Below are 57,671 nucleotides of genomic sequence, written 5' to 3'. Positions count from 1 at the left end.
CACGCCGACCGCCGCGGTGAGGAAGTTCCTTCTGTTGAGCATGTTCTTCTCCTTTGAAGAGCCGGGCCGGGGATGGACCCGTTGGCACTCGACAGAACCGGCCGCACTGCGTCCAGCCTGTCGATCATTGTTCGGAATATCGGCCACACTGGGGGGAGGGGCGGCCTGTCGGTCCGTCAGAGAGGTACGCCTTCCGACTGGGCGGCGTACGGGAAGGAACTGGCTCGGACGACGAGTTGGGGTTCGATCGCGAGCCGGTTCGCGATGGCCGGCGGCCGGCCTTCGATCAGTTCCAGGAGCAGGGCGATGCCCCGCCTGCCCACCGTCGCGAAGTCCTGCCGGACGGTGGTGAGCGGAGGCGCGAAAAACTCCGACTCCGGGATGTCGTCGAAGCCGACCACCGCGACGTCCTGGGGGGTTCGGACCCCCGCCTCGCGCAGGGCCCGCAACACGCCCAGCGCCATCTGGTCGTTGGCGACGAAGACGGCGGTCAGCCCCCGGCCGACCCAGCCGGCCAGTTCCTGGCCGGCCCGGTAGCCCGACAGCGGACTCCAGTCCCCTCGCAGCAGCATCGGCGGCTCGACGTCCGCCGCTTCGAGGGTCGCCCGCCAGCCGGCGGCCCGGTCGGCCGCCTCCTGCCAGTCCTCCGGTCCGGCGAGATGCCAGACCTTCTGGTGGCCGGCGGCCAGGAGATGACCGGTGGCCAGCCGCGCTCCCAGGTGCTGGTCCACGCTGACGGCGGGGACGTCCACGCCCGGACCGCTGCCCACGACCACCACCGGGAAGGGATGGCGGAGTTCGGCCAGCGCCTCGACCGCCGACCGCTGCGGCGCGATGGCGACGACGCCCTCCACCCCGCCCTCGCTGAGATGGTCCAGGGCCTCGGACACCTTGTCCATGGTCAGTTCGCGCAGACTGACCGTCGAGACGAGATACCCCTCGGCACGCGCCGCCTCCTCGAGCGCGAACAACGTGCTGGCCGGCCCGTACAGGGTGGTGTCGGACGCGACCACGCCCAGGGTCCGGGTGCGCCGAGTCGCCAGGGCACGTGCGGAGGAGTTGCGACGGTATCCCATCTCCTCGATCGCGCGCAGCACCCTGGACCTGGTCTCGTCCCGCACATTGGGGTGATCCCCCAGCACACGGGACACGGTCTGGTGGGACACACCGGCCATGCGCGCCACGTCAGCCATGGTGGGCGGTCGAAGCTGCGCGCGGGTCACGGCCGTACCTCCTTGGCGATCGTCTGCCGATAAGCCCTGTGCTGCGAACGGCTGTTGCCGCGCCGCCACGATCGGACACCGACTGGTGAATGCGGAGGTCATTGTGAGCGCTAACAATTCACGGCGGTCAAGAGTGCTGCACCGGAACGGCGTCACGGTTGAATAACGCGCCGTCTTCCCGGCGGCTCGGGCGGCCCGCCGCCGGCCGACCGCCCGGCCACGGAGCCGGTGGCCGGAAATCACGCCCGACTCCGGCCCGCAGCAGGCCTCTTCGCCCCGCGAAGGGGCTACGAGCACCACCAGAGGAACCGTGTGCACGTCTCCGACGGCGACGGCTGCGGGGACGCGCCCCCGGACGTGGGGTCGGCCGTCGGGGCGCCGTCGGAGCCCGACGGGGCCGCCGAGCCGGAGGAACCGGGGAGGGTGGCCGACTGGGCCTCCTTGTCCGGGGTTCGCGTGGACCGGTCCGGCGACTCCGAGGCCGAGGCGGAGGGCGAGGCCGACGGGGAGCCGGAGGCGTCGGGGGAGGCCTTGTCACCGCCCGGGCCGGTCCGGTCGTCCAGGGGCTGCGCGGAGGCGCTCGGCGCCGCCGTCGATCCGTCGACCTCGGCCGACTCGCCCCCGGCCGCCGCCGGGTCCGGGGTGGAGGAGAACCCCGGCGCGTCCACGCCGAGTTCGGCCAGACTCAGTCCGCCGGCCGCCAGCACGAAGCCGACGGTGACCAAAATCGTGCGCCTGCGGCGGCGCCGGTGGACCGTGGCCTTGCGGTCGCGACGGCTCGCGTCCGGCGCGGCAGCCGTGCCCGCGGGGGCCCGCCGGCCGGCCCGGCCCTGCTCGCGGCGGCGCGCGGCGCGGCCCGACGGCTCGGCGTCCGCGCTCTCGCGCGCGGTCTCGCCCTCGGCGCCGCCGTCCGGGTCGCCGTCGTCGACGCGCTCGGGCGCGGGTTCCTCCCATGTGTGCGCCGGCTCCGGGGCGGGCGCGGGATACGCGCGTAGCTGTTCGGCGGGTGCGCCGCACCCCGGGCAGGCGAGGGCGCCGTTGAGGTGCCTTCGGCACGGGTTGCAGTAGTCCATGACGCGGGAAGAGTAAGTTCCCGGATGGTCAGGTTCCGAGGTCCGGCTGTGAAAGTTGTGTGGGAAATCGATCATCCCCGCGTGGCGAGTTGATCAGTCCGTCATCGAAAGCTGGGCGGAAACTGTCGAAATCGTTACCTGTTCGACCCATTGACACCTGCCTCGCGCCATCCTTACTGTCTGCCCAGCATTTCGAACAAGTGACGAAATCTCGAACAGTCGAAGGGCAACTTCCGTGCGCATCACCGGAATCAGCACACACGTGGTCGGGACGCCCTGGCGCAACCTGACGTACGTCCTGGTGCACACCGACGAGGGCATCACGGGTGTCGGCGAGACCCGCATGCTGGGCCACACCGACGCGCTGATCGGCTACCTGAAGGAGGCCGAGGCCAACCACATTCTCGGCTCCGACCCGTTCGCTGTCGAGGACCTCGTGCGCCGGATGAAGTACGGCGACTACGGGCGGGCCGGCGAGATCGTGATGTCCGGCATCGCCGTCGTCGAGATGGCCTGCTGGGACATCAAGGGCAAGGCCCTCGGCGTCCCGGTCTGGCAGCTGCTCGGCGGCAAGGTCACCGACAAGGTCAAGGCGTACGCCAACGGCTGGTACACCACCGAGCGGACCCCGGAGGCCTACCACAAGGCCGCCCAGGGGGTCATGGCGCGCGGCTACAAGGCGCTCAAGATCGACCCCTTCGGCACCGGCCACTTCGAGCTGGACCACGAGCAGACCCTGTACGCCGTCTCCCTCATCGAGGCCGTGCGCGACGCCATCGGGCCGGACTCCGAGCTGATGCTGGAGATGCACGGCCGGTTCTCGCCCGCCACCGCCATCCGGCTGGCCAAGGAGCTCGCGCCCTTCAAGCCCGCGTGGCTGGAGGAGCCGTGCCCGCCGGAGAACCTGAAGGCGCTGGAGAAGGTCGCCGCCAAGGTCGACATCCCGGTCGCCACCGGTGAGCGCATCCACGACCGCATCGAGTTCCGCGAGCTGTTCGAGAGCCAGGCCGTCGACATCATCCAGCCGGACGTCGGCCACATCGGCGGCATCTGGGAGACCAGGAAGCTCGCCGCGACCGCCGAGGCGCACTACGTGCTGGTCGCCCCGCACAACGTCGGCGGCCCGGTGCTGACCGCCGCCTCCCTCCAGGTCGGGTTCACCTCCCCGAACTTCAAGATCCTCGAGCACTTCAACGACTTCGCGGACGCGGAGATCAAGAAGGTCGTCAAGGGCGCGCCCGAGGTGATCGACGGCTACTTCCACCTCTCCGACAAGCCCGGTCTGGGCGTCGAGCTGGACGTGGACGCCGCCGCCGAGTTCCCGCAGCAGCAGGCCCGCTTCGACCTGTGGGCCGAGGGCTGGGAACAGCGCAAGCCGAAGGGCGCCGAGAAGTGAGCACCGCAGTCGTCGTCGACGCGCCGGGCGAGCACCGGATCGTCCCGCACGAGCCCCGGCGGCCGGAGCCCGGCGAGGCGCTGGTCCGGGTCCACGCGACCGGCATCTGCGGCAGCGACCGCGAGGTGTACCAGGGCAACCGGCCCGAGGGATACGTCCGCTACCCGCTGACCCCCGGCCATGAGTGGTCCGGGACGGTCGAGGCGGTGGGCGCGGGGGTCCCCGCGTCGCTCGTCGGCCGCAAGGTGGTGGGCGAGGGCTTCCGCAACTGCCAGGTCTGCGACCGCTGCCACGCGGGCGAGACAACGTTGTGCACGGACGGCTACGAGGAGACCGGCTTCACCCAGCCGGGAGCCATGGCCGCCACCCTCACCCTGCCGGCCCGGCTGCTGCACGTGCTCCCGGACGACGCGGACCTCACCGCCGCCGCCCTGCTGGAGCCGGCCGCCTGCATCGCGGCCGCCGCGATCAAGGCGCACGCGCTGCCCGGCGAGAAGGTGGCCGTGGTCGGCACCGGCACCCTGGGCATGTTCGCCGTCCAGTTCCTGAAGGCGGGCTCCCCGGCCGAGCTGCTGGTCGTCGGGACCCGCAGCGACCGGGAGGCCCTCTCCCGCCGGTTCGGCGCCTCCGACTTCCGCACCCGGGACCAGGTGCTGCCGGACGACTTCGACGTCGTCATCGAGACCGCCGGCTCCGCGTCGGCCGCGCGTGCCGCGGCCTCGCTGCTGCGGCGCGGCGGGCGGCTGGTGCTGACGGGGATCCCGGCGCCGGGCGCCGACGGGCTGGACCCGACGGACCTGGTGGTTCGGCAGCTGGAGGTGCACACCGTCTTCGGCGCGCCGCCGGACGCCTGGTCGCACACCGTGCGGGTGTTCGGGGCCGGGCTGCTGGACCCGCTGCCGCTCGTCACCCACGAGCTGCCGCTCGCCGAGTTCTCCGAGGCCATCGAGCTGGTGGGATCCGGCGATCCGAAGGTGGGCAAGGTACTGCTCCGCCCGTAGAAGAATCCGGCCGAGTGCCGGAGCAACCCCTAGCCGTACGCCGGTACGGGGGCGACCTGACGGCCGCCGTACCGGCGTACACCCACATCCCGCACGCAGCACGCCCTGAGCCGCGAACTATGTCCGAAATATCGAACACGAAGGACAGCTTGTGACGACCGACGCTTCCACCACGGGCGCCCGCCGACCCGGTGAGCAGGCGCTCACCGCGCTCGGCCTGGGCGCGCCCGCCCTCGACCCCGCCGACACCTCCTCCCACACCTTCCCGGGCGGCGGCCGCTGGCGCACCGAGGTCCCTTCGTGCGAGGGTCCCGAAGCGCTGGCCGTCATCCTCAAGGAAGCCTCGCGGCTCGACGTGCCGATCCACCGGATCAGCCAGGGCAGCGGCGTGTGGATGCTCTCCGACGCCGAGATCACCGAGATGGTCGACGCGACGGGCGAGCGCGACATCGAGCTCTGCCTGTTCACCGGCCCGCGCGGCACCTGGGACATCGGCGGCTCCACCCGGACCGACTCGCGCGGCGGGGGCCTGCGGGCCCGCGGGCACGACGCGGTCGCCGGCTGCGTCGAAGACGCCGTCCGGGCGACGGAGCTGGGCGTCAAGTGCCTTCTCGTCGCCGACGAGGGCGTGCTGTGGACGCTGCACCGGGCCCGCCAGGCCGGCCTCATCCCGGCCGACACGACGCTGAAGGTGTCGGCGCTCATCGGCCCCGTCAACCCGGCCGCGTACGCGGTGTACGAGCGGCTCGGCGCCGACTCGGTCAACGTGCCCAGCGATCTGACGCTGGATCACCTCACCGAGATCCGGCGAGTGTCCGGCGCTCCCATGGACATGTACATCGAGGCCCCCGACGATCTCGGCGGCTATATCCGGATGTACGAGGTCGCCGAGCTGATCCGGCGCGGCGCACCGCTCTACCTGAAGTTCGGACTGTCCAAGGCCCCCGGCATCTACCCCTATGGTCACCACATGCGCGATGTCACACTGTCCACGGCCCGGGAACGGGTGCGGCGCGGACGACTCGCCCTGGACCTCCTCGCGCGTCATGGCGCGGACGGCGACATGGCGCCGCTGGGCTCGCGACTGCCCGGCGAACTGAACCGGTTCGACATTCAGTCATAACGTTCCGGAAACCCTGCTTCACACAAGCCGACACAGGCACGCAGAATCCCACACATCTTCTTTTCGGTTTCTTCTCGGTCTTCCCGGATTCACCTCCGGGAACGCCAGCGCCCTTCAACACCGCGAGACCGATCCCTGCACACACATCAAGGATGATGATCATGCGTAACCGCAGAGCCGCACTCGCCGCCATAGCCGGAGCCGCCTCCCTCGCCCTGACCCTGACGGCCTGCGGCCAGTCCGGTGACGGCGGCAGCGAGGACACCGGCGGCGACGCCAAGGGCGGGACGATCGGCATCGCGATGCCGACCAAGTCCTCCGAGCGTTGGATCACCGACGGCGCCAATGTCGAGAAGGACCTGAAGGCCAAGGGCTACAAGACCAAGCTGGTCTTCGGCGAGGACGACCCCGACCAGCAGGTCTCGCAGATCGAGAACCTGATCACGCAGGGCGTCAAGGCGCTGATCATCGCCGCCATCGACAACAAGTCCCTGAACAACGTGCTTCAGCAGGCCGCCGACGCCAAGATCCCGGTCATCTCCTACGACCGCCTGATCCTCGGCACGAAGAACGTCGACTACTACGCGTCCTTCGACAACGAGAAGGTCGGCAAGCTCCAGGCCACCTACCTCGTCGACAAGCTCGGCCTGGCCGCCGGCAAGGGCCCCTTCAACATCGAGCTGTTCGCCGGCTCCAACGACGACAACAACACCAAGTACTTCTTCAACGGCGCGATGAGCGTGCTCAAGCCGTACATCGACAGCAAGAAGCTGGTGGTCAAGTCCGGCCAGACCGAGCTCACCAAGGTCACCACGCTGCGCTGGGACGGCGCCACCGCCCAGAAGCGCATGGAGGACATCCTCACCTCCACGTACACGAGCGGCCGGGTCGACGCGGTCCTCTCGCCCTACGACGGCATCTCCATCGGCATCCTCGCCGCCCTGAAGTCGGACGGCTACGGCACCGCCGCCAAGCCGCTGCCGGTCATCTCCGGCCAGGACGCCGAGCTGGCCTCGGTGAAGTCGATCATCGCCGGTGAGCAGTCCATGACCGTCTACAAGGACCTGCGCAAGCTCGCCCAGGTCGCCACGGACATGGTCGACGCCTCGCTCAACGGCAAGAAGCCCGAGATCAACGACACCAAGTCGTACGACAACGGCACCAAGATCGTCCCCGCCTACCTGCTCCAGCCGGTGAGCGTCGACAAGACGAACTACGAGAAGGAGCTCGTCCAGGGCGGCTACTACACGGCGGACCAGCTCAAGTAAGCGTCGAACCTTACGGATTGGAAGGCACGACCATGGCGGGACCCGTCCTGGAAATGCGCTCGATCGTCAAGACCTTTCCCGGCGTAAAAGCGCTGTCGGACGTCTCACTGACCGTCCGTCAGGGCGAGGTCCACGCCATCTGCGGTGAGAACGGCGCCGGAAAGTCCACCTTGATGAAGGTGCTCTCCGGCGTCCATCCGCACGGCAGCTACGAGGGCGACATCCTCTTCGAGGGAGAGGTCTGCTCCTTCAAGGACATCCGGGCGAGCGAGCAGCACGGCATCGTCATCATCCACCAGGAGCTGGCGCTGTCGCCGTACCTCTCCCTGGCGGAGAACATCTTCCTCGGCAACGAGCACGCCAAGGGCGGGTTCATCGACTGGAGGCAGACCCTCGGGCACGCCACCGAGCTGCTGCGCCGGGTCGGTCTGAGCGACCACCCCGAGACCCGCGTCGCCGACATCGGCGTGGGCAAACAGCAGCTCGTGGAGATCGCGAAGGCGCTGTCGAAGAGGGTGAAGCTCCTCATCCTGGATGAGCCGACGGCGGCGCTGAACGACGAGGACAGCGACAAACTCCTCGATCTCATCCTGGAGTTGAAGAACCAGGGCATCACCTCGATCATCATCTCCCACAAGCTCAACGAGATCCGCAAGGTGGCGGACTCGGTGACGATCATCCGCGACGGGCACTCCATCGAGACGCTCGACGTGAAGTCGGCGGAGACGACCGAGGACCGGATCATCAGCGGCATGGTGGGCCGCGACCTCGACCACCGCTTCCCCGAGCGCACCCCGCACGAGCCGGAGAAGGGCGCGGCCCCGGCCCTGGAGATCCGCGACTGGACCGTGCACCACCCGATCGACCAGCAGCGCAAGGTCGTCGACGACGTGTCCATCCAGGTGCGGCGCGGGGAGATCGTCGGCATCGCGGGCCTGATGGGCGCCGGCCGCACCGAGCTGGCGATGAGCGTCTTCGGGCGCTCCTACGGCCGGTACGCGGGCGGCACGGTCCTCAAGGACGGCAAGGAGATCCGGACGAAGTCCGTCGCGGAGGCGGTCGACAACGGCATCGCCTACGTCACGGAGGACCGCAAGCACTACGGCCTCAACCTCATCGACACGATCAACCGCAACATCTCGCTCACCGCGCTGAACAAGGTGGCCAAGCGCGGCGTCGTCGACGAGCAACAGGAGCGGCAGGTCTCCGAGGGCTTCCGCAAGTCGATGAACATCAAGGCCCCGACCGTGTTCGAGCGGGTCGGCAAGCTCTCCGGCGGCAACCAGCAGAAGGTCGTCCTCAGCAAGTGGATCTTCGCGGGTCCGGACGTGCTGATCCTGGACGAGCCGACACGCGGCATCGACGTCGGCGCCAAGTACGAGATCTACACGGTCATCGACCAGCTGGCCGCCCAGGGCAAGGCGGTCGTCTTCATCTCCTCCGAGCTGCCCGAACTGCTCGGCATGTGCGACCGCATCTACACCATGGCCGCCGGGCGGCTCACGGGTGAGTTCCCGCGTGCCGAGGCCACGCAGGAAGTGCTGATGCGTCAGATGACGAAGGACAAAGAGGTAACGCGATGAGCACCGATGTGACCAAGAGCCCGGCCGCCGCGCCGCCCGGCAAGAGCGGTGGGTCGGCCTCCGGCGGCGGGCTGCTCCAGCTGGTGCTGGACGGCCTGCGCCGCAACATGCGCCAGTACGGCATGCTGATCGCCCTCGGTCTGATCGTGGTCCTGTTCCAGGTGTGGACGGACGGCGACCTGCTGCTGCCGCGCAACGTCTCCAACCTGGTGCTGCAGAACAGCTACATCCTGATCCTCGCGATCGGCATGATGCTGGTGATCATCGCGGGTCACATCGACCTGTCGGTCGGCTCGCTCACGGCGTTCACCGGCGCCTTCGCGGCGGTGCTGACCGTGCAGCACGACATCGCGTGGCCCCTCGCGCTGCTGCTGTGCCTGGCCATCGGCGCGGTGGCCGGCGCGGCACAGGGCTTCCTGATCGCCTACCTCGGCATACCCTCCTTCATCGTCACCCTCGCGGGCATGCTGATCTTCCGCGGTCTGACGGAGATGCTGCTGAAGGGCCAGACGCTCGGCCCGTTCCCGGACGGCCTGCAGAAGATGGGCAACGGCTTCCTCCCGGAGGTCGGCCCGGACACGAACTACCACAACCTCACACTGCTGCTGGGCTTCACCCTGATCGCCTTCTCGGTCGTCCAGGAGATCCGCGACCGCAAGCGGCAGCAGGAGTTCGCCCTCGAAGTGGCGCCCAGGAACCTCTTCCTGCTCAAGCTCGTCGCCATCGTCGCCGCGATCCTCACGGTCACGATGCTGCTCGCCAGCTACAAGGGCGCGCCGATCATCCTGATCGTCCTGGCTCTGCTGGTGGTCGGTTACGGCTACGTCATGCGCAACGCGGTCTTCGGCCGGCACATCTACGCGATCGGCGGCAACCTGCCGGCCGCGAAGCTCTCCGGCGTGAAGGACAAGAAGGTCACCTTCCTGGTCTTCCTGAACATGGGCGTGCTCGCGGCCCTCGCGGGTCTGGTGGTCGCCGCACGGCTCAACGCGGCCTCCCCGAAGGCGGGCCTCAACTTCGAACTCGAGGCGATCGCCTCGTCGTTCATCGGCGGCGCCTCCATGAGCGGCGGTGTCGGCACCGTCCTCGGCGCGATCATCGGCGGTCTCGTCCTCGGCGTGCTGAACAACGGCATGAACCTCCTCAGCGTCGGCACCGACTGGCAGCAGGTCATCAAGGGCCTCGCCCTGCTGGCCGCGGTCGGGTTCGACGTGTGGAACAAGCGCAAGTCAGGTTCCTGAACCGGAACGGGCCCCGCCACAAGGCGGGGCCCGTTCTGTTTTCGGCGGCAGACAGGCAGGGAAAGGCAGCACATGGTGAAGACGCCCTTCGGTGAACTGGCCGACGGCACCGAGGTCTCCAGCTGGTCCCTGGAGAACGGCGGCACCCGTCTACAGGTGCTCTCCTGGGGCGGCGTCGTCCGGTCCCTGGAGATCCCCGACCGGCACGGCCGGTACGCCAACGTCTGCCTCGGCTTCGCCGGCCTCGAGGACTACGTCGCCAGGACCCCGTACTTCGGCGCGCTGATCGGCCGCTACGGCAACCGCATCGGCCAGGGCCGGTTCACCCTCGACGGCACGGCCCACCGGATCGACGTCAACGACGGCGCGAACAGCCTGCACGGCGGCGCGACGGGCTTCGACAAACAGGTGTGGGACGTGGAGCCGTTCACCGAGGGCTCCGACGTCGGCCTGCGCCTGCTGCGCACGAGCGCCGACGGCGAGATGGGCTACCCCGGCACGCTCGACGTGAAGGTCACGTACACCCTCACCGAGCGCGGCGAGTGGTGCATCGACTACGAGGCCACCACCAGCAGGGCGACCGTCGTCAACCTCACCAGCCACGTCTACTGGAACCTGGCCGGCGAGGGCAGCGGCACGGTCGAGGACCACGAGCTCACGATCGCCGCGAGCCGCTACACGCCCACCGACGAGGGCCTGATCCCGACGGGCGAACTGGCGGACGTCTCCGGCACGCCCTTCGACTTCCGCGAGCCCAAGACGATTCGCCGGGACATCCGGGCCGGTCACCGCCAGCAGATCCACGCCCAGGGCTACGACCACAACTGGGTCCTCGACAAGGGCGTCACGGCCGAGCCGGTGCACGTGGCCACGCTGCGCGACCCGGGCTCCGGCCGCACCCTGAAGATCGCCACCGACCGGCCCGGCCTGCAGTTCTACTCTGGGAACTTCCTGGACGGCACCCTCGTCGGCCCCGGCGGCCGCGCCTACCGGCAGGGCGACGCCGTCTGCCTGGAGACACAAGCCTTCCCCGACTCGCCGAACCGGCCGGCGTTCCCCTCCACCGTGCTGCGGCCCGGCCAGACGTACCGGACGACGACGATCCACACGTTCGACACGTTCGACGTGTAAGCAGTCGTACTGTCGATAGACGGTCAGAGCGTGCCCAGGGTTCCGGAACCCAAACGGAAACTCACACTGCTTTCACACGCGTTGAACAACACCCCGCCAGTCTCCGTATGTAGGAGCGGCCCGCGCTCCCCCGCGCGGGCCACCCAATGACGACGGGCCCGGTCGTCCCCGCCGGGCCCGCCCCATACGGAGGTTCCATGGCCGACAACGTCTCCTCGTTGTTCCGTAACACCGCGGCCCACAGTCCGTCGATGGCGGCACTGACTCGCGAGGGCGGCGAGGGGGTCGGCCCGGTGGACTTCTGCATCCCCTGCAACCCGTACTTCCCCACCCCGGCCATGATGGACACCATGTCCGCGCGGCTGCGGGACATCATCACGTACTACCCCAGCGGGGCCGACACGATCACGGCCGAGCTCTGCAACCTGCTCCAGCTGCCGCCGCAGGCCGTCGCCATGGGCAACGGCTCGACCGAGCTGATCACCTGGATCGACCACCTGCTCGTCCGTGAGTCGCTGGCCGTCCCGGTGCCCACCTTCGGCCGCTGGACCGACCAGCCGATGGAGACCGGCAAGCGGGTCGACATGTTCCCGCTCCAGGAGTCCAGCGGCTTCGCCCTGGACCTCGCGCAGTACGCCGAGTTCATCCGCACCCGCGGCACCAAGGTCGCGGTGATCTGCAACCCGAACAACCCCGACGGCGGCTTCCTGCACAAGCATGCGCTCGTGCAGTTCATGGACGCGATGGCCGACCTGGACCTGATCGTCATCGACGAGTCGTTCCTGGAGTTCGCGGACGCGGAGCAGGAACCGAGCGTCGTGCAGGAGGCGATGATCCGGCCGAACGTCATCGTGCTGCGCAGCCTCGGCAAGAACTTCGGTCTGCACGGCATCCGCTTCGGCTACATGGTCGCCAACCCGTCGCTGGCCGGCCGGGTCCGCTCGATGCTGCCGAAGTGGAACCTCAACGCCTTCGCCGAGTACGTGGTGTTCATGCTGAAGGAGCACGGCCCCGAGTACGCGCAGAGCCTGCTGCAGGTGCGCCGGGACCGGCTCGACATGGCGAGCCAGCTCAGCGCGCTGCCGGGGCTGACCGTCTACCCCTCGCAGGGGAACTTCCTCTTCGTGCGCCTTCCCGTCGGCGCCGAGGGCACCGTGGTCCGCGACCGGCTGCTCGCCGAGCACCGCATCCTGGTCCGCGAGTGCGGCAACAAGATCGGCTCGTCGAGCCGCTTCCTGAGGCTCGTGGTGCGCCCCCAGGTGGACGTGCGTCGCCTGGTGTCCGGCCTGGAACAGGTGCTCTACGGGACCAGGAGGGGAGCTGCCGTGCCCGAGCTGAGCGCCGGCGTCGGCTACAGCTCGGGTACGGCGGCGGTGGACCGGCTGGTCACCAACGGAGCGGGCATGCCCGGCCTTGCCGCTCAGGCCATGGGCATGAGCGCCCAGATGCCGGGGCTGGTCGCAGCCGCCCCGGCGATGGCCGCCCCCGCGATGGCCCCCGCGATGGCCCCGGCCATGGCGCAGTCCGCACCGTCCGACGGCGTCGGGATGCCGATGCCGGCCGCAGCACAGGTCTTCCCCCAGCCCGTGCAGATGCCGGCACCGGTGCCCGTCCCCCAGCCCATGGCCCCGCAGCCCATGGCCCCGGCGGCGATGGCGCCCGCCGCGATGGCGCCCGCCATGGCCCCGGCCGCCCAGGCCCCGCCGATGGGCCCGACCCCCACCGGCGTCCCGGCCCGCGGCGGCCTCACCGCCGCCCAGGTCAGGGGCACCAACGGCCTCTCCCCCGCGGCGGCCACCGGCTGGCCCAACGCCCAGAGCTGGCCGAACGCGGCGGGTATGGGCCAGGTCAGCTAGGGGGCTTCTGATGGATCTCCGTGGGAGAAGGAGCGGCGTTCGGTGCGTGCTCTCGGTGTGCCGGGCGAGAGTCCTCGTAGCGGAGCTACTAGGGCTTTCGCCCGGTGCGGCGAGAGTGCGTGCCGGGCGTCGCGACGGGGCGAACGTTGCCTGCCGCGGCACTAGTCAGCGCTTCGTGGGCGCGGGCGTGCTGCGCGGCCTTCGGCCGGCAGCGGGCCCGCGCCCACCCCTGTCGTCCTGCCTGTCTCGGTAGGCGACCTCAGCAGGCGACGGGCCATGATCGACTGGCCGCCGGGGCCGAGGTACCGGCCGTGCGACTCCGGTACGGGAGTCCCGTCGTTCGCCAGGCCGAACAGCAGTCGCGTCGTCGGACGGGACCGTAGAATCGAACCCCTTGCGCGTCGATGGTCCGCGCGCTCACCCGAAAGTCTTCGAGAAACGGACGACACGGAACCACTCCGGCTCCGGCTCGACGAGGACGCCCTCGACCGACAGGTCGAGGCACGCCCGCAGCAGGTCCTCCGCCGAGGGGACAGGGGTCAGCCCGGCGCTGCGCGCGAACCTGCCGAGGCGCCAGACGTCGAAGGCTTCCGAGCCGTCCTGGAGCAGATCCAGGTCGACCTCGGATCCGTCGGGGCCGACCGTTCGACAGCCGCGGCCGTGCACCGCGTACGCGTAGCCGGTGCCCGAGCGGGCGCTGCGTTCGAGCTCTCCCGACCGGACGGCCGCCAGCACCTGCCCCAGCTCGCCGAATCGGGGAAAGGCCTGCGCCAATGCCGTCCGGGCGGCCTCACGCGCCGTCAGGAAGGCGCGTACGCAGGCCTCGGCCTCGCCGGAGCCGGGGTGACCGTCGAGCCAGCGGCGAGCGGCCGCCCTCTCCTGCGGGCCGCGGAGCCCGGAGTCCGACTCCGACACCCACGCGGCGAACTTCCGCAGCACCTTCGACCGGTGCGGTTCCTTCACCGCGATCGTCTCGACCGAGGACTGACTCGTGGTCGCGCCCAGCAGGACGCTCCCGTCCAGCGAGAGCATGCGGAACTCGGGACGGCAGTGGGCGCTGCCCAGCGGACCGGCGGCGCCCACTCCCATGACGTCCCACTCGGGCCTCAGCTCGACACAGACCCACGACGTGTCCGCGGCGAGGAAGAACCGGGCGTCGTCCGCCCGGAAGAGCCCCTGCTCGACCGCGAGCCGGTACCAGTCGGCGTTCGCCTTCCGGTGCAGCTCCGGGTCGTCGATGTCGGCCCAGGCAACGTCGCTGACGTCCCAGGGCATGACACCGGCCAGCTGACCGGTCACCACGGCAGGGATGAACCCTTCCGGGTCGCCGCAGCCCTCCCGGACCACGAGCCCGGCTTTCGCCAGGCCCGCGGTCCACGCGCTCGTGCCGCTCACTTCACACCCGCCGTCCTTGCCGCGTTCGCCTACGCGAGGGCCGAGACCAGGGCTCGCGCGGCCTTCGCGACTGCGGGGTCCGGATCGTCCAGCAGATCCTGGAACACCCCGGCTCCCGCCAGAACGGCACGCCGGCTCGCGGCCTCCCAGGCGATCTTCTCCTGGTACCCCTGCGCGTCCTTGCCCGGCGCCAGGCGGGCGGTGGACTCCCACTCCCTGGCCGCATGGATCCTGGCGATGAGCTCCAGGATCTCCGCGCGGCTGCGGACGGTGTCCGCTCCGGCCAACTCGACCAGGAACGGGACCACATGGGGCGTCGCCTCCGACACGACGAAGCCGAGGGAGCACACACGGTCGCCGAGTTCGTCGACGGCCTCGCTCACGGTCTCCTCGTCACCCCAGGCCACTCTGGAAAGGAGTGGCGGGATGTCGCGAGCCGACCCCGTCGAGTCCCTGAGACTCCCCCAGGGGACCTGGGGGACCCGCTTGAGCATGCGCCCCATGCCTACCCTTCCGGAGTCCTTCACCCGTGGAGGAACTGCGGCCGCCGCCCGCTTGCGGACGGCTCCCCCGGATGGGTCTCCGGGGGAGCCGTCGTCTCACGTTTCCCGCGAGGGCAGGCAGAGCCCCGCGTCACATCCTGTCACCAGGGCGGACACGGCAGGCCACTCGCTTTCCTCGGCTCCAGGAACTCCTCCCGGAACACGTCCAGGGAAGCCCTGAGAAGAGGAATGTCGATCTCCGAACGGACGTAGCTCAGCCGGGCCGAACTGTCGTCGAAGCGGAACTCCAGCAAGAGCTCACCCCGCTGGCCGTCGATCATCTCGACGACTTCCATCGACTCGTAGTCGTTGTGGTCGCTCAGGATGATCAGGGCCATGAACTGACGCCCTTGGACGGAGAACGATCTCATAGCCATCCCTCGAACTGGACTCGACCGCCGCGCATGCTCCATCGGGCGCCACGGCCTGTTGCGCTATCCATGATCTCGAGCACCTCCCCACCGTAGTGCGCGGATGACGGGCTGATGGCTCTTGTCGCGTTGGGGTTGCCCAGTAGCTCACCCACAAGATCCGCTCCGCCCCGGTTCAGCGCACCGAAGTCGTTCTTCCGGTTGGCTCCCCGGAGGAACGGCGCGTACTTGGCGACGTGGCCCGACGTACGGCTGTCCGGGTCGGTGTGCTTCTGCAGAGACCTTCCCGCCTCGGTCATGTGGAACTCGTACTGGAACGGCTTGCCCTTCTTGGGCGGGATGGGCCGCAGCGCCGCAGCGGTCAGGTCGAAGTCCGTGGCGTCGGCGAGACAGTTGTGCGCGAGGACCGGCGTGGACCCGGCCAGCACGTAGTACGTGTGGACGTCCGTGACGGTCAGGTTGTGGACCGTGGCCTTCTTGGCGGTCCATGCCTCGACCGCGCCGACCTGGATCCAGGCGCCCGAGGATGTCTGAAGCCACTGGCCCGGCTTCAGTTCACCGGCGTCGACCCACTCCCGCAGGGACGGCACCCAGAAGGGGTGACCGGCCGTCGCGGTGACCGTCGTGGCGGTCTTGGACCGGCTGTCGGACGGGCCGTCATGAACCGTCAGCATGATCCGCACGAGGTCCTTGCTGCCCCTGCCGATGATCGTGGCCGTGGCCGTCTGGACGGAGGTCTTCCCCGTCTTCGGGTCGGTGGCCACGACCTTGTCGCCGACCTTGACCTTCTCGATCGGCCGGGTCGATCCGTCGGCCATCAGCACCCGGGTGCCGGGCTTGAAGCTGTTGGACTCGCAGGCCGCTGACTGAACCTCTTCCTTGACGGTCTCCTTTGCCTCCTTCGCGACCTTCTTGACCGCCCGTCTCACCTGCGACGGCTTGGGACGCGCCTTCGGCTGCGAACGGGGCTTGGCGCGCGGCTTCGGACGGGCCGCCGCCTTGCGGGCCGCCGCGCGCCTGGCCGCCGCCTTCCTGGCCGCCGCACGCGCCGCACGCGCACGGGCCTGGGCTGCCGCCCTACGCGCCGCCGCACGCTTGGCCGCCGCACGGGCCGCTGCCCGCTTGGCGGCCGCACGCTTCGCCGCCGCGGCCTTGCGGGCCGCCTCCCGGCGGGCCTTCGCCGCCGCGCGCTTCGCGGCCTCGAGCGCCCGCTTGCGGGCCAGGGCAGCCGCCCGACGGGCCGCCGCCTGCGCCGCCTTGCGGGCCGCGATGATCGCCGCACGACGGGCCGCCGCGCGGATCGCCGCCTGGATGGCGATACGAGCCGCGATGCCGATCAGGATCGGGAAGAACGCCCCGGACGGATCGGAGAACGTGGCCGGCGCGTTGTTGCTGTAGGCGTACGGGTTCATCGTGCCCGGGTTGCCGTAGTCGACCATCGGGTCGACCTGGATGAACCGGCCCGACACCGGGTCGTAGTCACGAACGCCCAGCCGGGTCAGACCCGTGTCCTGGTCGACCGTCCCGCCGACGAAGCCGCGTTGACCGGGCCAGGTGGAGGGCTGTTGGCCCCGCGCCTCACCGAACGGACTCGACTTGCGCCGAGTGACGCCCATCGCCGGGTCCACCATGTCCACGACCGTGTGGGACGTGCCGTGGTGGTCGGCGAGCATCATCTGACGGACGCCGCCGGTCGCCCGGACCGTCGTCGAGCCGTCCGGGTTCCCGTAGAACCGTTCCGCCTTCGCGCTGGTGTTGGCCGCGTTGACGGTCAGTTCCGCGTCGGCGAGGTAGAGGGTGCGGCTGCCGTCCGCGCCGGTGCGGATCAGGCGATCGCCGTCCGCGCCGTAGAGGTACGACGTGGTCTTCGTGCCTCCGCCCTCGACCGGCTGGGTCACCTTGCGCAGCTGGCCCTCGATGTCGTACTCGAGGGCCTGGTCGGTGCCGCCGTGCTGGCGTCCCGTGGTGTGGCCGGCCTTGTCGTAGGAGAAGGTGTTGAGGCGTTCCCCCTGCGGGCCCACGGACTTGATCTCCGCGAGCGCGTTCGGGCCGCCGACGCCCGCCTTGCCGTACACGTACGAGCGGGTGACGTCCTTGGTGGTGTCGCCCGTCGGGTCGTGCTCGACGAGGGTCTTGCGGTTGCCCGCGGCGTCGTAGTCGTAGGAGTTCCAGTACGCGTCCGGACCGCCGACGGTGTCCTTCGACGGAGCCGCCGCGCAGTCGTCCGTCCTCGCCGTCCAGGCCGAGGTCATCTGCCTGAGCTGGTCGTAGACGAAGCACTGCGTGTCCGTCTTGCCGGCGTCCGCCGCCGCGCCGCCCGGCACGTCGGTGATCTTGGTGACGTTGCCGGCCTCGTCGTACCCGTACCGCGTCTCGCTGATGCGCCCCGGGGCGACCGAGCGGTCGAAGGTGGACGTCTGGAGCCGACGCGTGAACTCGTCGTAGACGTAACTGCCGTACACCTTCTTGCCGGCCGGACCCGCGTCCGTGCGCAGGATCTCGCCGAATGCCGAGTACTCGACGTCCGCGAGGTACGCGGACGCGCCACCCATGGAGATCGGCAGGTCGTCGGAGTTGTAGCGGAAGACGACCCGCTCGGTGACGAGACCGCCCAGACCCGGCACGGACACCCAGGCAAGGTTGCCGGTCGGCGTGTAGGAGTACTCGTACTCGTACGTGCCGGCCAGGCCCGTCTCCTCCGCGGGGATCACCGTCTTCGACGACTTCACCCGGTAGGCGTCGTCGTACGCGGTGATCTCCTCGCGGTACTCACGGCCGTTGTCGTAGCGGATCTGCGCCGTGGGCAGACCCTTGCCGAGGGTGTCGTACGTCCACTCCACGCGCTTGGGGCCGGTCGAGGACTCCTCGCGCAGAGAGGTCTGACGGCCGCTCGCGTCGTAGGTGGTGAACAGGGACCGCTTGAGCGGGTCGACGGTCTCGATCACGTTGTCCGCGTTGTCGTACCGCACCTCGGTACGACCGCCGTCGGGATCCGTGACCGCCGTCTGACGGCCCCGCTTGTCGTACTCGAAGGTCGTGACGGCGCCGCCCGGGGCGGTCACCTTCCACATGTTGTCGAGGTCGTCGTACTCGTACAGCGTGTCCCGCCACTTGGTGCGGGCCTTGTCGGTGTACTCGCGCAGCCGCTCGGTGCGGCCCTCGGCGTCCTCGAAGACGGCTGTGACGGTGTCGCCGCCCGGCGGGATCGTCGTGGAGACGTCGCCGTCGCGTTCGGTGGTCGTGCGGAGCTTCTCCGTGCCGCGGTAGTAGGTGACCTCGGCGGTGGGCTGGCCCAGTCCGTCGAAGGTCGTGCGGCTCTGGGACGGCACCTCGTTGTCGCCGACCTGGAGGAGCTTCGCCTCGGGCTCGGCCGAGTTGTAGTACCCCTCGTTCTGCTTCCACGGACGGCCCACGCTGTCGTAGAAGACGTCGTTCACGATCCGGCCCGCGCCGACCGCCTCGTCCTGCGTCTGCCGCTCGCGCAGCAGGCCGTCGAGGATCTCGTAGGACACCGCGTACTGGCCGTTGTCCTTCAGCGTGCGCGAGGTGACGATCGTCGGACCGTCGCGGCGGACGGTGTAGTCGTACGTGGCCGTCGGGGTCTGGGTCGCCGGGTCGCGGTCGATCTCCCAGACCTTGAGGAGCCGGCCCAGCGGGTCGTACTCCATCGTGGCCGTCTTGCCGTTGGCGTCCGTCTCGGTCAGCGGCAGGCCGCGGACGTCGTCGAAGACCGTGGTCTCGGTGAACCCGAGCGGGTCGTGCGAGATCTGCTTGGTCGGCCGGGTCACCGTGGTCGGCGTGTACTCCATCCACGTCTTGCGGTTGTCCGCGTCGTACGTCGCCGTCTCGCGGCCGTGGATGTCGTACTCGGTGCGGTCGATGGTGACGAAGCCGTCACCCGTGCCGTTGAGCTCCTGGACCTCGGTGGGCAGGCCCTTGGTGGGGGCCGCGCCGAAGGCCAGGTTGTCGTAGAACGTCCGGGTGTCCTCGACGACCTCGGCGTTCGCGGCGCCGCAGGCGCCCAGCGTGGTCCGCTCCCGCGACTCCGGCTCGATCAGATACGCCGTGGTGTTGCGGGCGTAGGCGACCGTGGAGCAGCGGAGCTTGCCGCCCGGGGTCTTCTCCTCGACCTCGTACGGCAGACCGTAGCTGTCGTACTTGGTGGTCTCGGTCGAGGTGCGCCAGGTGTCGCCCTTGACGCGCTCGCGGGTGCGGACGCTCTCCGGGCGGGTCATCCACGCTTCGAGGGGCGTGGTTCCGGCGCGGGTCCGGGTCGCGGTCTTCACGGCCCAGGGGGTGGTGACGGTGGCCGAGTCGACGGGTCCGCCGTCGGACTCGTAGCCGATCTGCTCCAGCAACTGGCCCTGGTACTGCGGGAGATCGCTGTACGTCTTGCCCTCGCTGTCGGTCACCGACGAACTGCGGGTGCCGGAGGGCAGCTTGTCGCCGTGCAGGCCGCGGTAGTAGCGGTGCTCGGTGAGCTGCTTGACGTCGCCGCCCGTGCCCTGGCGGGTGCGGACGCGTTCGTAGCCGCGGTACTGCGACCAGGTGCGGTGCTTGTTCTCGGTGAACTCGCTGTCGTCGTAGGCCCATCCGGCGCCGCCGAGGAACTCGTACGAGGTGACCTTGGCGGGGCTGTCGGTGACCAGGTCCTCTTCGCGGACCTCGGTGACGACGTACTTGTGGAACCAGTCCTTCACCGGGTTGAGGGCGCCCTTGGGCGTCCAGTACTGCGGGAAGCAGCGCATGGTGTTGGACTCGGGCGAGGCCGGCATCCGCTTCGGCTCCAGGGCCTGGCAGTCGCGCGCCGAGTAGGTGACGCCGATCCGGCCGCCGGTCTCGGTGTCGATCGCGTGCACCCGGAGGCGGGAGAAGGGCGGCAGGCCCTCCACCTTGTCGACGCGGTTGTCCAGCTGGATGCCCGCGAAGGTGACCTTCGGCATGGCGGCGCTGCCGCCGGCGCCGTGGCCGGTGCGGGCGATGGCGTCCAGCCACAGGGCCGGGGAGGTGCCGTCGCCGGTCGCCGGGTAGGACTGCTCCAACGACCAGGAGTCGACGGGCTTCAGGGCACTTCCGGAGAGCACGCTGGCGGTGATCTTCGTCAGGCGCTTGGTCGTCCAGAACGTCGGGGAGTACTTGTCGGTGCACTTGGCGCCCGACGCGCACTCCTGGTCCAGCGGCACGTCCGGCCAGTACTTGGCGTTGGCCGCGGTCCGCTTGGCCTCGGCACAGTCGAACGCGGCGGTGGGGATGCAGCGTTCGGTGGTGGCGAAGGAGACCCGGCCGGCCGGCTGGACGCCGAACAGCTTGTCGGAGCGCAGGCCGTAGTCGATGCGGTCGAGCTCCGCGAACCGGGTGTAGGAGATCTGCTGGTCGGCCTTCATGTTCTGGCCGTAGTAGTTGGTTCGCTTGGTCCACCACAGGGTCATGGCGTCGCCGAGCGGGTCGACCACGTAGTCCAGGTTCCAGCGGTAGGCCTGCGCGCAGTCGGAGTCCATGAACGCGGTGGCGTGGCAGGGCTCGCCCGGGTGGTTGCCGAACACCGGCACCGTGAGGGCCGAGTTGGTGACCGTGCCGTCGGGCGCGCCGGGCAGCTTGTTCAGACCGAAGTGGTACTGGGTGCCGTCGGTGGTGGTCAGGACCCAGTACTCGCCGTCCTTCGCGCCGTTGGCGGCGCCGGACTTGTGCTGGAGGCGGGAGCCGTCGTCGTCGGCCGGACGCCACTCGTCGGTGCCGTCCTTCTTGACGAGTTCGGCGGTGTTGCCGCCCAGGGACATCACGACGTGGTCGGAGCCCCAGCACAGATCGCCGCTGTCACCGGTGTTGTTGGGCTTCTGCTCGACGCCCTTGTCGTCCTTGATCGGGTCCTTGTCGTCCGAGCAGGAACGGAAGCGGCGCTCGATGAAGCCCGGCTCGTAGTCCCAGCCCTCGGCGATCCAGGAGGACTGTCCGTTGGTGGAGGCGGTACGGCCGTCCACCGCCTGGGAGCTGTAGGAGAGTTCGACCTCGGGCTGCGGGCCGCCGGGGACCTCGGGCGCCTCGATCGGGTAGCTCCAGGAGAAGCCGCCGGACGAGGAGCCCGCCATCCAGGAGCCGGACGGCGACAGCGAGGTGGAGCCGTGGTTGCCGCCCGGCCCCGCGGCCTCGGCGGCGGCCGCGAACACGGCGGGCGCGGCGGCGGTGGACCTGGCAGCCGCGGTGGACGCCGCCGTCAGGTCGGTGCTGCCCGAAACGGTGTGCGCGGACGCGTCGTTGGCGCCCGGCAGCGGGGTGCGGGTACGGCAGCGTTCCAGTTCGGGCGTGGTCAGCGCACAGGCCGGAAGCCGGTACAGGCGGAGCCGGGAACCCCAGTCTCCGCCGTAGGTGTCCTTGAACGACGCGTAGTCCAGCTCCAGTTCGACCGCGCCGGAGGCGGCGGGTCCCAGGCCGTTCTTCGCGGGGGCCGCCGTGAACAGCAGACCCTGCACACCGGCCTTGCGGGCGGCGGCCGCGTCCCTGACCTGGACCTCGACGGCGCTGCCGGGTGCGGCGGCAGCGCGGGCCGCCTTGCCTCCGCCGATCTGACGGGCCTTCACCAGGCCGCTCTGTACGGCAGTCGCCCCCCGGTCGGCGCCGGTGGTCAGCGGCGCCTTCTTCGGGAGCTTGTCGCTGCGGTCCGTCACCAGGGTGGTGAAGGTACGGGCGGGGACGATCCCCGCGGCGGGCTTGAAGGCGCCCGTGGCCTCGTCGCGCGTAGCGGGCCGCTTCTTTTCGAAGTCCTGGCCGGGGACGGAACGGTCGCGCTTGACATCGGAGATCCGGGTGCTCCCGTCGGCGGCGCTGGCGTCGTCGGGTATCAGCCCGACGAACAGCACGAGCCCCACTAACAGGGAGACGGATCTGGTCCAATGACCGAAATAGCGCAGTTGTCTTATCAAGTGGTCCACAAAAGGACCTCCCCCTCACTCTGTGTGACCGAGTGTTGAACGGTCAGACAGTAAGCGCTGTCGATCATTCGCACAAGTAATGCACAGGCAATGCGACAATCCCCACTTTCGCTATGAGTTGGCAAAGGAATACCTAAGACCACGGGTACTGTTCGGCGTCGCGGCCCCCGGTCGGGGGCACGCACGGCAACGAACTCCGGGGGGATTCGCCCATGCCCGCACCATCCCGAAGACCACACAGGACCCGGCGGTTAGCACGCGCCGCGCTGGTCGCGGCGATCACCGGCGGGACACTCGGCCTGACACCGCTGACCTCACCGGTGTCGGCCTCGACCACCGCCGCCGACCCCGAGCAGCACGCTCTCCGGCAGGCCGCCGAGACCGGCGAGCCTGTGGAGCTGGTGTCCGAGCGCACCGAGACCAGTGAGACCCATGCACTGCCCAACGGCAACCTCCGCCACACCCAGCACACCCTGCCCGTGCGGGTGAAGCGCGAGGGCGTCTGGACGCCGGTGGACACCACGCTCGCCGAGGCCTCCGGCCGGATCCAGCCAAAGGCGGCGCCCGGCCGGGTCGCCTTCTCGGCCGGCGGCGACAACCGTCTGGTGACGCTCTCGGACCGGGGCGGCGAACTTGCCCTGACCTGGCCGACCGCCCTTCCCGAACCGGTACTGGACGGCTCGACGGCGACCTACCGGGAGGTCTTCCCGGGCGTCGACCTGGCCGTGAAGGCGAGCCTGGACGGGTTCAGCCAGGCCCTGATCGTCAAGACGCCCGAGGCAGCCGACCGCCCGGAGCTCAAGGAGATCGACTTCGGTCTGCGCACCGAAGGCCTCGACCTGCGCAAGGACGCGGAGACGGGCACGCTCACCGCGGTCAACGCGGCCGGGCAGACGGTGTTCGCCTCCTCCACGGCCCGGATGTGGGACTCGTCGGGGACGACGGAACAGGCGCCGCCGACACCGACGGCCTCGACCTCGAAATCGGCCAGGTCGCCCGCCTCGGCCTCATCGGGGGCATCGGCCAAATCAGGGACGTCGGCCGCAGCTGTCGACACCTCGGGCCCCGTCTCCGACCCGTCCCCGCTCACCCCGGGCACCAGGAGCAGCGAGGTCGGCGTCGAAGTGGCCGACGGCCGCATCTCCCTGACGCCCGACCAGAAGCTGCTCGACGCCCCGGACACCGAGTTCCCGGTCTACATCGACCCGCGGATGACCGGCACCCGCGAGGCCTGGACGATCGCCTACAAGCCGCATCCGACCAGCAGTTACTGGAACGGCACCGGCTGGGACGGCGGCACGACGAGCGAGGCGCGCGTCGGCTACGAGTCGTCCACGGGCGGCACGGCCCGCTCGTTCTTCCGCGTGGGCTCCAAGTTCCTGGCGGGCGTGAAGGTGATCGACGCACAGTTCCAGATCACCGAGACGCACTCCTGGTCCTGCACGCCCAAGCCGGTCGAGCTGTATCTGACGAACCCGATCAGCTCGTCGACCACCTGGAACAAGCAGCCTGCCTGGTCGACGCGCCAGGACAGCCGCAGTGTCGCGCACGGCAACGAGACCTTCGGCTGCCCGAACGCGGCGGTCGACTTCAACGCCAAGGACGCGGCGGTCAAGGCGGCGGCGAACAAGTGGGCGAACATCACCTTCGGTCTGCGGGCCCCGCAGAGCGCGGAGGACAACAAGGACGAGTACAGCTGGAAGAAGTTCAAGCCGGACGCCAAGCTGATCGTCGAGTTCAACCGCCGGGCGAAGGCCCCGTGGGCGCTGGACACCATCCCCAGCACCAAGGTCGGCGCGAACGAGTGCGGCAACGGCTCCTCGTACGTGACGGTCGGCAACACGGACGTGACGCTCACCGCGCAGGTGTGGGACCCGGACGGCGGTTCGGTCAACGTCCAGTTCCACCTGTGGGCGACCGGCAAGCACGCCGTCTCGCCGGGGATCTTCTTCGACAAGCGGGTGAAGGTCACCGTCAAGTCGACCGACTCCAAGGGTGCGCAGGCACGGATCACCGTGCCGAAGGCGCTGCTCAACCAGCACAAGGGCGCGAGCGGCGGGCAGTTCTCGTGGAAGGCGCAGGCCGAGGACGTCTCGGACGACGGCTTCGCCTCCGACTGGACGCCGACGGCGGGCGCGGCCGGCTGCCGCTTCGGCTTCGACCCGAACGCGCCGACCGTGATGCCGCTGGTCGGCTCCAAGGACGACCTCTACCCCGAGACGACGGCCGACGCCGAGCCCGTCGAGGGCGCGCTGGCCCGCACCGAGGGCACCTTCGAGTTCGGCGCCAACGGCGTCTCGGACACCACCGAGTACCTGTACGGCCTGGACCGCACCCCGCCGAGCACCTCGGCGAAGCCCACGACCAAGGGCGGCCCGGCCCAGGCGAAGATCACCCCGCTCACCCCGGGACCGCACACGCTGTACGTGCGGCTGAAGGACGTGGGCGGCAATGTCGGCCCGGTCTACCCGTACCGCTTCTATGTGAAGAGCCCCGGCATCACGGACAAGCCCGGTGACGTCAACGGCGACGGCATGCCCGACCTCTTCGCCGTCGACGGCACGAACAACCTGCGGCTGTACAGCGGAACAGGGGCCGGCAAGCTGGCGGCGGTGGTCCCGCTGTCCTCGGACGGCAGCTGGAACGGCGCGCTGCTGACCCACCGCGGCGACTGGACCGAGGACTTCTACGAGGACCTGGTGGCCCGCCGCTCCGACGGGAAGCTGTGGCTCTACCCGAACAGCGGACAGGGCGAGTTCACCGAGGACACCAAGCAGGAGGTGTACGTCTTCCCGGACCCGGAGACGGACGTGGCGACGGACCCGGCCGCGATCAAGCAGATCGTCTCGGTCGGCGACGTCACGGCGGACGCCGAGGCGACCTATCCCGACTTCGTGGCGGTCATCGGCGACCAGCTCTGGTTCATGCCGGGCAGCTTCAGCGGCACGCTCGACTCCGGCTACCTCATCGGGGCCTCGGGCTGGAGCGGGATGCAGCTCGCCTCCCCCGGCGACGTGGACGGCGACGGCTTCACCGACCTGATCGCCCGCAACACGGCGGGCGGCGAGCTGTGGCTCTACCACGGGCGCAGCCCGGGCGACGCGGACGGCGACGGGGTCACCGACGGCGGCACCGACCCTGCGTCGTGGGGCACGATCGCCAACCGCACCGCGTACGCGACCGGTTGGACGACGGCTGCCCGGCCGCTGATCACCGCCTACGGCGACTCCGACGGCGACGGCGTCTCCGACCTGTGGACGACGACGCCGAACGCCACCGCGGGCCTGGAGTTGGCTCCGGGCCGCAAGAGCGGGCTGGTGGGTCCGCCGGTGGTCGTGAGCACCGGCAACTGGCAGGCGATCAAGCTGCTGTCCTGAGCCGACAGCGGCGGGAAGTGCGCTGCCGCCCTCCGGTCCAACCGGAGGGCGGCAGTCCTGTGTCGACACTTGCCCGGCAAGTAACTTGACGAGCACTCACTTTGCCTAACTGACAGCTCCTCAACAGAAACCGCTCCTACGGTGCCGTGTTCATGACAGACATGACGGGAAACCCCAACGGAACCCCCCACGAGTCCGATCACCCCATCGGTCGGCGCACCGTGCTGATCGCCTCGGGCGCCACCGCCGCGACGCTGGCCGTCGGCGCCACGGCCGCCGTCACCGCCCCGTCGGCCGCCGAGCAGCAGCCGGACACCGCCCCCGTCGCCGCCGCGGCCGTCTGCACCCTCACGAAGGAGATGACCGAAGGCCCTTACTACCTCGACGGACAGTACGTCCGCGCCGACATCACCGAGGGCAAGGCGGGCATCCCGCTGAAGCTGACCCTCACGGTCGTCGACGACGACACCTGCGTGCCCCTGTCCAACGCCCTCGTGGAGATCTGGCACGCCGACGCCCTCGGCGAGTACTCCGGCTTCGTCGGCAGCAACGGCCACAGCGAGCCGGACAGCGGCACGTTCCTGCGCGGCGGAGTCCTGACCAACTCCAGCGGCGTCGCCTCGATCACCACGATCTACCCCGGCTGGTACCGGGGCCGCTGCATCCACATCCACATCAAGGTGCACACGAACGTCACCCTGACCTCGGACGGCTCGTTCACCGGCGGCCAGGAACTGCACACCGGTCAGCTCTTCTTCAGCGAGACGATCACGACCGCCGTCGCGGCCGTCTCCCCGTACTCGACCAACACGGTCACCCGCACCACCCTCGCTCAGGACTCCATCTACGACGACGGAGGCGCCGCGTCGGGCCTGGTGACGCTGACGGCCCTGGGCAGTTCGACGTCCTCGGGCTACGCGGGCACGCTGACGCTGGGCGTGGAGAGCTGACCTGCACCACATGACCGGCCGGGCGTCACCGAAGTCGCGGTGACGCCCGGTCGGCGTGCCGGATCCGAGCCGGCCTCAGAGCCGGCGCCGGAGCGGGCTCACTTGGCCGGGCACTCCTGCCAGGCCATGTGGTAGATGGTGCTGAGGTCGCCGTCGGTCGAGTCCATGGTCATGAAGCTGACCTTGCTCGGGGACGAGGTGCCGGCGTTGACCCGGAGTTCGGTGTTGATGTTGAAGTTGCGCTGAACTCCGCAGGGGGCCCAGACCAGTTGGGCCCAGTCGGTGGTGTCGGTCGCCTGCCAGCTGTCGTTGAGGGAGCCGCTGAAGTTGTGGTTCTTGAACACGGTCTGCGACGAGCCCTGGAAGTAGTACGAGGCCCGCTGCACGGCGCTCGCGCCGGACTGGAGCGAGGCGTAGCCGCGGTAGTCCGCCTTGGCGATGGCGTACGTGAAGCCCGACGGGACGTGGACGACCAGGTTGAGCTGGCAGTTCTTGCGGAACGCCGTGGGGTTGGAGCCCCCGCCGACCTGGGCGAGGTAGTCGCTGTAGGTCACGGTGAACGCGGTGTTGTCCTCGGAGACGGCGACCGCCGCCGTGCCGGCCGGACAGCCGGAGCCGTTCACGGTCGCGACGTCGATGACGATCTTGTCCGGCGGCGGGTTGTCGAAGACGGGGGACGAGTTGTGCGCGGGTATCGCCGCGGTGATGAGAGCGGCGACCGCGCCGCCGAGGAGCAGCCCACTGGCCATGATCTCTCCTTCGATCGAAGGGTGGGGGGTGGCAGCGCCCGGCTCAGCGCAGCGTCGACTCCACGGAGAAGAATCCGTGAGGCCGAAACTGTGAAGCTGCTGTGAAGAACCGGGGCGATCGCATCGTAGGGAGCCCCCTGAGCCACAGCCAGGTCGAACTCCGGCCATTCACCCGGGCCCGTTCACACCTGCACCGGAGGCCGGGGGCCGAGGCCTGCTCCCCCCGCCGGTCACCACGGTCACCGCCGGTCACCGCAGGTCACCACCGGTCACCGCCCGTCGCCGCTCCTCCCGAAGCGCCCGACGTTCCCCTTGCTCGGGTTCCCCACCTTCCACGGCTGCCCGGTGCGCGCGTCCAGGGCCTTGAGGGTGACCGCGACCCGGTGGGTGCGGGAGTCGCCGCCCTTGACGTCCGCTCCCGCCTCGAAGACGTACGCCTTCACCTTGAGGCCGCCCGCGGTCTCCTTGCGGATCTCGACGGTGAACTCCAGCTCGATGTCGCCCAGTTCGAAGACGACGTCCTGCCCCGTCGCCCGGCTCGCGGCCGTGATCAGTTCGTCCCGTACTGCCTGCACGGCGTCCGCCAGTTCGACGCGGTCGTCTGCCATGTGTCCCCCTAGGGTCCGTCCGGTACGGCGAAGCTCAACGCTAAGGAGATCGCGGATCCGGCGTCCGGTGTTTCGCCATGTCCGAACTAACGCGGAAACAACGGCAGTTGACCGTTGCATCCCCAGGTCCCGCACAGTCCCGCATCAAGGATTTCCTCAGGTCCGCTTCTAACTTCCTCTGCATGACGGGAAACACCGAGCACCACGACGAGTCCATCGACACCGACGACAACCAGCCGGGTAGGCACCGGCTCGACAAGAGCATGAAGCGGCGCCGCGTCCTCATCGGCGGCACCGCGGTCGCCGCCGCGGGCGGCCTCGCCGTCGCCGGGTTCGCCTCGGCGGCCGACAGCACCGCCGACACCGCCGCGACCACCGAGGCCGCGGCCACCGCGTCCAGCGGCGTCTGCACCCTCAACGCCGAGGTCACCGAGGGCCCGTACTCCCTGGACGGCGCCCTCGTCCGCGAGGACATCCGGGAGGACAAGGATGGCTTCGAGGTCCAGTACACCTTCACCGTCGTCGACCAGGCCAACGACTGTGCGCCGCTCGCCGACGCGCTGGTCGAGATCTGGCACTGCGACGCGCTGGGCGAGTACTCAGGCTTCGTGGGCGGCAACGGCCATACCGAGGAGGACAACGGCACCTTCCTGCGCGGCGGTCAGACGACCGACGCGAACGGCCGGTGCAGCATCACCTCGATCTGGCCCGGCCACTACGTCTCCCGCGCCGTGCACGTCCACATGCGGGTGCACACCGAGGTGACGCTCACCGACGACTCGTACACCGGCGGCGACGTCATCCACACCGGTCAGCTCTTCTTCGACGCCGACATCAACGAGGAGATCCAGGCCACCTCGCCGTACTCCGCGAACACCACCAAGGAGACGGCCCTGGCCGACGACAGCATCTACGACGACGGCGGCGCGTCCTCCGGGCTGCTCACCCTGACCGCCCTCGGCTCCAGCGTGTCCGACGGCTACAAGGCGACGCTGACCGTGGGCGTCGACTCCGCCTGATCAGGCACCCGCGCCACCGCGAGATCCCGTAGTGCCGGGCCGCCGCTTCACGAGAGCGGCGGCCCGCACCGCGCGGGCTACGGGTTCTCCCAGGCGGCCGGCTCCGCCGCCAGTTCCCGCACCGGGGCCGGCAGCGCGTCCGCCGCGATGTCGGCGATCGTGACGCCCTCCAGGACCCGGCGCACGTTCGCCCGCAACGCGATCCACAGCGGCAGCAGCGGCTGCGCGGAGCCCGTGTACGTCAGACCCGTCGGACGTTCGCCGCGGACGGACACGATCGGGCCGTCCACCGCCCTGATCACGTCCGCGACCGTGATCGCCGCCGGATCACGGGCCAGCCGGTAGCCGCCTCCGCCGCCGCGCCGGCTGTCGACGATCCCGCCGCGCCGCAGATCGCCGAGAATCCCCTCCAGGAACTTGTGCGGAATGTCCTGCTCGGCGGCGATCGACTCCGCCTTCACCGGGTCGCCGCCGCCCTGTCGCACGGCGAGCTCCAGCACCGCCCGTACCGCGTAGTCCGCCCTTGCCGAGATCCTCATGGCCCCATTCTGGATCAGCGGCCGGTCGGCGGGGCGCTTCTCCCGCTCCGGTCGGTCACCCCAGCCTGATCACGTTCCAGGACAGCGGCTCCAGCGTCGCCGTCAGCCGGCCGTCCGTCAGCGCGGTCCCCTCCGCCGCGTGCGGGGCGACCCGCTCGGGGTCGGCGAGCGTGTTGCGCGCGTCCGGGTCGGCGTCCGCGAGCACGCTGTGCTCGACGACCGTCGTCAGGTCCAGCCCGGTCAGCCCGACCTGGAGGGGCAGCGCCTCGGTGCGGCTGCGGTTGACGGCGAACACGGTGACGGTGCCGTCCTCGGCGCGGACGGCGGTCGCGTGCAGCAGGTCCGCCTCGCCGTACTTCGCCGTCTCGTACGTCGGCGAGTCCACCCGTACGTCGAGGACCGTGCCGCGACCGTGCTTCGAGGCCTGCGCGAACGGGAAGAACGTCGTCTGCCGCCAGGCCGGACCGCCCGGCTCGGTGAGGATCGGCGCGATGACGTTGACGAGCTGGGCGAGACAGGCGACCGTCACCCGGTCGGCGTGCCGGAGCAGCGCGATGAGCAGCGAGCCGAAGACCACCGCGTCCATGACGCTGTAGTTGTCCTCCAGCAGCCGCGGGGCCTCCGCCCAGTCCCGCGCGGCGGAGTCCTCGATCGCGTGCCACTGCGAGATGTACCAGACGTTCCACTCGTCGAAGGAGAGGTTGATCTTCTTCTTGGACTTGAGCTTCGCGCCGACGTGGTCGCAGGTGGCGACGACGTTCTCGATGAACGACTCCATGTCGACGGCGGAGGCCAGGAAGGAGTCGACGTCACCGTCCTGCGGCTGGTAGTAGGCGTGCAGGGAGATGTAGTCGACCAGGTCGTACGTCTCCGCGAGGACCGTCGCCTCCCACTCGGCGAAGGTCGGCATGGACTGGCTGGAGGAGCCGCAGGCGACCAGTTCCACGGACGGGTCCATCTGGCGCATGGCGCGGGCGGTCTCGGCGGCGAGGCGGCCGTACTCCCCGGCGGTCTTGTGGCCGGTCTGCCAGGGGCCGTCCATCTCGTTGCCCAGACACCAGACCTTGATGCCGAAGGGGTCCTTGTCGCCGTGGTCGGCGCGCAGGTCCGAGAGCGCCGTGCCGGCCTGGTGGTTGGCGTACTCCTGGAGTTCCAGGGCCTCCGCGACGCCCCGCGTGCCGAGGTTGATCGCCATCATGGGCTCGGCCTGCGGGCCGACCTTCTTCAGGAAGGCGATGTACTCGGAGAGTCCGAAGCGGTTCGTCTCCGTCGAGCGCCAGGCGAGGTCCAGACGGCGCGGGCGGTCCTCGGCCGGGCCGACCGAGTCCTCCCACTTGTAGCCCGAGACGAAGTTGCCGCCGGGGTAGCGGATGGCGGTGACGCCGAGTTCGCGGACGAGCTCCAGGACGTCCTGGCGCAGGCCCGCCTCGTCGGCGGTGGGGTGGTCCGGTTCGAAGAGGCCTGTGTACACGCAGCGGCCGAGGTGTTCCACGAAGCTGCCGAAAAGACGGGGGTTTACTTCGCCGACCTCGAAGGCGGGGTCGAGGGTGAAGTGGGCGGTGTGCATGTGCGCCTTTCGGGGAGGGGGTGCGGTTTCGTCGGCGGGTGCGGGCGGGCGGGGGTTGCTCGCGCCCCTATAAGACTGCTGGCCAGCCGGTCTTTGTCCAGTTCAGGGTGTTGAGCCCCAGCTTCGGGGCGCCGCCGTCCTCTGCGTCGTAGTAGTGGTACGCCAGGACGTCTCTGCCCCTGTCCTTGAAGATCGATTCTCCGCCGGGGCCGACGTAGCGGCCATGGCCCGCCAGCAGCAGGTCGCCGCCGCCCTCCAGCAGGGGCTTGCCCGCGCTGTCCACGTAGGGGCCCGTCACCGACGTCGATCTGCCCACCCTGATCCGGTACGTCGAGTTCACCCCCGCACAGCAGGTGTCGTAGGAGGCGAAGAGGTAGTAGTGGCGGCCGTGCTTGACGATGTACGGGCCCTCGACCGCGTAGGGGGCGTCCGGGCGGGTCGCCATGTGGTGGACCGGGGCGTCCGGGCGGGCCTTGCCCGTTCTCGGGTCGAGTTCGACCATGCGGATGCCCGTCCAGTACGAGCCGAAGCTCATCCACAGGCGACCGTCGGCCTGGATCAGGGCCGGGTCGATGGCGTTGAAGTCGTCGGTGCGTTCGGAGGCGAAGGCCTTGCCGTGGTCGGTCCAGGTGCCGGGGAGGCCGGTCGGGGAGGTGGCCACGCCGATCGCGGAGTGGTTGGCGCCCCAGGAGGAGACCGCGTAGTACAGCCAGTAGCGGCCGGCCCGGTAGGAGAGGTCGGGGGCCCAGGGGTCGCCGGTGTCGTTGTACTCGTACCACCAACTCGGCGGCTGTGCGAAGGCGTTGCCCGCGTCGTCCCACTGGACACGGTCCCTCGAGGTGCGGGCCCCGATGATCCCGCCGGTCGAATAGGCCACATAGCCGCCGGACTTGAGGCGGAGCACCGTCGGGTCGTGGATGATCTGCTGTCCCGTGATCGGCTGCGGGTCGGGGTAGGCGACGTCGGCCCGGGCCGTGCCCGGGAGCAGGGTGACGACCGCCGCGGTGAGCAGGGTCGTCGCGGATCTGAGACTGAGGCGCACCGGATCTCCTTACTGTCCCGCCAGCCCCGTGTGGGCCACGCCCTTGACGATCTGGCTCTGGAAGAAGACGAACACGACGATCAGCGGAAGGCCCGCCAGCAGACCGCCGGCCATGAGCTGGGGCCAGACGATGCCGAAGGCGTTCTGCACGGTGGCGATGCCGTTGGGCATGGTCATCAGGTCGGGGTTGTTGGTCACCATGTACGGCCAGAGGAAGTTGTTCCAGGAGGCGATGAAGGTGAAGATGCCCACCGCCGAGAGGGAGGGCTTGGACAGCGGCAGGACGATCGTGAGGAAGATCCGCCAGCGGCCCGCGCCGTCGATGAACGCCGCCTCCTCCAGTTCGCGGGGCAGCGACTGGAAGAACTTGTAGAGGATGTAGACCATCGCGGCCGGGGCGCACTGCGGCAGGATCATGCCCCAGTAGGTGTCGACCATGCCGAGCGACTGGACCGTGGTGAAGAGCGGGACGCCGAGGATCGCCGGGGAGAACATCAGGCCCGCCATCGTCAGCGCCAGCAGGGCCGACTTGCCCCGGAACTCCGTGCGGGCGAAGCCGTAGCCCGCGAGGGAGGCGACCGCCAGCACGATGAAGGTGACGCAGACCGACACGACCACCGAGTTCACGAACCAGTTGGGGATGTCGCCGGCCTCGATCACCGCCTTCCAGGACTCCGCGGTGAAGTCCTGCGGGATCCAGCGCGGGGAGGTCACCGAGTCGGTGGGCGTCTTGAGCGACGTGGACAGCGCCCAGGCCAGCGGGGTCAGCCAGATCAGGGAGAGGGTCGCCGCCACCAGGGTCAGGGCGATCTGCGCCGGGGTCCACGTGCTGCGCGGCCTGCGGAGGCGGTCAGTCGTCGGGGTCGTCATCGGGGCGTGCCCTCCTCGCGGTTGCGCAGCAGCCACATCCGCCCGAGGGCGACGGCCGCGACGATGATGAAGAGGATGAAGGAGATCGCGGAGGCGTAGCCCACGCGGTAGCTGGTGAAGCCCTGTTCGAGGGTGTACTGGACGAAGGTGCGGGTCGATTCCTCAGGTCCCGGCCCGAACTGGTACATCACCACCGCCTGGTCGAAGACCTGGAGCGAGGCGAGGATCTGCAGGGCGAAGACCAGCCCGGTGATGTTGCGCAGGTTGGGCACGGTGATGTGCAACATCCGCTGGAACGCGTTCGCGCCGTCCAACTCGGCGGCCTCGTAGAGGTGTTGGGGGATGTTCTGGAGGGCGGCCAGGTAGAGGAGGAAGGAGAAGCCGACCGTCCACCACACGGTCGCGATGACGACCGCGAGCATCGCCGTCGACTTCTGCGTGAGCCACGGGGTGTCCCAGCCCAGGACGTGGTTGACCATGCCGTTGGTGGGCTGGAAGAGCCACCACCACAGGTTGCCGATGACCGCGGAGGGCAGCAGGAACGGCGCGAAGAAGCACAGTCGCCACAGCCACTTGAAGTGCACGGTGTGGTGGGCGATCAGGGCCATCAGCAGAGCCAGCACCACGATCGCCGGGACCACGTACAGCGTGAACTGCACGCTGTGCCGGAGCGAGTCCCAGACCAGGTCGTCCTTCAGCGCCTCGCGGTAGTTGTCGAGGCCGACGAAGCCGGTGTGGTCCCCGGAGATGTTGGCGTCGGTGAAGCTGAGGTAGAGGCCGCGGACGACCGGCAGGACGACGAACAGGCCGTAGAGGACGAAGAAGGGGGCCACGAACCAGCCGCCGTGCTGGAAGCGGCGTCCCCAGCGGGCGCGGGCGGAGTCGGCCGCCGCAGCGGTGCGCGACCCAAGCGTCCCGGCATGCGCGAGCGTGCTCGTGTGCGCGCTCATGTGCGCGCCGGTGTGGGTGCTCATGCGCTCGCTCCCTTCAGCTCCTCGGCTGCCGTGCGGCCGTCCATCGGGTTCTTCATGGTGAGCAGCTGCTGAAGCGTCGACTTCATCCGGCGGGCCGCCGCGTCCGGTGCGGTGGAGCCGAGGTTGGAGGCGGCGACGATCGGGCCGACGCGCTGGGCGAGGATGCCGGTGGAGCCGGCGAACCAGATGTGGGGTTCGTTGGCCTGGTGGTCCATCGCCGGGCGCGAGTACTCGTTCTGCGGGGCGAGCCTCAGATAGGCCGGGTCCTCGAAGGTGGGCAGATAGGCGGGGACATGGCCGCCGTTGGCCCAGGTGGTGGCGTGGGTGACCATGTAGGCGGCGAGCCGGTACGCGCCGTCGTCCGCTTCCCCGCCGCGGCCGGCCTGGTGGGGCAGGACGAAGGAGTGCGACTCGGCGTGGGTGGCCGGGGCGCCGAACACCGGGGGCAGCGGCTGGGCCCCGTACTCGACCTTCTCGCCGTCGAAGTACGGCACCGACCAGTTGCCCTCCCAGGTGAAGGGCGAACCGGCGAGGAAGGCCTCGCCGTCCGCCTCGCCGACGGTGACATAGCCGTCGGTGACGTGTCTGCGGAGGAACTCCAGGACCTGGGTGGCCCTGTCGGTGTCGAAGGTGAGGGTCGTCCGGTCGTCGTCGAAGTAGGTTCCGCCGAGCTGCTGGTAGAAGGCGACGAAGAACCACCAGCAGAAGTTCTGGTCGCCTGCGTGCAGGCCGAGCGTCTGCTGCCCCTTCTTCAGCTGCCCCTTGGCCGCCTTGAGGATCTCGAACCAGTCGTCGGTCGACGTGGCCGTGGGGAGGCGGCCGTCGGCGTCGAGGAGGCCGGCCTTCTCGCAGACGTCCTTGCGGTAGAAGTTCAGCTGGACGTGGATGTCGAGCGGCAGCGCGTACAACTTGCCGTCCACGACGCCGCGTTGCCACAGCACCGGGTTGAAGTCGGCCTCCCGCACCCCGTGTTCGGCGAGGAGGTCGACGTCCCAGGGGTCGAGGAGGCGGCCGGGCGCGAAGCCGGGGATGCGGCCCTGGTGCATGACGCCGAGGTCGGGGGCGCGGTTTCCGGCGGCGGCCATGGCGAGCTTGGTGTAGTAGGGGCCGCCCCAGGCGAGCGTGGAGTCCTTGACGGCGGTGTCCGGGTTCGCCTTGCGGAAGGCGTCCACCATCGCGACCTGGTTGGCCCCGTCGCCACCCTGGAAGAGGTTCCAGTAGCGGACGCGGGTGCGCGCGCCGGACGCGAGCGCGTCGGCTCCCGAACCGAGGGCCGCGAAGCCGAAGCTGCCCGCGACCGCCAGTCCGCCCGCGGCGGCGAGCAGTCGCCTGCGATTCAGGCCAGGTTGTCCCATACCTTGCCCCTGTCATCGTTGGTGCTGTCGTCGTTGTTGCCGTTGCCGTTGCCGTTGCCGTTACCGTCGGTGACCATTTGTTCGGGATTTCGGATTCCGCTCGTAACTTCGAACGGACCGTAAATTCGAAGCGCTTGCACGTCAATGCTTTCGACAGGATCTCTGATAGCGCTTTCTACTCGTTGCGCCTCCCTACGCCCTCAACGACTTCTCGTGACGCGGACACGACCGGCCGCGTAGTCTCGAACGGGCCGCCGTACAGCGGTCGAGAAGGGGGAGCCGATGGACGTCGCGGGCGCGCGCGGGAGGGCGGCCCGGTTCGCCTCGATGCTGCGGCGCGCGAGGACCGGACCCGCCATGCGCGAGCTGACCGGCGATCTCGCCGCCGCGTTGCGGGCCCGCCCCTGTCGACCCTCCGGTGCGCGGGACGTGTGCCGGGCGCTGTGCGAGGAGATGTCCGCGCTGCGCGGCGGACGGCCCGTCGACCTGCGATTCGAGTGCTTCCCCGACGCCTTCGAAGTGACCGGGCTGTGGGTGGAGTTCCAGGACTTCGACCTGGTCATCGTCGAGGAGCGGGCCGAGGCCGTGCAGCAACTGGTCATCCTCGGCCATGAGCTGTGGCATCTGCACGCCGGGCACCGGCACCGTCACCACGGTGTCGGCAGGGCCGCGGCGGGCGTTCTCGCCGACCGGATCGCCGACCGCTCCGGCTGGGACGCCATCGCGCTGACCGTCGCCGCCCGCAACGGCTCCCGGGCGGACGACGAGGCCGAGGCCGACGACTTCGGCCACCGGCTCGCGGCCCGCGTCCGGCGCTACCTGCCCGCCGACACCGGAGCGACGGCTTCCGGAACGCCCGGACTCGCCGGCCCCGACGGCCTCGCCGGATCTGCCGGATCCGCGGGATCCGCCGCCGAGACCTCCGCCGTCCAGCGGACCCTCGGCTATCGCGGACGCCGGGGTGCGGCGCGGTGAGCCACGGCATGTACATCTCGTTCTGGCTGCCCACCGTGGTCCTGGGCGCGGCTCTCGCCATCAAGCTGCCCAGCATCCTCAAGCTCTGGCGGGACCCGCTGCTGCGCGCCGTCGGCGGCCTGCTGGTGTTCGCCTGCGCGGTGTTCGTGTTCGCGGCCCCGAAGACCATCGCCTGGACCAACCGGGTCACCGGCGTGCCGAACATCGCGGCCCCCTGGGTGTACTCGCTGCTCACCGCGCTGTCCGCGTCCTGGCTGCTGCTGATCATCGCCTGGCGCAACGGCCGTACGGAGCGCTCCGCGCAGACCCGGCGCGCGACCCGCTGGGTGGTCTCCGTCTACGCCGGTGTGGTGGTCGCGCTGTGGGTGCTGTTCGCGCTCGCCGACGTCCCCGTGGAGCGGATCCGGGACCTGGACACCTACTACGCCAACACGCCGTTCATGCGCGAGGAGATCCTGCTCTACCTGGTCGCGCACACGGTGGCCTGCTCGGTCACGGCCCGGCTCGTGTGGAACTGGAGCCGCACCGAGGGCCTCGACGCCTGGCTGCGCTGGGGCCTCAGGTTCCTGGGGGCCGGCTATGTGACGAACCTGCTGTTCAGCGCGGCCAAGCTGACGGCCGTCGCGGCCCGTTGGACCGGACACGACCTGGACTGGCTGAACACCGGCATCGCGCCGTCGGCGGCCTGTATCGCCGCCACGCTGGTCGCGATCGGCTTCATCGTCCCGCACGCCGGCCAGTACCTCCAGGAGCGGTGGCGGATCCGCCGCCGGTACCGGAGCCTTGGGCCCCTGTCCCGGCTGATCCGGACCGTCGCGGGCGGGCGCGAGCCGTTCGACCTGCGCGCCACCCCGGAACTGCGGCTGATCCGCCGCGAGACGTTCATCCGCGACGCGCTCCTCCAACTGGCCCGGCACCTCGACGACGACCTGCGCGCCCGGTCCTACGACGCCGCCGTCGCCCTCGGCTTCGAGCGCGGGACCGCCCAGGCGCTGGCCGCCGCGGTGACGCTCCTGGACGCCGTCGAGGCGAGGGAGCAGCGGTCGCTCCTGCCCGCTCAGGAGCCCGCTCAGGAGCGCGCCGCCTCCCGCGCCGCTCCGTCTTCCCCCTCCTCCCCCGCTGCCCCGCCCTGCGCCGACACCACCTACCTCCTGCGGGAGATCCAGGCCGTGTCCCTCGTCCTTCGCCACCCCGACGACATCCAGGCGGTGCGCGCCCGCGCGAACGCCCCGGCAGAGAGCTTGTCCACGCATGAGTGAACCCTCCAACCCCGCCAGAACCGCCGTAGTCCTGGGGGGATCCCATGCGGGCATGCTCGCGGCACGCGCCCTGACCGGCCTCGCCGACCGGGTCGTCGTCGTCGAGCGGGACGTGCTGCCCGACGGCCCCGCGCCCCGCAAGGGGCTGCCGCAGGCCCGCCACGCCCACATGCTGTGGTCGGGCGGGGTGCGGGCGGTGGCGGAACTGCTGCCGGACATCGTCGAGGCGCTCCAGGCCGTCGGGGCGCGCCGGTCCCCGGTGACCACGGACATGGTCGTCCTGGGCGCACGCGGCTGGTTCCGCCGCTGGCCCGAGTCCCACCACGTGATCCTGGCCGGCCGCGACCTGCTGGACGCGACGGTCCGCGCGCAGGTCCTCGCCGACGACCGGGTCGAACTGCTGTCCGGAACCGAGGCGGTGGGGCTCGTCGGGGACGCGGGGGCGGTCACCGGGGTACGGGCGCAGGAGCGATCCGGCGCGGAGCGGGTGATCCCGGCCGAGTTCGTCGTCGACGCGACCGGACGGGGATCGCGGGCCGAGGGCTGGCTGACGGAGCTCGGACTGCCGTCGGTGGAGCGGCGCGAGGTGGACTCCGGGCTGGCGTACGCCAGTCGGCTGTATCTCGCGCCCGAGCCGGCGCGGTCCGGGTACCCGATCGTCAACGTGCAGCCCGACCCGCGGGACGGCCGGCCCGGGCGGGCGGGGTTTCTGCTGCCCATCGAGGACGGCCGCTGGATCGTCACCCTCAACGGCACCAGGGGCGGCGAACCCTCCGCCGCCGGCGACGACTTCGTCCGCTTCGCCCGTGAGGAACTGCGCCACCCCGTGATCGGGCAGCTCCTGGAACAGGCCGAGCCGCTGTCCGACGTGTCGTACACCCGGACCACCGTCAACCGCCGTCACTTCTACGAGCGGATGCGCGCCTGGCCGGAGAACTTCGCCGTCCTCGGGGACGCCCTCGCCGCGTACAACCCGCTCTACGGCCACGGTCTCGCGGTCGCCGCGCAGAGCGCGGTGGCGCTGCGGGACGTCGTCCGGCGGCACGGGTGGGACTCGCCCGGGCTGTCCCGGCGCGTCCAGAAGGCGGTGGCCCGGCCGGCCCGGACCGCGTGGGACCTCGCGGTCGGACAGGACGTGTTCTACCCGGGCGCGACCGAGAACGGGCCGACGCTGCGGGACCGGCTCCAGTCGGCGTACGTCGGCCGCCTGATGCACACGGCCACCGGCAGCGGCCGGATCGCCCGCCGGGTGACGGACGTGACGTCGCTGGAGCGCGGCCCGCAGGTGCTGTTGACCCCGTCGGTGCTGTTGGCTGCCGCCGTGGGGTCGTTGAAGCCCGCGTTGAGCGGGCCGCCGCTGACGGGGGACGAGTTGAAGCGGGCGAGGTTGGAGTAGGCGCGGCTGTCGGGGGCGGGGCGGGGTGCGCGGACCGGCGGCGGGGTGCTGCCCTCGGCGGGTCGTGAGCCGCCCCCAGCCGCCCCCGGCCGCACGCATGCCCGCGGGTGTCGGCGGGTGTCGGCCGGGTCAGCCCTTGAACGGCGGCTGGGGCATGCCCTTCCCCGCTCCCGGGATCACCAGTAGTGAGCCCGCCACCGGGTGGGGGGCGGTCAGGCCCACGCAGGCCGTGGTGATGTACAGGTCCGTCAGGTCGGTGCCGCCGAACGCGCAGGCCGTGACGCGGGGCGTGGGCAGGGCGATCACGCGGTCCAGTTCGCCGTCCGGCGTGTAGCGGCGGACCGCCGCCCCGTCCCACAGCGCCACCCACACACAGCCGTCGGCGTCGACGGTGAGGCCGTCGGGGAAGCCGGCGCCGTCCTCGATCTCGACCAGGGGGCGGCGGCCGGACACCCGTCCGTCCGGCGCGCGGTCGAAGACGTCGACGCGGCGGGTCGGCGAGTCGATGTAGTACATCAGCGTGCCGTCCGGGCTCCAGCCCGTCCCGTTGCTCACCGCCACGTCGTCGAGGACCGCCTCGACCGTGCCGTCCCCCGTGAACCGGGACAGGGTGCCGCCCCCGGGCGCTTCGTCGTAGCGCATGGTGCCGGCCCAGAGGGAGCCGTCGGGGGCGACGGCCGCGTCGTTGGCGCGGCGGCCGGGGACCGGCTCGTGGTGCAGCCAGCGGAAGCCGCCGTCCGCGTCGAGAAGGCCCACGCCGTCCCGCAGGTTGAGGACCAGGCCGCCGCCGGCGCGGGGCTTGGCCGCGCCCACGTGCTGGTCGGTCACCCGGACCGTGCGGCGGCCGGTCGCGGGGTCGTAGGTGTGCAGCCGGGAGCCGAGTATGTCGAGCCAGAGCAGCCGGCCGGCGGCCGGGTCCCAGGTCGGGCCCTCGCCGAGGGTCGCCTCGGCCCGGACCGCGACCTCGTAGGCGGTGGTGATCTTCGTCATGCCACGCTCCGGTAGCCCAGGAGCTCGGAGAGCTCGGCCGCGCCCTTGATTGCGAGCTGCTCCAGTTCGACGCGGCGCTCGTCGCTCCAGCGGATCATCGGCACCGAGATGGAGAGGGCGGCGACGACCTGACCGGTGCGGTCGCGCACCGGGGCCGCCACACAGCTGACGTCCGGGTTGGACTCGCGGCTCTCGACGGCGACCCCGCGCTCGCGGATCTCCGTCAGGGCCGCGCGCAGGGCGTCGGGCTCGGTGATGCTGTTGGGGGTCATCCGGACGAGGTCGGCGTCGTCCGGGATGCGCGCGCTGAGCTCCGGCTCGGCGAGCGAGGCCAGCAGCATCTTGCCGACGGAGGTGCAGTGGGCGGGCAGCCGACGGCCCGCGGCCGAGACCATCCGGACCGCGTGCGTCGAGTCGACCTTGGCGATGTAGATGACGTCGGCGCCTTCGAGGATCGCGACGTGGACCGTCTCGTCACACGTTTCAGCGACGGACCGGGCGACGTGCTGACCCTCGGCGGCGAGGTCGAGCTGCTCCGCGTAGCGACTGCCGAGCTGGTACGGGCGGACCCCCAGGCGGTACCGTCCGGGCTGTCCGGGAACCGCAACGATGTACGACCGCGCCGAGAGCGTGGTCACGAGTTCGTGCACGGTGGTGCGTGGAAGCTGGAGCTTGCGCACTATGTCGGGGGCGGAGAGCGAACCGTCCCCGTCGAGGAAGAGCTCGAGAATGTCGAGAGCTCGGGTCACGGCAGGTACGAGGCGTCCCATGTCCGGCCCCCTCCCTTAGGTAGTCGTCTCAGTGCCTGTGTTCGAGATATCAACAGGCGATCGGCATGACGAACACAGGCTGTCATATGGCTTTCCGCTGGGCAATGGTCGTGAAACGCGCGAGTGGGCCAGGATGGGGGGCATGCCGACCCAGAAGCGCCTTGCCGGCTCTTTCGCATCGTTCGACTTCCAACTCGTCCTGCTGCGCCGCATGAACGACCACAACCCGGAACTGGTGGACACGGCGCGCCGCGGCCTCGGCGTCTCCCTGACCCAGATGCGGGAGGCCAACAAGCGGTGGCAGGCCATGACCCACTCCCCGCACTCACGGGGCGCGCTCTCCCGCTACCGCACGGTCCTCGGGGAACCGGAGTCCAGAACCCCCCGCCGCGTCGGCGACCTCGACTGCGAGGCCTGGCTCTGGCCGGTCCAGCTCTGGCCCGAGCTGCGCTTCGAGGTGCTGGTCGCCCCGAACGGCATGGCCTGGAACGAGTGGCTGGTCCGCTCCCCGCACGCCGAGCCGCCGACCCTGACGAGTCTCGCCGACCTCACTCCCTGGTCCTGCACGGTCGACGAGGTCGCCGAGGCCTTCGCCCCGGCCCAACCCCTGGAGGGCACGGCACCCACCCGCTGGGGCCTGGCCTACTCCGCACCCGACGGCAGGGGGGTGGAACGGAAGGTCATCTCCGAGTTCACCTGGGGACTGCTGCAACGGACGACAGCCAGGGAGTAGGGGAACAGGGGAACAGGGGAACAGGGGAACAGGGGAACAGGGGGATCCGAAGGCGGCGGTCAGGAGGCGGTCAGGGGGTTGCCGCCGCCGTCAGGATCGCCGCCGCGACGGCCGACACCGACTCCGGGTGAAGGAACAGGAAGAGGTTCGGCTCGACCAGCTCCAGCTCCATCACGCGCGGTTCGCCGTCGTCGCCGTCCACCAGGTCGACCCGCGCGTAGAGCAGCTCGGGCGCGTCCGGCACGGCGGCCAGGGCGCGCTCGGCGACGGCGAGCTCGGCCCGCGTCGGCGTCCAGGGCTCCAGACCGGGGTGGGCGACCTTGTCCGCGTCGAAGGCGGTGCCGGGAGCCAGGACCGCCCGCTTGCGGCTGGCGTGCAGGAGACGTCCGCCGAAGAACTGCAGGGCCCGCTCGCCGCCGGTGTCGATGCCGCGCAGATACGGCTGAACCATCGCCGTCAGCCCCTCCGCGTGCATCCGCGCGAGGTGCCGGACGGCCGTCTCGTGCTGCTCGGGCGTGTACCGGGCGGCGTAGCGGGCGCCGGCCCCGGAGGCGGGCTTGACGACGTACTCGTGGTCGCCGGGCAGCGCGTCGGGGCTGTCGGGGCCGACGGTCTCGCCCGGGGCGAGGTAGCGCGTGGGGACCGTGGGCACCCCGGCCGCCGCGAGCTCCCCGAGGTAGTGCTTGTCGCTGTTCCAGCGCACGACGGCGGCCGGGTTCGCCAGGCGCGTCAACTTGCCGCACCGCTCCGCCCACGCCGTGAACTCGTCCGCCCGCCAGCTGTAGTCCCAGGTCGAGCGGATGACGGCGAGGTCGTAGGAGGCCCAGTCGACCTGGTCGTCGTCCCAGATCACGGCGTCGGCCTCGGCTCCCGCCGCCTCCAGCGCGGCTCGCAGCACGGGAAGATCGCGGTCCTTGCTCGGCTCCGGCCGGGGGTCGTAGGTGACGAGGGCGACTCGGGGCACGGCAGGACTCCGTTCTCGTACGTCCGTGCGTCGTTCGCGCACCTGTGCAGGCTAACGGCCGACGCCGCAGCCGTCAGTCCTCGCCCTCCCTCTCGTCCTCGCCCGGCTCCCAGTCCAGCAGCCGCACCTTCGCCACCGTGCGGACGTGGCGGCGCATCGCCGTGGCCGGCTGCCGGGGCTGCCGGGCGGCGATCGCGTCGACGATGGCCCGGTGCTGGGCGAGGGAGCGGGCGGGCCGGCCCTGCTGGCGCAGGGACTCGGTGCGGCTCTCGGCGATCTGGTCGGCGATGGAGCGCATGAACTCCGCGAGGAGGCTGCTGTGGGCGGCCGCCGTCACCGCCGGGTCCGCAGGCCGACGCTGTGCCCGACGAGCCCGAGACGGGGGATGCCCCGGCCCCGGGCGGGACGGCCACGCACCCCTCCGGCACCGCAACCGTCGTCGCGGCCCCGGCCGTCGCTCCCGCCGTCCCCGTCGGCCTCACCCCGGCCCGGGTCGCCACCCTCGGGGCGCTGGTCGCCCTCGTCGTCGCCGTGCTCGCCTTCGATCTGGACGCCGGGCTGACCGCGATCACCCTCGCCGTCCTGCTGAGCACCTTCTGGCCGGAGGACAGCCGCAAGGCGGTGGGCCAGATCGCGTGGTCGACGGTGCTGCTGATCTGCGGTGTCCTGACCTACGTCGGCGTCCTGGACGAGATGGGCACCATCAAGTGGGCCGGCGAGGGCGTGGGCGGCATCGGCGTCCCGCTGCTGGCGGCGGTGCTGCTCTGCTACATCGGCGCGATCGTGTCCGCGTTCGCCTCCTCCGTGGGGATCATGGGCGCGCTGATCCCGCTGGCCGTGCCGTTCCTCGCGCAGGGCGAGATCGGGGCGGTCGGCATGATCGCCGCGCTCGCGGTGTCGGCGACGGTCGTGGACGTCAGCCCGTTCTCGACGAACGGCGCGCTCGTGCTGGCCGCGGCGCCGGACGTCGACCGCGAGCGCTTCTTCAGGCAGCTGATGATCTACGGAGGCGTCGTGGTCGCCGTCGTGCCCGCGGTGGTGTGGCTGGTGATGGTCGTGCCAGGGTTCGGATAGGCCCGGCAGGCGGCAGACAGCAGGCGGCCCGCAGCAGGCAGCCCGCAGCAAGCGCAGGCAGTGACAGCTAAGGAGCATGACGCGTGTCCTCTCTCTTCCCGGCCCTGACGGGCGCTTCGGCGGGGCGGCCCGCCCTGCGGTTCGGCGACCGCTCCCTCACGTACGCGGAGCTGGCCGCCGCGACCGGCGCGCTGGCCGGGCGGCTCGCGGGCCACGACCGGGTGGCCGTCTGGGCGACGCCGGAGCTGGAGACCGCGGTGGCCGTGGTGGCGGCGCTGGAGGCGGGCGTCGCCGCGGTACCGCTGAACCCGAAGTCCGGGGAGAAGGAACTCGGGCACATCCTGAACGACAGTGCGCCGACCTTGGTGCTGGTCGCGCCGGGCACCGAACTTCCCTCACCGGTAAGGGACTTGGAGCTGGTCGAGGTCGACGTGCACGGCACGGGCAGCGCGCCCGGGAGTGAGGCGCCGGCCGACGGCCCCGCCCTCGTCGTCTACACGTCCGGCACCACCGGCCCGCCGAAGGGGGCGGTCATCCCGCGCCGGGCGGTCGCCACCACCCTGGACGCGCTCGCCGACGCCTGGCAGTGGACCGACGAAGACGTGCTGGTGCACGGCCTTCCCCTCTTCCACGTCCACGGCCTGGTCCTCGGCGTCCTCGGCCCGCTGCGGCGCGGCGGCTCGGTCCGTCACCTGGGCCGTTTCACCACCGAGGGCGTGGCCCGGGAGCTGAACGACGGCGCGACCATGTTGTTCGGCGTCCCGACGATGTACCACCGGATCGCCCAGGACCTCCCCGAGCAGCCCGAGTCGGCCAAGGCGCTGGGCCGCGCCCGGCTCCTGGTGTCCGGTTCGGCCGCGCTGCCCGTGCACGACCACGAGCGGATCGCGGCGGCGACCGGACGACGGGTGATCGAGCGCTACGGCATGACGGAGACGCTGATGAACACCAGTGTCCGGGCGGACGGGGAGGCCCGGGCGGGGACCGTCGGGGTGCCCCTGCCGGGCGTCGAGCTGCGGCTGGTGGAGGAGGACGGAACCGTCGTGACGGCGTACGACGGGGAGACCGTCGGGGAGATCCAGGTGCGCGGGCCGAACCTGTTCACCGAGTACCTCAACCGTCCCGACGCGACCGCCGCCGCCTTCACCGCCGACGGCTGGTTCCGTACCGGGGATGTGGCCGTGCGCGATCCCGACGGTTACGTCCGGATCGTCGGGCGCATGGCCACCGATCTGATCAAGAGCGGCGGGTACAAGATCGGGGCCGGTGAGATCGAGAACGCGCTGCTGGAGCATCCAGGCGTGCGCGAGGCCGCCGTCACCGGGGAGCCGGACGCGGACCTCGGGGAGCGGATCGTCGCCTGGATCGTGCCGGCGGATCCGCAGTCGCCGCCGGGCGGGCGGGAGTTGGCCGATCATGTGGCCCGTCGGCTCGCGCCGCACAAGCGGCCCCGCGTGGTCCGGTATCTCGACGCGCTGCCCCGCAACGACATGGGGAAGATCATGAAGCGGGCGCTGCCCTCATGACGACGCGGCAGCGGGCGAGCGCCCGGGAGGTCATCGCCCTCGTCGCCGACGACTTCCATGAACTCGCCCATGAACTCGCCCACAAGGAGCGGGACTTCGGCCCCGACGGTCCCCTCGCCTGGCCAGGCTACGACGACTCGCGGGCCCGGGCCGCCCGGCGCACCGGCGAGTCGGAGTCCGTCGTCTGCGGCACCGCGAGCGTCGAGGGCACGCGGGCCGTGCTGATCGCCTTCGAGTTCGGCTTCCTGGGCGGTTCGCTGGGCGTGCGCACCGGCGACCGTCTGGAGGCGGCCTACCGCTACGCCCGTGAACACCGGCTGCCGGTCGTGCCGTTGGTCGCCACGGGCGGCAGCCGGATGCAGGAGGGCATGCTCGCCCTCACCCAACTCCAGCGGGTGGCCCGGCAGTCGGCGCTGACGAGGGAAGCCGGGCTGGCGCAGGTCGCGGTCCTGCGGGACCCGACGACCGGCGGCGGCTGGGCCACCCTGGGCGCGGGCGCCGACGTGGTGCTGGCGCTGCCGGGCGCGCAGGTCGGCTTCGCGGGGTCGCGGGTCCGGCCGCCGGACGCGGACCCGACCGCCTACACGTCCGAGGCGCAGGTCGCGGCGGGGTCGGCGGACGCGGTCGTGCGGCCGGAGGAACTGCGGGAGACGCTGGGACGGTGGCTGCGGCTGCTGACGGGCGTCTCGGCCGAGCCGGCTCCGGTGCCCGAGGCGCTCGGGGCGACGGATCCGCCGGCCTCCGGATGGGCCGCTGTGCACCGGGCCCGGTCGCCGCAACGCCCGCGCGCCGCACGCTACTTGGACGCCTACTTCACCGACCGGCTCGCGATCTCCGGCGACCGGTGCGGCGGCGCGGACCCGGCCGGGATGCTGTGCGGCTTCGGCACGCACCAGGGTCGTGACCACGCCCGTACGGTCGCGTACGCCGCGCAGACCGGGGCGGCGACCCGGCCCGCCGGCTACCGCACGGCCGCCCGGCTGATCCGGCTCGCGGACCGGCTCGGCATCCCGGTGCTCACCCTGGTGGACACCCCGGGCGCGGCCAACGACGCCGAGGCGGAACGGCAGGGTGCGGGCGCGGCGATCGCGGAGCTGTTCGGCGTGGTGGCCACCGCCCGCACCCCGATCACCACGCTGGTGATCGGCGAGGGCGGCTCGGGCGGCGCGTTGGCGCTGGCCGCGCCCGGCCGCACCTGGGCCACACCGGACAGCTACTTCTCCGTCATCGCCCCGGAACTCGCCGCCGCCATCCTCAAGCGCCCCGAGAGCGAGACGGAGCTGACTGCCGACCAACTCCGCGTCCGGCCACAGGACTTGGCGGAGCTGGGAGTGATCCGTCCCACGCGGCCCCACTGAACACGGGACAATCGCGAGCACCGTCCTTGACAATGGATGCGCGCAGAGCCGCAGGGCATTCGGAACGGGAAGGGGCTACGGGGGCGCAGTGGAAGAGCTGGTGGAGTTCAGGACCGACAGTGGCGCCGTGGTCGCCGTCGAGGCGGTCACCCAGGCGCGGCCCGGTGCGCGGCTGGTGGCCCGGGGCGACGGCACGGTCCAGGCGGCCCGCACCTTCGAGGGCGCCCTGGAGGGCGTGCGCGCGGCCGCCGAGTCCGCGCTGCGGGTGTTCCGGGACGGGGCGCTCAAGCCCGACGGAGTGGAGATCGAGTTCGGGGTGAAGCTGTCCGCGGAGACGGGCGCGATCATCGCCAAGGGCACGGCGGAGGGGCATCTCGTGGTGAAGCTGACCTGGTCGCCGTCGGCCGCGGAGGGGCCGGGGCCCGCCGCCGCCTCATGAGCAGCGCCGAGTGGCACGCCCGGATCGAGAGCGCCGGCGAGGTGGCGGGGGCGGGCTTTCTGATCACCCCGCGCAAGGTGCTGACCTGCGCCCATGTCGTGCACCGGGCCGCCGCCGACACGCTGACGGTGACGTTCACGGAGCGCCCCGGCGCGCCGGCCGTGCCGGCCCGGGTGGTCGCCGACGGCGGCTGGGGCGGCTCGGCGACCGACCTGGGCGATCTGGCGGTCCTGGAACTGGCCCACGAGGTCCCCGTGGCCCCGGCCGCGCTCGCCCCCGTCGGCGACGCCCACGCCCACCGGTCCGACCGGCCGCGCAAGCTCGTCGTCTACGGCTTCCCGGTCGGCTTCGACGAGGGCACGCTCGCCGAGTACCGCATCACCGCGACGCAGTTGCTCAACCGCGAGTGGATCCAGCTGGAGGCGTGGCAGCCCGGCGGGCAGCCGCTCGCGCCCGGGTTCAGCGGGGCCGCCGTCACGCTCGCCGACACCGGCGAGGTCGTCGGCATGGTCACCGCGGCCGCCGGCGACCGGGGTGTGCACAACGGGCGGATGATGCCGGTCGAGGTCATGGCCCGCTACTGGCCCGACCTGGCGGGGCTGGTGCCCACCGCCGACCACCGCACCGCCGACCGCGCCCGGCTGCGCGAGCTCGTCGAACGCGCCGTCCGCGAGGGCCTGGACGACGATCCCGGCGCACCCGCCCGACGCGTGCGGCTCTACGAGGCCGCCCGGGGCCCGCTGGACCCGGACGCGCCGGACGAGGGGTTCGACTCGCTGTGGTCGGCCGCCCTGTTCGTGCTGTGCGAGGTCGACGGCGCCGACGCGGCGGCCACCGTCGCCCGCTTCACGGCCCACGTGGAGTCGATGTTCCAGGCCTCTGTGGAGACGGCCGCGGCGCCCGACTGGTCGCCGATCCTCGTGGACCTCCAGCACAGCGGCGCGGGCGACGGACACGTCCGCGTCGAGGTGTCCGCGTACAGCGGGGGCCGCCGGCATCCGGTCGGCTCCGACACCGTCCCGCAGGCCGGGCTGCGCGCCTATGTGCAGGACCGGATCGAGGCCGCCTTCCGGTATCTGACGCCCGGCTGCGACGAGTTGATCGCGTTCGCGCTCCCCCGCGACTGGATCGACCTGCCCGTCGACCGCTGGGCCAGCGCGCCCGACGACGACACCCCGCTCGGCTGTGTGTACCCACTCGTCGTCACCGACCAGGCGCGCCGCAGGGCGAGTGTCCGGCACCAGCTGACCCGGGCGTGGAACCGGCTCGACTCCGCGCCGGGCGCGCGCGTGCACCGGGTCGAGTGCGGCGGCCCCGAGGAACCCCGCCGGCTGCGGATACGGCTGCGCCAGGACGACGCCTGTCTCGCCGGTTTCGCCGGCGCCCCGGGCGTGCCCCGCACCCGCCCGCACTTCGACACCTCGCTCAACGCGCCCGCCCCGATGGTCGTCTGGTCCCGCGAGGGCTGCGTCGGCGGGCCCGACGAGCCCTGCGCCGGCGGGGACGGATGCGCGGGCAAGACGTTCCTGGACGAGCTCGACACCTGCCTGTCCCGGGTGCCGCCCGCCGAACTCCCGCGCCGGGTCCTGGCGCTCCGCGAGGAGGCCGACGCGGAGGACGGCCACTGGGCGCACGACATCCAGCTGCTGTGGGACGACCCACGCGTCTTCACCGACCCGCACGGCGGCCCGCCCGCCCACACCCACTCCCCCGTGGCCTGAGCCGCCGCCCCACCGCCCCACCCCCACGTTTCGGAGAACCATGCCCCACTGGTCCGTCTACACCGGAAGCGGCGAGCCGCACGACGGCATCGACCGGCTGCCCGCGCCGCCGCCCTGGCGCGCGTTCGACGGCGAGCCCGTCGTGCCGCCGCCCCGGGACGCCGACGACGAGGCGGCCGTGTCGCCCGACCGCGTCCACCGCGCCCGCTCCTACGTCGCCACCCCGGAGGCCGTCCAGCTCGTCAACGCGGCCCTCGTGCTGCGCCGCCCGCTGTTGGTCACCGGCCCGCCCGGCACCGGCAAGTCCTCCCTGGCCTACGCGGTCGCCCGCGAGCTGGGCCTCGGCCCGGTGCTGCGCTGGAACATCACCAGCCGCTCCGCGCTGGCCGACGGCCTCTACCAGTACGACCCGCTGTCCCGGCTGTACGCGGCCCGGCAGGCGGCGCGGGCGGGGGCCGGAGCGGGGGCGGACGGGGACTTCGAGCGCCGGGGCGGCGGGGTCGAGGACCATCTGCGGCTCGGCCCCCTCGGCACCGCCCTGCTCCCCTACGACCGGCCGCGCGCCCTCCTCGTCGACGAGATCGACAAGAGCGACCTCGACCTCCCCAACGACCTCCTCAACGTCCTGGAGGAGGGCCAGTACGAGATCCCCGAACTCATGCGCGCCGCCCGCCACTCCGCCACGGACGCCACCGCGGACGTGCCGGCCGACGGCTCGGACACCCCGGTCGCCGTCACCCGCGGCCGGGTCCGCTGCCGCGCCTTCCCGTTCGTCGTGCTGACCAGCAACGGCGAGCGCGAGTTCCCGCCGGCCTTCCTGCGCCGCTGCGTCCGGCTGAAGCTGCGCCGCCCCGACCGGGCCCAGCTCACCGACATCGTCCGGGCCCACCTGGACACCCCGCCCGGCGAGGCGGAGCGCCTCATCGGCCGCTTCCTGACCCGCGCGGCCGACGGCGAACTCGCCACCGACCAGCTGCTGAACGCCCTCTACCTCACCGGCGTCACCGGCCTCGACGCGGACTCCCGGGACGCGCTGGCCGAACAGCTGATGCCCTATCTGAGCACGACGGCGGACGGCGATGGCTTCTGAGGGCACACCGGCGCACCCGGCCGACGACTCCTCCGCCGTCGCCCGACTGACCGCACTCCTGACGGCCACCGCGCACACGCCGCCGACCCCGCGCGAACTGGCCGAACTGCTGTGGCTGGCGGGGCAGTCGGACGGGCCGGGCGGCGAGGAGAGGCCGGGGCGGGAGGAGCGGCCGGGCAGTGCGCAGGAGCCGCGCGCCACGGAGGTCGCGGTCGACACGGCCGCCGCCGCGAGCACGCCGACGCAGGCCCCGCCCGCCGCCGCACCCGTGCCGCCCCCGACCGACCGTCCCGCCCCGCCGGTCACCCCCGCCGCCCGCGTCCCCCTCCACCTCCCCGACCGGGCCGGGGCCGCCGGCACCGGCAACCGGCCGGTCCTCGCCCCCGCGCCGCCGATGCTCCCCCGTCCCCTCGCCCTCCAGCGCGCGTTGCGCCCGCTGAAGCGGACCGTGCCGTCGGTGCGCGCCCGGCTGCTCGACGAGCGGGCGACGGCCGACCGCATCGCCCGGCTGGGCGCCCACCCGGACGTGTGGCTGCCGGTCCTGCGCCCCGCGCGCGACCGCTGGCTGCGGCTCCACCTCGTCCACGACACCGGCCCGACGATGCCGGTCTGGCGGCCCCTCGTCCGCGAACTGCACACCGTGCTCGTCCAGTCGGGCGTCTTCCGCACGGTCACCCTGCACCCGGCCACACCCGACGGCCGGGCCCGGCACCTCCCCGCCCCGGCGGACGGGCGGACGGTCACCCTGGTCGTCAGCGACTGCATGGGCCCGCAGTGGCGCCCCGGCCCGGCGGGAACGCGCTGGTACGGCACCCTGCGGCACTGGGCGACCCGGATGCCGCTGGCCGTCGTCCAGCCGCTCCCCGAGCACCTGTGGCCGACGACGGCGCTGCCGGCCGAGCCGGGCCTGCTCGCGTCCCCCGGCCCGGCGGCCCCGCTCTCCGCGCTCACGTTCACCCCGTACGCCTTCGACCCCGACCCCGAGGCCGGGCCCGTGCCCGACGCGGCGCTGCCCCTGCCGGTCCTGGAACCGGGCGCGCCCTGGCTGGGCAACTGGGCGGCGCTGGTGGCCGGCCCGGGCGGCGCCCGCGCCCCCGGAGCGGCTGCCTGGCTCCCGCCGACCCCCGTCGCGTCCCGGTCCGCCGACGGGCAGGCCCCCGACCCGGCCGCCCTGCCCGCCCAGGACCTGGTCCTGCGGTTTCGCGCGACGGCGTCCCCGGAAGCCTTCCGGCTGGCCGGTCATCTGGCGCTCGCCGTACCGTCCGTCCCGGTGATGCGCCTGGTCCAGCGGGCCGTGAACCGCGACCCGCGCCCCCAGCACCTGGCCGAGGTGATCCTCAGCGGCATGCTCACCACGGCCCCCGGCCCGGCAGGCTCGTACGAGTTCCGCCCCGGTGTCCGCGACCTCCTCCTGCGCACCCTGCCGCGCACGACACGCGGCCGCACCCGTGAACTCCTGGAGCACATCGGCGGCCTGATCGACGAACGAGCGGGCCGCACGGCGGGCGAGTTCCGCGCCGAGACGGGCGCCGACGGGGCCGGTGACGGCGCCGGTCCGGCGTTCGCGACGGTGAGCGAGGAGACGGTACGGCGGCTGGGCGGGGGCCCGGAGGAACCCCCCGCCCCCGCCCTCACCCCCACGCTTGTCTTCACCACCGACGTCGACATCGACCTCGCCGCCCGCCCCGAGACCCGGATCACTCTCGAAGTCGCCGTGCACGAAGTGCTCGCCCGGGGCGCGCTCACGCCGCAGCAGTACGAGGTCTTCGTCCGCAAGGACGGCTACTTCGTCCGGTTCCGCCCCGACGCCTATCTCCTCCCCGTCCTCGCCGCCGCCCTGCGCTGGCTCCCCGGCCCGCTCGCCGACCTGGCCGAACCGCCGCGCCTGCGCGTGACGTTCCAGGACGGCCCCACCCCTTTCCCGGCGCCGCAGGGCGACGCGCCCGTCCTCATCACCGTCCCACCGGCCCTCCATGACGCCTTCGCCCACAGTTCCGCCGCCGCCGGCCCGCACCGCTTCCGCCCCCTGTACGGCGACGCCGAGGACGCCCCGCCGCTCGCCTGGCACTGCCCGCTGCCCGCGCCGCGCGCCGAGGACGAGGAGCGTGACCTGGTGCGGGGGCCGCTGCTCACCCGTGACCTGAGACAGCTCGGCATACCCGCCCCCGGCCGCACCGCGATCGTCCACACGCGTCCCGACGGCCCGCTCACCCTGCTCAACCCCGCCGACCCGTACGGAGGACGCCCGCCCGCCCCGACCACGTACTACGAGGTGGACCTCACCCCCCACCAGGCCCTGCACCGGGTCTCCCTGCCCAGCTCCGGAAAGGGCGCGTTCGCGGCGGCCGTGGAGCTGTCCTGGCGGGTGGCCGACCCGGTGGCGTTCGTGCGGGCGGAGGCCGTCGGCGTGTCCGAACGGCTGCTGGCGCACCTGCGGGAGACGGGCGCCCGGATCACCCGCCACCACTCCGTCCGCCGGGCGCCCGGCGCCCAGCGGGCGGTGAACGCGCAGCTCGGCAGATGGCCGGTGCCGGGGCTGGCGGTGACCTGCGCGGTCACCCTCGCGCCCGAGTACGCCCCGCCTCCCGAGCCGCGCCGGCCGGCCGGCCCCTCCGACCGCCCGCTGGCGCACCTGCTGGCCGACTCCGGGACCGTGCTGTTCGGCTTCGACGGCCCCCTCGCCCGGGTGTTCACGGCGACGTCCGCCCGCGCGGCCGCCCTCGACCTGCTCGCCGTCGTCGCCGAACACCGCGACCCCGAGGACGCCCTGGCGGGCCGTCCGCCGGTCGCTCCGGGCGGGTCGGCGGGCCGGGAGCTGTTCGTGCACCCCCTCGACGTGCTGCGCGCCTTCGCCCACGACCCGCTGGCCCCCGTCCTGCGGGACCGCCTCGACCGACTGGAGTTGGACGCCGTACCGGACGCGCCGACGACACACCACTCCGTGGCCCTGGTCCGCGCGCTCCGCGAGAACGAGCGTCGGGTCGCGGTCGCCACGGACGTGTGCGAACAGGCCGTCCGCCGCCATCTGGAGTCCTACCGGCTGCTGCCGCTCCTGGAGGGCGTGCACGGCCGCGACGACGACCTCCGCCACCTCATGCCGGATCCGCACTGCCTGCTGCGCGCGCTGAGCCTCCTCGGCGCGTCCACCGCCACGGGGTTGGTGATCGGCTCCACGCTCGCCGAGCTCGCCGCCGCCCAGGCCGTGGGTCTGCGCTTCATCGGTCTGGCCCGCAACCCGACCGTCGAGCAGGCCCTGCTGAGCGCGGGCTGCGACGTGGCGGTCCCCTCCCTCACGCCGGTGCTGGAAGCGGTCCGGAACCTGTAGTCCCACCCGTTCGGCCGCGCCCCGCCCGGCCCCCCTGAGAAGGCGGCCGGTGCCCCGCCCCCGCACGATGCGAGGGAGGCCGACCGCCCGGCGGCCCCGCCACGGTCTGTGCTCTCGGGAGGACCTGCCATGACCGCCAGTCTGGAGCAGCTGCGCCGCTGCCACTTCGCCGTCGACCTGGGAGCGGCGCGGACGCGGGTGTACGTGAAGGGCGCCGGGCTCGTCGTCGACCAGCCGTCGGCCGCCGCCGTGAACACCCGCACCGGCGCGCTGATCGCGGTCGGCGAGTTCGCCGAGAAGATGACGGGCCGCACCCCGCACTACATCCGCGTCGTGCGCCCGGTCTCCGGCGGCACGGTCGTCGACATCGAGATGGCGCAGCGCATGCTGCGGCATCTGCTCGGCGACAAGATCCGCCGCCAGCTGCGCCGCAAGCCGTTCCTGCGCGCCGCCGCCTGCACGCCGCACGACGCCGACCCGCTGGCCCAGCGCGCCGCGATCGAGACCCTGGTCGGCCTCGGCGCCCGGCGCGTGGAGCTGGTCGACACGCTCATCGCCGCCGCCGTCGGATGCGGGCTGCCCGTCGAACGCCCCGAGGCCACCATGATCATGGTGTGCGGGGCGGCCGCGACGCAGGTCGCCGTCCTCTCCCTGGGCTCGATCGTGACCGCCGAACGCATTCCGGTCGGCGGCGAGGCGGTGGACCACGCGATCGTCCAACACCTGCGTCACGAGCACGAGTTGATGCTGCCCAGCCAGTCCGTCCGGCCGCTGCAGCTCGCCCTCTCCGGCAACGGGCTCACCCCGCACGGGCCGACGTCCACCGAGATCCACGGCCGGGACGTCGCCACGGGCCTCGCCCGCTCGGTGCAGGTCGACACCGCGGCCGTCCGGGACGCCATCGAGACCCCGCTGACCGCGGTCCTCGACGGCATCGGCCGGGTGCTGCGCGAGTGCCCGCCGGACCTGGTGGCCGACCTCGCCGACCGCGGGATCATGATGGTCGGCGGCTCGGCCCTGCTCCCCGGCTTCGACCAGATGCTCCGCCAGGCCACGGGCATGCCGGTACACATCGCCGAACGCCCCGACATCTGCGCGGCGCAGGGCCTGGGCGCGATGCTGGAGGGCAAGATCGAGCCGCTGACCCTGGACCCGCTGGGCGCGTGACGCCTGCGCGGACGCCTTCACCGCACCGACGAAGCGGTTCCGGGCCGCCGCGAAGAGGAGCGCACCCCGAGCGGGATCCTTGCCGTCCCGCACGGGGCGACGGAGGCGAGGTGGTCGGCGACCACGACGCGCTCGCCGCATACGCCACGCGAGTCATCGGACGTTACGTGCGCGAAACCTTGACGATCACCAGCCCGGGTGCCACGATTCCGGCGCCGCTATGTTTACGTAAACATCAGCCACTGCGGGGCTCCATGTTTACGCAAACATGAACTTGAAAGGGCAAGTCGATGCGCAAGTCCCCCGCCAGAGCGTCCTCCCTCTCCCCCCGTCTGCGTGCCGCCTTCGTCGCGGTCGCCGTCGCCGCCGTCACCGGCGCGACCCTGGCCGGCAGTCCGGCCTCGGCCACCTCCACGCACGCGGCCGCCGCCGCGCCCACCCTCGACCCGACCTCGTTCAAGGGCGTGAACTGGGCCGACCCGCGGGACAACTTCGCCGACGACTACCTCCAGTTGTCCGGCCTGTCGACCTCGGACACCTACAAGCAGACCTACGCCAAGGCGAGCCGGATCATCGCCGCGTTCCGGGTGAACCTCGGGGCCGACACCGTGCGACTGCCGATCAACCCGTACACGGTCAACGGCGCCTACTGGAAGTCCTACCGCGGGGTCATCGACGCGGCCTCGGACCAGGGGTTCAAGGTGATCGTCTCCTACTGGGAGGGCACCGGCGCGCAGAAGGACGGCTTCATCGACGACACGGCCCGCTACTGGCCGATGTGGGACACCGTCGTCAAGGCGTACAAGAACGACAAGCGCGTCTACTTCGAGCCGATGAACGAGCCGCACGGCTACACCGACACGGAGTGGGCCGACATCGCGGCGAAGTGGCTGTCGACGTACTCGAAGGTGCCGCGCAACCGGGTGTTCGTCAGCGGCGCCGGGTACAACGACCACGTGACGACGGTCTGCGCCGACCCGCGCCTGAAGGGCACCTACCTCTCGCTGCACCACTACGGGTTCTGGAAGGAGTACGCGACCTACGACCAGTGGGTCGCCGACCTGAAGGTGCGCATCGGCGACTGCGCGAACCGGACCGTCGCGGACGAGTTCGGGGCCCCGATGACGACCGGCCTGAACTACAACGTGAAGACGCCGGACGACAACTTCGTCAACTACGTCCAGGCCGTCACCGACACCTTCCGCGAGCTGAAGATGGGCTCCGTGTACTGGCCGGGCCTGCGCACCGACGACACGTACTCGCTCCAGACGCTCACCGGCACCACCGCCCGCCCCTGGCTGGCCACCACCAACCAGTCCGGCGCGGACCGCCTCGCCTGGGCCTGGGGCCGCGGGAAGCCCGTCAAGGGCTGACCGCCACGCGCACCACTCCCTCAGAGGGCTCCGCCCCGACTCCGGTCCGGGCGGGGCCTCTGCCGCCCGGCACGAGACAGGAAGCAGGTTCCGACGTATGACGGACGCGACGAACGCACGCATCGGAGTCATGTTCGACCGCGACTGGGCCCCCGAGAGCCTGCCCGGGTTCGCGCGGGAGGCCGAGGCGCTCGGGGTGGACGACCTGTGGGTGGTCGAGGATCTCGGTTGGAACGGCGGGGTGTCGGCGGCAGCCGTGGCGCTGGGCGCGACCGAGCGGCTGCGGGTGGGCATCGGGATCGCCCCGGCCCCGTTGCGCAGTCCGGCGCTGCTGGCGATGGAACTGGCCACGCTGGCCCGGGTGTTCCCCGGCCGGCTGGTGGCCGGCATCGGACACGGGGTGCGGGAGTGGATGGAGTCGGTCGGCGTCGCGCCCCGCTCCCCGCTGACGCTCCTCGAGGAGACGATCACCTCCGTGCGCGCGCTGCTGCGCGGCGAGCGGGTCGAGCTGGACGGGCGGGAAGTGCGGCTGGACGGCGTCCGGTTGGTGCATCCGCCGGTCCAGGTCCCGCCGGTGGTGGCCGGTGTGGTCCGGCCCCGGTCCCTCGAACTGTCCGGCCGGGTGGCGGACGGCACCCTGATCGCCGAGGGCCACGGCCCGCAGGACCTGGCGAACACCCGGGCGCTGACGGCGAAGGGCGGCGCCGGGTCCGACCACACGCTGACCGTCCTCGCCTTCGCCTGCGTCGGCGACGACCCCGACGACGTCGCCCGCACGCTCCACCCGCACACCGAGGGCCACGGCGGCTGGCTCGGCCGTCCGCAGGAGGACGTGTTCACCGTCTCCGGCACCGCGGCCGAAGCCGTGGGTCACATCGGCGAGTTGGCCGCGGCCGGCGCCGACACGGTCGTCCTGCGCATCGTCGGCGAGGAGCCGCTGCGCCAACTGGCCGATGTTCTGGACGCCTTGGGACGCCGAAGCGGCCGCTGACGCGGGTACGGGCGCATACGATCGCCGGGTCCGTACGCGGGAGAGACGCGGAAGAACGGGGTGTTCAGCATGGCGCGGGTACTCATCATCGGCGGCGGGATCGCGGGCACGGCGGCAGCGCTGGCGCTGAGCAAGGCGGGGCAGGAGGTCGCCGTCTTCGAGGCGCATCCGGACACCGCCGAGGACATCGGCGCGTTCCTCACCCTCGCGAGCAACGGCCTGCGGGCGCTGGCGCAGATCGACGCCACCGACGCGGTGACCTCGATCGGCTTCCCGCTCACCTCGATGCGCGTCGTCGACGCGACGGGCGCGGAGGTGGTGCGCACTGCGCTGGGCGAGTTCGGCGACCCCCGGCTGCGGTACCGGTGTCTGCGGCGCGGCGAGCTCAACGCGGCGCTCCAGGCGGAGGCCGTCCGGCGGGGGATCCGGATCGCGCACGGGGCGCGGCTCGTCTCCGTCGAGGACGGGGCGGACGGTGTCACCGCGCGCTTCGCCGACGGCGGCACGGCCACGGGCGATCTGCTGCTCGGCGCCGACGGCCTGAACTCCACGGTCCGCCGGGTCACCGCGCCCACGGGGCCCGCCGAGGCCGCCGTCCAGCCGTGTTACGCGGGGCAGCGCGTCTTCTACGGCTGCACCGCCGCCGCGCCGAAGGCCGACGGGGACGAGAGCGCGTGCATCACGATGACCCGCGGCAGCGGGGCCGCCTTCGGCCATATGACGTCACCCGGCGGGGAGACGTACTGGTTCGTCCGGGTCGACGCGGACGCGCCGCTGACCGCCGAGGAGCTGGCCGGCGCCGCCCCCGCCCAATGGCGTGACCTGCTCGTTCCGTTGCTGCGCAAGGACCCGACCGGCGTCGCGGACATCGTCGCGGCGACCACGGAACCCGTCCTGGTCACCAACGCCACCGAGATCCCGAACGGCGCCCCGTGGCGGCGCGGGCGGACCCTGCTCGTCGGGGACGCGGCCCACGCGGCCTCCCCCGCGACCGGGCAGGGGGCGTCCATGGCGCTGGAGGACGCGGTGATCCTGGCGAAGTGCGTGCGCGACGCCCCGGATCTCGACTCCGCGCTCGCCCGTTACGAGGAGCTGCGCCGGCCGCGCGTGGAGCACAACACGACCGTCAGCGGCAATATCTCCCGCGGCGTCCAGGTGCCGCAGCCGCGCACGCCCGGCGCGACGCCGCCCGCGGGCCGGTCCGACGACGCCGAACTCGTCCGCCAGCTGACCTGGACGTCGAGTCTCTAGGGGGCTTCTGATGGATCTCCGCGGCGTCGCGACGCCCGGCACGCACTCTCGCCGCACCGGGCGAGAGCACGCACCGAACGCCGCTCCTTC

The 57,671-nt window shown here is 71.6% G+C and carries 43 protein-coding genes and 2 pseudogenes (1 of these 45 running past the window's edge); 26 read left to right on the top strand and 19 right to left on the bottom strand.

Going from position 1 to position 57,671, the window contains the following annotated elements:
• The 3 genes from AB0J04_RS23025 to AB0J04_RS23015 form a co-directional block, all read right to left on the bottom strand.
• Positions 1 to 42 carry the start of an ABC transporter substrate-binding protein gene (locus AB0J04_RS23025; RefSeq protein WP_363170415.1) on the bottom strand. The gene continues 966 nt to the left of window position 1, outside the view, so the window shows 42 of its 1,008 coding nt (coding positions 1–42); the start codon lies at positions 40 to 42; its stop codon lies beyond the left edge, outside the window.
• A 134-nt stretch (positions 43 to 176) separates the two neighbouring features.
• On the bottom strand, positions 177 to 1,223 hold the full coding sequence (locus tag AB0J04_RS23020) for a LacI family DNA-binding transcriptional regulator (RefSeq protein ID WP_363170414.1): 1,047 nt from the start codon (positions 1,221 to 1,223) through the stop codon (positions 177 to 179).
• A 287-nt stretch (positions 1,224 to 1,510) separates the two neighbouring features.
• Entirely contained in the window at positions 1,511 to 2,296 is a 786-nt protein-coding gene (locus tag AB0J04_RS23015; RefSeq protein ID WP_363170413.1) for a hypothetical protein, read from the bottom strand.
• A gap of 235 nt (positions 2,297 to 2,531) precedes the next feature.
• Between AB0J04_RS23015 and AB0J04_RS23010 the strand changes: the two genes are divergently transcribed.
• The 8 genes from AB0J04_RS23010 (at position 2,532) to AB0J04_RS22975 (ending at position 12,895) form a co-directional block, all read left to right on the top strand.
• Positions 2,532 to 3,692, top strand: coding sequence for a mandelate racemase/muconate lactonizing enzyme family protein (locus tag AB0J04_RS23010; RefSeq protein WP_363170412.1), 1,161 nt, complete (start codon positions 2,532 to 2,534; stop codon positions 3,690 to 3,692).
• The gene (locus tag AB0J04_RS23005; RefSeq protein WP_363170411.1) at positions 3,689 to 4,693 is read left to right on the top strand and encodes an alcohol dehydrogenase catalytic domain-containing protein; all 1,005 of its coding nucleotides are present in this window, start codon (positions 3,689 to 3,691) and stop codon (positions 4,691 to 4,693) included. Before AB0J04_RS23010 ends, AB0J04_RS23005 begins: the two co-directional genes overlap by 4 nt.
• A gap of 151 nt (positions 4,694 to 4,844) precedes the next feature.
• On the top strand, positions 4,845 to 5,816 hold the full coding sequence (locus AB0J04_RS23000; RefSeq protein WP_363170410.1) for a hypothetical protein: 972 nt from the start codon (positions 4,845 to 4,847) through the stop codon (positions 5,814 to 5,816).
• Positions 5,817 to 5,977: 161 nt separating this feature from the next.
• Positions 5,978 to 7,084 (top strand): multiple monosaccharide ABC transporter substrate-binding protein, encoded by a 1,107-nt coding sequence (chvE, locus tag AB0J04_RS22995; protein WP_363170409.1) that lies wholly within the window; start codon positions 5,978 to 5,980, stop codon positions 7,082 to 7,084.
• Between the two features lie 32 nt (positions 7,085 to 7,116).
• Entirely contained in the window at positions 7,117 to 8,667 is a 1,551-nt protein-coding gene (gene mmsA, locus AB0J04_RS22990) for a multiple monosaccharide ABC transporter ATP-binding protein (RefSeq protein ID WP_363170408.1), read from the top strand.
• Positions 8,664 to 9,908 (top strand): multiple monosaccharide ABC transporter permease, encoded by a 1,245-nt coding sequence (mmsB, locus tag AB0J04_RS22985; protein ID WP_363170407.1) that lies wholly within the window; start codon positions 8,664 to 8,666, stop codon positions 9,906 to 9,908. Before mmsA ends, mmsB begins: the two co-directional genes overlap by 4 nt.
• 72 nt (positions 9,909 to 9,980) lie before the next feature.
• On the top strand, positions 9,981 to 11,039 hold the full coding sequence (locus tag AB0J04_RS22980) for an aldose epimerase family protein (RefSeq protein WP_363170406.1): 1,059 nt from the start codon (positions 9,981 to 9,983) through the stop codon (positions 11,037 to 11,039).
• Between the two features lie 197 nt (positions 11,040 to 11,236).
• Entirely contained in the window at positions 11,237 to 12,895 is a 1,659-nt protein-coding gene (locus tag AB0J04_RS22975; RefSeq protein WP_363170405.1) for a histidinol-phosphate transaminase, read from the top strand.
• Positions 12,896 to 13,312: 417 nt separating this feature from the next.
• Here the strand turns inward: AB0J04_RS22975 and AB0J04_RS22970 are convergent, their stop codons facing one another.
• The 4 genes from AB0J04_RS22970 to AB0J04_RS22955 form a co-directional block, all read right to left on the bottom strand.
• Positions 13,313 to 14,290, bottom strand: coding sequence for a hypothetical protein (locus AB0J04_RS22970; protein ID WP_363170404.1), 978 nt, complete (start codon positions 14,288 to 14,290; stop codon positions 13,313 to 13,315).
• 29 nt (positions 14,291 to 14,319) lie between these two features.
• Positions 14,320 to 14,673 (bottom strand): hypothetical protein, encoded by a 354-nt coding sequence (locus AB0J04_RS22965; RefSeq protein ID WP_363170403.1) that lies wholly within the window; start codon positions 14,671 to 14,673, stop codon positions 14,320 to 14,322.
• Between the two features lie 260 nt (positions 14,674 to 14,933).
• Positions 14,934 to 15,170 (bottom strand): hypothetical protein, encoded by a 237-nt coding sequence (locus AB0J04_RS22960; RefSeq protein WP_363170402.1) that lies wholly within the window; start codon positions 15,168 to 15,170, stop codon positions 14,934 to 14,936.
• 29 nt (positions 15,171 to 15,199) lie between these two features.
• Complete coding sequence (locus AB0J04_RS22955) at positions 15,200 to 22,129, bottom strand: polymorphic toxin-type HINT domain-containing protein (RefSeq protein WP_363170401.1); 6,930 nt, start codon at positions 22,127 to 22,129, stop codon at positions 15,200 to 15,202.
• Between the two features lie 212 nt (positions 22,130 to 22,341).
• On the opposite strand from AB0J04_RS22955, the gene AB0J04_RS22950 reads away from it, so the two are divergent.
• Together AB0J04_RS22950 and AB0J04_RS22945 are read left to right on the top strand one after the other, a co-directional pair.
• Positions 22,342 to 25,506 carry a VCBS repeat-containing protein gene (locus AB0J04_RS22950; protein WP_363170400.1) on the top strand — a complete coding sequence of 1,055 codons (3,165 nt, stop codon included), beginning with the start codon at positions 22,342 to 22,344 and terminating at the stop codon, positions 25,504 to 25,506.
• A gap of 161 nt (positions 25,507 to 25,667) precedes the next feature.
• Complete coding sequence (locus AB0J04_RS22945; RefSeq protein ID WP_363170425.1) at positions 25,668 to 26,456, top strand: intradiol ring-cleavage dioxygenase; 789 nt, start codon at positions 25,668 to 25,670, stop codon at positions 26,454 to 26,456.
• Between the two features lie 98 nt (positions 26,457 to 26,554).
• On the opposite strand, the gene AB0J04_RS22940 is transcribed toward AB0J04_RS22945, so the two are convergent.
• The gene (locus tag AB0J04_RS22940; protein ID WP_363170399.1) at positions 26,555 to 27,205 is read right to left on the bottom strand and encodes a DUF4360 domain-containing protein; all 651 of its coding nucleotides are present in this window, start codon (positions 27,203 to 27,205) and stop codon (positions 26,555 to 26,557) included.
• A 269-nt stretch (positions 27,206 to 27,474) separates the two neighbouring features.
• Positions 27,475 to 27,813 (bottom strand): trypco2 family protein, encoded by a 339-nt coding sequence (locus AB0J04_RS22935; protein ID WP_363170398.1) that lies wholly within the window; start codon positions 27,811 to 27,813, stop codon positions 27,475 to 27,477.
• Between the two features lie 182 nt (positions 27,814 to 27,995).
• Here AB0J04_RS22935 and AB0J04_RS22930 point away from each other — a divergent pair, with 182 nt between their 5' ends.
• Complete coding sequence (locus tag AB0J04_RS22930; protein ID WP_363170397.1) at positions 27,996 to 28,832, top strand: intradiol ring-cleavage dioxygenase; 837 nt, start codon at positions 27,996 to 27,998, stop codon at positions 28,830 to 28,832.
• 77 nt (positions 28,833 to 28,909) lie between these two features.
• Here the strand turns inward: AB0J04_RS22930 and AB0J04_RS22925 are convergent, their stop codons facing one another.
• From AB0J04_RS22925 to AB0J04_RS22900, 6 genes are all read right to left on the bottom strand, one after another.
• A complete protein-coding gene (locus tag AB0J04_RS22925; protein WP_363170396.1) occupies positions 28,910 to 29,371 on the bottom strand; it encodes an Rrf2 family transcriptional regulator in 462 nt (153 codons plus the stop codon).
• A 55-nt stretch (positions 29,372 to 29,426) separates the two neighbouring features.
• Positions 29,427 to 30,938: an alpha-N-arabinofuranosidase gene (locus tag AB0J04_RS22920; protein WP_363170395.1), complete on the bottom strand. Its 1,512-nt coding sequence runs from the start codon at positions 30,936 to 30,938 to the stop codon at positions 29,427 to 29,429.
• A gap of 67 nt (positions 30,939 to 31,005) precedes the next feature.
• Complete coding sequence (locus AB0J04_RS22915; RefSeq protein WP_363170394.1) at positions 31,006 to 31,980, bottom strand: arabinan endo-1,5-alpha-L-arabinosidase; 975 nt, start codon at positions 31,978 to 31,980, stop codon at positions 31,006 to 31,008.
• A gap of 9 nt (positions 31,981 to 31,989) precedes the next feature.
• Positions 31,990 to 32,850 (bottom strand): carbohydrate ABC transporter permease, encoded by an 861-nt coding sequence (locus tag AB0J04_RS22910; RefSeq protein ID WP_363170393.1) that lies wholly within the window; start codon positions 32,848 to 32,850, stop codon positions 31,990 to 31,992.
• On the bottom strand, positions 32,847 to 33,800 hold the full coding sequence (locus AB0J04_RS22905) for a sugar ABC transporter permease (RefSeq protein WP_363170424.1): 954 nt from the start codon (positions 33,798 to 33,800) through the stop codon (positions 32,847 to 32,849). The genes AB0J04_RS22910 and AB0J04_RS22905 overlap by 4 nt, the downstream gene beginning before the upstream one ends.
• Before the next feature lie 20 nt (positions 33,801 to 33,820).
• Positions 33,821 to 35,179: an extracellular solute-binding protein gene (locus tag AB0J04_RS22900; RefSeq protein ID WP_363170392.1), complete on the bottom strand. Its 1,359-nt coding sequence runs from the start codon at positions 35,177 to 35,179 to the stop codon at positions 33,821 to 33,823.
• A gap of 282 nt (positions 35,180 to 35,461) precedes the next feature.
• On the opposite strand from AB0J04_RS22900, the gene AB0J04_RS22895 reads away from it, so the two are divergent.
• The 3 genes from AB0J04_RS22895 to AB0J04_RS22885 are packed head-to-tail and all read left to right on the top strand — an operon-like array spanning position 35,462 to position 38,809.
• A complete protein-coding gene (locus AB0J04_RS22895) occupies positions 35,462 to 36,154 on the top strand; it encodes a toxin-antitoxin system, toxin component family protein (RefSeq protein ID WP_363170391.1) in 693 nt (230 codons plus the stop codon).
• Between the two features lie 8 nt (positions 36,155 to 36,162).
• Positions 36,163 to 37,413, top strand: coding sequence for an MAB_1171c family putative transporter (locus AB0J04_RS22890; RefSeq protein ID WP_363170423.1), 1,251 nt, complete (start codon positions 36,163 to 36,165; stop codon positions 37,411 to 37,413).
• Positions 37,406 to 38,809, top strand: coding sequence for an FAD-dependent oxidoreductase (locus tag AB0J04_RS22885; protein WP_363170390.1), 1,404 nt, complete (start codon positions 37,406 to 37,408; stop codon positions 38,807 to 38,809). Before AB0J04_RS22890 ends, AB0J04_RS22885 begins: the two co-directional genes overlap by 8 nt.
• Before the next feature lie 129 nt (positions 38,810 to 38,938).
• On the opposite strand, the gene AB0J04_RS22880 is transcribed toward AB0J04_RS22885, so the two are convergent.
• Positions 38,939 to 39,799 carry an SMP-30/gluconolactonase/LRE family protein gene (locus AB0J04_RS22880; protein ID WP_363170389.1) on the bottom strand — a complete coding sequence of 287 codons (861 nt, stop codon included), beginning with the start codon at positions 39,797 to 39,799 and terminating at the stop codon, positions 38,939 to 38,941.
• Positions 39,796 to 40,569, bottom strand: a complete 774-nt coding sequence (locus tag AB0J04_RS22875; RefSeq protein ID WP_363170388.1) for an IclR family transcriptional regulator — start codon at positions 40,567 to 40,569, stop codon at positions 39,796 to 39,798. Before AB0J04_RS22875 ends, AB0J04_RS22880 begins: the two co-directional genes overlap by 4 nt.
• Before the next feature lie 142 nt (positions 40,570 to 40,711).
• On the opposite strand from AB0J04_RS22875, the gene AB0J04_RS22870 reads away from it, so the two are divergent.
• Positions 40,712 to 41,302, top strand: coding sequence for a hypothetical protein (locus tag AB0J04_RS22870; protein ID WP_363170387.1), 591 nt, complete (start codon positions 40,712 to 40,714; stop codon positions 41,300 to 41,302).
• A 70-nt stretch (positions 41,303 to 41,372) separates the two neighbouring features.
• Here the strand turns inward: AB0J04_RS22870 and AB0J04_RS22865 are convergent, their stop codons facing one another.
• Together AB0J04_RS22865 and AB0J04_RS22860 are read right to left on the bottom strand one after the other, a co-directional pair.
• Positions 41,373 to 42,266: a hypothetical protein gene (locus AB0J04_RS22865; RefSeq protein ID WP_363170386.1), complete on the bottom strand. Its 894-nt coding sequence runs from the start codon at positions 42,264 to 42,266 to the stop codon at positions 41,373 to 41,375.
• 73 nt (positions 42,267 to 42,339) lie between these two features.
• A pseudogene (locus AB0J04_RS22860) lies at positions 42,340 to 42,606 on the bottom strand (FCD domain-containing protein); the annotation flags it as partial.
• Positions 42,607 to 42,743: 137 nt separating this feature from the next.
• Here AB0J04_RS22860 and AB0J04_RS22855 point away from each other — a divergent pair.
• The 11 genes and pseudogenes from AB0J04_RS22855 to AB0J04_RS22805 all read left to right on the top strand — a co-directional run.
• Positions 42,744 to 43,340: pseudogene (locus AB0J04_RS22855) on the top strand (SLC13 family permease); the annotation flags it as partial.
• Between the two features lie 83 nt (positions 43,341 to 43,423).
• Positions 43,424 to 44,866, top strand: a complete 1,443-nt coding sequence (locus tag AB0J04_RS22850; RefSeq protein WP_363170385.1) for an acyl-CoA synthetase — start codon at positions 43,424 to 43,426, stop codon at positions 44,864 to 44,866.
• On the top strand, positions 44,863 to 46,224 hold the full coding sequence (locus AB0J04_RS22845) for a carboxyl transferase domain-containing protein (RefSeq protein WP_363170384.1): 1,362 nt from the start codon (positions 44,863 to 44,865) through the stop codon (positions 46,222 to 46,224). The genes AB0J04_RS22850 and AB0J04_RS22845 overlap by 4 nt, the downstream gene beginning before the upstream one ends.
• An 88-nt stretch (positions 46,225 to 46,312) precedes the next feature.
• Entirely contained in the window at positions 46,313 to 46,663 is a 351-nt protein-coding gene (locus tag AB0J04_RS22840; protein WP_363170383.1) for a CU044_2847 family protein, read from the top strand.
• Complete coding sequence (locus AB0J04_RS22835) at positions 46,660 to 48,384, top strand: trypsin-like peptidase domain-containing protein (protein WP_363170382.1); 1,725 nt, start codon at positions 46,660 to 46,662, stop codon at positions 48,382 to 48,384. The genes AB0J04_RS22840 and AB0J04_RS22835 overlap by 4 nt, the downstream gene beginning before the upstream one ends.
• Positions 48,385 to 48,424: 40 nt before the next feature.
• Complete coding sequence (locus AB0J04_RS22830; RefSeq protein WP_363170381.1) at positions 48,425 to 49,474, top strand: MoxR family ATPase; 1,050 nt, start codon at positions 48,425 to 48,427, stop codon at positions 49,472 to 49,474.
• Complete coding sequence (locus AB0J04_RS22825; RefSeq protein ID WP_363170380.1) at positions 49,464 to 52,799, top strand: SAV_2336 N-terminal domain-related protein; 3,336 nt, start codon at positions 49,464 to 49,466, stop codon at positions 52,797 to 52,799. Before AB0J04_RS22830 ends, AB0J04_RS22825 begins: the two co-directional genes overlap by 11 nt.
• Positions 52,800 to 52,928: 129 nt before the next feature.
• Positions 52,929 to 53,966 (top strand): rod shape-determining protein, encoded by a 1,038-nt coding sequence (locus tag AB0J04_RS22820; protein WP_363170379.1) that lies wholly within the window; start codon positions 52,929 to 52,931, stop codon positions 53,964 to 53,966.
• 290 nt (positions 53,967 to 54,256) lie between these two features.
• Positions 54,257 to 55,339 carry a cellulase family glycosylhydrolase gene (locus AB0J04_RS22815; protein WP_363170378.1) on the top strand — a complete coding sequence of 361 codons (1,083 nt, stop codon included), beginning with the start codon at positions 54,257 to 54,259 and terminating at the stop codon, positions 55,337 to 55,339.
• Between the two features lie 97 nt (positions 55,340 to 55,436).
• Positions 55,437 to 56,330, top strand: coding sequence for an LLM class flavin-dependent oxidoreductase (locus tag AB0J04_RS22810; protein ID WP_363170377.1), 894 nt, complete (start codon positions 55,437 to 55,439; stop codon positions 56,328 to 56,330).
• Between the two features lie 69 nt (positions 56,331 to 56,399).
• On the top strand, positions 56,400 to 57,581 hold the full coding sequence (locus AB0J04_RS22805) for an FAD-dependent oxidoreductase (RefSeq protein WP_363170376.1): 1,182 nt from the start codon (positions 56,400 to 56,402) through the stop codon (positions 57,579 to 57,581).
• Positions 57,582 to 57,671: the final 90 nt, after the last annotated feature.

This window comes from Streptomyces sp. NPDC050263 (assembly GCF_040655955.1).
Classification (GTDB): Bacteria; Actinomycetota; Actinomycetes; order Streptomycetales; family Streptomycetaceae; genus Streptomyces.
Note: the sequence above shows the minus strand (reverse complement) of the source record. Positions and strands in the feature narration are given on the sequence as shown.

What these genes read in the sequence shown, in the direction of transcription:
- AB0J04_RS23015 (WP_363170413.1), bottom strand. Translation starts at nt 2,296, where the DNA reads ATGGACTACTGCAACCCGTGCCGAAGGCACCTCAACGGCGCCCTCGCC.
- chvE (WP_363170409.1), top strand. Translation starts at nt 5,978, where the DNA reads ATGCGTAACCGCAGAGCCGCACTCGCCGCCATAGCCGGAGCCGCCTCC.
- mmsA (WP_363170408.1), top strand. Translation starts at nt 7,117, where the DNA reads ATGGCGGGACCCGTCCTGGAAATGCGCTCGATCGTCAAGACCTTTCCC.
- mmsB (WP_363170407.1), top strand. Translation starts at nt 8,664, where the DNA reads ATGAGCACCGATGTGACCAAGAGCCCGGCCGCCGCGCCGCCCGGCAAG.
- AB0J04_RS22980 (WP_363170406.1), top strand. Translation starts at nt 9,981, where the DNA reads ATGGTGAAGACGCCCTTCGGTGAACTGGCCGACGGCACCGAGGTCTCC.
- AB0J04_RS22975 (WP_363170405.1), top strand. Translation starts at nt 11,237, where the DNA reads ATGGCCGACAACGTCTCCTCGTTGTTCCGTAACACCGCGGCCCACAGT.
- AB0J04_RS22960 (WP_363170402.1), bottom strand. Translation starts at nt 15,170, where the DNA reads ATGGCCCTGATCATCCTGAGCGACCACAACGACTACGAGTCGATGGAA.
- AB0J04_RS22950 (WP_363170400.1), top strand. Translation starts at nt 22,342, where the DNA reads ATGCCCGCACCATCCCGAAGACCACACAGGACCCGGCGGTTAGCACGC.
- AB0J04_RS22945 (WP_363170425.1), top strand. Translation starts at nt 25,668, where the DNA reads ATGACGGGAAACCCCAACGGAACCCCCCACGAGTCCGATCACCCCATC.
- AB0J04_RS22940 (WP_363170399.1), bottom strand. Translation starts at nt 27,205, where the DNA reads ATGGCCAGTGGGCTGCTCCTCGGCGGCGCGGTCGCCGCTCTCATCACC.
- AB0J04_RS22935 (WP_363170398.1), bottom strand. Translation starts at nt 27,813, where the DNA reads ATGGCAGACGACCGCGTCGAACTGGCGGACGCCGTGCAGGCAGTACGG.
- AB0J04_RS22930 (WP_363170397.1), top strand. Translation starts at nt 27,996, where the DNA reads ATGACGGGAAACACCGAGCACCACGACGAGTCCATCGACACCGACGAC.
- AB0J04_RS22925 (WP_363170396.1), bottom strand. Translation starts at nt 29,371, where the DNA reads ATGAGGATCTCGGCAAGGGCGGACTACGCGGTACGGGCGGTGCTGGAG.
- AB0J04_RS22920 (WP_363170395.1), bottom strand. Translation starts at nt 30,938, where the DNA reads ATGCACACCGCCCACTTCACCCTCGACCCCGCCTTCGAGGTCGGCGAA.
- AB0J04_RS22910 (WP_363170393.1), bottom strand. Translation starts at nt 32,850, where the DNA reads ATGACGACCCCGACGACTGACCGCCTCCGCAGGCCGCGCAGCACGTGG.
- AB0J04_RS22905 (WP_363170424.1), bottom strand. Translation starts at nt 33,800, where the DNA reads ATGAGCGCGCACACGAGCACGCTCGCGCATGCCGGGACGCTTGGGTCG.
- AB0J04_RS22900 (WP_363170392.1), bottom strand. Translation starts at nt 35,179, where the DNA reads ATGGGACAACCTGGCCTGAATCGCAGGCGACTGCTCGCCGCCGCGGGC.
- AB0J04_RS22895 (WP_363170391.1), top strand. Translation starts at nt 35,462, where the DNA reads ATGGACGTCGCGGGCGCGCGCGGGAGGGCGGCCCGGTTCGCCTCGATG.
- AB0J04_RS22890 (WP_363170423.1), top strand. Translation starts at nt 36,163, where the DNA reads ATGTACATCTCGTTCTGGCTGCCCACCGTGGTCCTGGGCGCGGCTCTC.
- AB0J04_RS22885 (WP_363170390.1), top strand. Translation starts at nt 37,406, where the DNA reads ATGAGTGAACCCTCCAACCCCGCCAGAACCGCCGTAGTCCTGGGGGGA.
- AB0J04_RS22880 (WP_363170389.1), bottom strand. Translation starts at nt 39,799, where the DNA reads ATGACGAAGATCACCACCGCCTACGAGGTCGCGGTCCGGGCCGAGGCG.
- AB0J04_RS22875 (WP_363170388.1), bottom strand. Translation starts at nt 40,569, where the DNA reads ATGGGACGCCTCGTACCTGCCGTGACCCGAGCTCTCGACATTCTCGAG.
- AB0J04_RS22870 (WP_363170387.1), top strand. Translation starts at nt 40,712, where the DNA reads ATGCCGACCCAGAAGCGCCTTGCCGGCTCTTTCGCATCGTTCGACTTC.
- AB0J04_RS22845 (WP_363170384.1), top strand. Translation starts at nt 44,863, where the DNA reads ATGACGACGCGGCAGCGGGCGAGCGCCCGGGAGGTCATCGCCCTCGTC.
- AB0J04_RS22835 (WP_363170382.1), top strand. Translation starts at nt 46,660, where the DNA reads ATGAGCAGCGCCGAGTGGCACGCCCGGATCGAGAGCGCCGGCGAGGTG.
- AB0J04_RS22830 (WP_363170381.1), top strand. Translation starts at nt 48,425, where the DNA reads ATGCCCCACTGGTCCGTCTACACCGGAAGCGGCGAGCCGCACGACGGC.
- AB0J04_RS22825 (WP_363170380.1), top strand. Translation starts at nt 49,464, where the DNA reads ATGGCTTCTGAGGGCACACCGGCGCACCCGGCCGACGACTCCTCCGCC.
- AB0J04_RS22820 (WP_363170379.1), top strand. Translation starts at nt 52,929, where the DNA reads ATGACCGCCAGTCTGGAGCAGCTGCGCCGCTGCCACTTCGCCGTCGAC.
- AB0J04_RS22815 (WP_363170378.1), top strand. Translation starts at nt 54,257, where the DNA reads ATGCGCAAGTCCCCCGCCAGAGCGTCCTCCCTCTCCCCCCGTCTGCGT.
- AB0J04_RS22810 (WP_363170377.1), top strand. Translation starts at nt 55,437, where the DNA reads ATGACGGACGCGACGAACGCACGCATCGGAGTCATGTTCGACCGCGAC.
- AB0J04_RS22805 (WP_363170376.1), top strand. Translation starts at nt 56,400, where the DNA reads ATGGCGCGGGTACTCATCATCGGCGGCGGGATCGCGGGCACGGCGGCA.